Source organism: Parvularcula marina, assembly GCF_003399445.1.
Classification (GTDB): domain Bacteria; phylum Pseudomonadota; class Alphaproteobacteria; order Caulobacterales; family Parvularculaceae; genus Parvularcula; species Parvularcula marina.
In genome coordinates, this window is record NZ_QUQO01000001.1 from 1,258,551 (window position 1) to 1,314,807 (window position 56,257).

Below are 56,257 nucleotides of genomic sequence, written 5' to 3' on the forward strand. Positions count from 1 at the left end.
TTTTCACCCTCGCCAATGTCGAGGTGGAGCAGTTCCTCCGCGTTGATTCAGAGCAGGTGCTCGTCATCGTGCAGGGCCGCGGCAATCTCTCTCAGGAAGAAGTCCTTTCGATCACGCAGGAAATCGAGGCGCGCGTCGTCTCCCACTCGGCGGTGGAGAATGCCTATCTTCAGACCGGCCCGGAAATCAGCCGCCAGAATGATACGCCTGCGGAGAGTATCGCCCTCATCAATCTTGACCTCATCCCCTATGCTGATCGCCAGCACAGCCTTGACGTCGTTGAGGACTTGCGAGCGAACACCACCAATGTCCCCGGCGTCATTGTCGAGGTGCGCCTGCCCGAACAGGGGCCAATGGTCGGCAAGGATGTGCAGGTCGAAATCACGGCGGATGATTTTGAGAAAGCCGAGGCCGCCGGTCTCCTGATCCGGGATTTTCTTGAAAGCAACACGACCGACATCAATGGTCAGGACATTCCGACCTTCATGGATATCGAGGACAATCAGGCCCTGCCCGGCATTGAATGGCAGCTCGAGATCGACCGTGCAGAAGCCGGCCGCTATGGGCTTTCCGTTGCGGATGTCGGCGCTGCGATCCAGCTTGGGACGGAGGGGCTGATCGTAGATACCTACCGGCCCGATGATTCTGACGAGGAACTGGATATCCGTTTGCGCTATCCAGCTGATGAACGCACAGTTGGTGGGCTGACGAATATCAACATCGCCACCCCGCGCGGTAATGTCCCGCTGGCCAATTTCGCCCGGCAGGTGCCCCAGCCGCAGGTTGACCGCATCACACGGCGCGACAGTCGCCGCGTTATTGATGTCAAAGCCAATGCCAATACGTCCGTCCGCGGCTTTGAAGTGTCCCAGGACAAGGCAACGGCCGCGATCACGGAATATCTCGACAGCGGCTTCCTTGAGCGGGCCATCGGCGCAGGGCTTCAGGTCCGGCTGCATGGCGCGGCTGAAGAAACCCAAGAATCCTCGGCCTTCTTTGTTGGCGCGATGATCGCGGCGATGTTCATGATCGCCGTCATCCTGCTTCTGCAGTTCAATAATTTCTATCACGCCTTCCTGACACTGACGGCGGTGGTCTTCTCCGTCTTCGGGGTCCTGCTCGGCGTGGCGGTATCGGGTCAGTACATCTCGGTGATCATGACCGGCATCGGCATCGTCGCCCTCGCTGGGATTGTGGTGAACAACAATATCGTGCTGATCGACACCTTCCACAGCCTGCGCAAGACGGGCCTCTCCGTGCACGAAGCAGCGGTGCGGACTGCCGCTCAGCGCCTGCGCCCTGTCCTCTTGACGACGGTGACGACGATTATCGGGCTAATGCCCATGATGCTCGAAATCGACATCAATTTCGGCGCGGCCCGGCTCGGCATCGGCAATGAGACATCCGACTGGTGGGTGCTCTTGTCCTCAGCCATCGTCTACGGCCTTGGCTTCTCGACCCTGCTGACACTTCTATTCACGCCGGTGATGCTCGCCGCCCCGGCTGTGCTCAGCACACGGATTTCAAAGGCGTATCACTGGCTCCTCGACAAGGAGCCAAAGATGCGCCGGCATCTGGGCCGGAAAAAATCCGAAGATGGCGAGACACCCTACCGCACGGCAGCGGAGTAAGGGCTTATTGCTCGGTAAAGGCGCGTTGAAGTGCCGCCAGACGGCCCTTCGCATCCCCTTCAATGTCGTCAACTGACGCGGTCACGAAGAGATCGCAGTCGAGACGACGGATCCGCGAGTAAAGCGTGTCCGTCTCGCCGATCAGCTCGACAAGCTGCTCAGGCAGCACATCAAGATCATGTGGCGTGCGATCAACGCTTTCGGCCGGGCCGATACGGTATTTCTCGTCGCGAGCCTCGTCCTCGGTCATCTCACCGTCGCGCACGGCGCGCAGGACAAGCAGCCAGGATGCAATCTGCATCAGGCGGGTGGTCAGGCGCATGGAGACGCCTGCATAGGTCATCGCATCGTCACGGCTCAGTTCTTTGGCAGCCTGACGGCCTCCATTATCGAGATAGCCGGCGGTCTCTTCAACGAGTTCCATTCCGTGTGCGAAAAGATTGGTAAAGACCTTTGAGCGGACGAATGGCTGCAGCCTGCCGCCATATTCCGTTCCACTAGCCCGATCAGCGCCTACGACCGTCATTCATCGTCCCCTTGGTCCTGCCCAGACCCCTCACTCGTATCATAACGGTCTGAGGCGGTCCCGTATACTGTTGTTTTCACAGCCGGTATCAGCAACCGCTGTGCCAGCAACCGGCGGGCGAACTCTTCTCCCTTCAAGCGCCGGGAAGTAGCCTTCCACTCCCTCTAGCGCGAATTCAGGCGAGACCCGTGCGGCGCAGGTTGCGCCATGGTGCCCATTATGACGCACCGGCCTCGACCGAATAGCCGGAATAGGATTCCGCTTTTCGCCGTCGGAGCGAGAGCACGCCGGATGAGATGAAATCACAACCCCCGTTCGGGGGGCTTTGCCAAGGTCTAATCTGACCTCTTCCCGGAATGAGTCATCTAGTGGCCGGAGGGCGAGTGGTGGCTCTCAGTTTCATGATGCCCCGCCTCTTCATGATGCTCGGCCGGTTCCTCATGAGTGGTCGTCTCATGCTGAGCTTCTTCTTCATGATGGCTGGCTTGTTCATGATGAGAGGCAGCCATCACTTTTGCAGATTCACCGTGTCCGCCCGAATTCAGCCGCGCTGCTGGCAGAGGCGGCGTCTCATGATGGTCATTCCCATGTGATGCCGCTGCCTGATGTTCATCGCCGTGATGCCCTTCTCCATGCCCGGAGGCTGGTGCTTTCTTGGGAGCAGGACGACCTTTGCGCGTATCGATTTCCATCTCTGGGCTTGCATGGCCAGTCGTCACAAGACCCATCTCGGTCAGAAAGCCCCCCGGCCCGATCGCACCAAAGCTGCCAAATGCCCTGTAGATCTCAGCCACAGGGTGATCCCCTTCGAAAGACCTTTTATCCGCGTAGAGATATAATCCGCGGCTTAACTCATACTCACCTGACGCAATCGTCTCAACGGTTGGCTCGACACCATCCAGCGGGATCGCCTCGATGTCCTTGACATCAACAAGATAGGCATAACCGAATATACCGATGGCATCGCGGACATAGCGCAGAGTCTGGGCAACCGCCTCATCCTGTTCACCGCCATCGACCCAATGACTGTCGAGCCGGATCTTCGTTGCCTTGGCAAAATAATCAGGGCTCGAATGCTCGATCGCCGCAAGGCAGTGGAAACTGCGCGCGCCGACCGCCACAGCCTTTTCAAGAAAAACATCCCGTGTGCCGGAACTACGCGGCGGGCCGATCACAATGATCTCGCGATCCGGCAAGTCGGAGCGGACATCTTTCCATTTGACCTTGTTGTTCTTGACCAGAACACAATCATCCTCAGCACGAGGAATATAATTCGCCGTCGCCAGATAGAGATCTCGAACGGTCAGCTCGAGGTCTTTTGCTTTGACCGATTGCGCCAGCACGATGCCGTCGCGGCCGATCGGCTTTTCAACCAGTGTCTCAATCCCGTTGGCGGCACAGCGCTCAATCTCTCTGGGCTTGATCGGCCGAGACGAAGCGGCAATCTGGGGGGAAAGCGGCCTGCCGCTGCAAAGCCGCGCAATGCCGGTCCCGCTGCCATTCTGGACCACGGTCAACATTTCAGGATGACGCAAGAGCCGTGTCATCGCTCGCGCATAGGGCGCGATGGTCGAAGACCCCTCCATCGTCACCTGATCCTGAGAACTGATCGGTGACGGAGACGTCAGAAGCGCAGCAGCGGCGAGGAGGAGCAAATTCATGCCGCCTTCTCCGTTTCGACATCACGGCGGCGGACCCATTTTTCAGCACAGCGCTGGATGACTTCCTTACGAACAGGTTTGTTCAGGATGTCGTTAAAGCCAACCTCTCCGAGACCGGACCATTCCCCCGGTCCCACATGCGCCGTCAGCGCGATGATCGGGGTTTCGCGGTTCGGCCCGTCACTCTGACGGATCATCTGCGTTGCCTTCACGCCGTCCATGACGGGCATGGAGATATCCATGAGGATGAGGTCAAACTGCTTCTCATTCGCCGCATCGACGGCCTGTCGGCCATCGGCCGCCATTTCCGTCCGTGCCCCAAGCGGTTTGACGAGCGCCTCGGCGACCATCCGGTTCGCCATATTGTCATCAACAATGAGCACATCGAAGCCGCCCGCTGGTAGCGTCTCGGCTTTCTCTTTTTTTTCTTCGGTCGTCGGCTCGCCAGCTTCAGTGGTAGCGACGGCATCCCCATCTTCTTCGGTCTCTTCAACGGATGTTTCAGAAACTGCCGCCTCCGCCTTGGGCTTCATGCTTTCAGCGGATTTCTTCATCGGCAGGCTGAGCGTGAAGGTACTGCCTTCGCCTTCAACCGATGTCACATCGATCGATCCGCCCATGCTTGAGGCAATGGCGCGCACAAGCGCCAGACCGACCCCCAGACCGCCATTGCGTGACAGCATGGAGGTATGAACAACCGCCTGCTCGAAGATGGTTTCAAGATCTTCTTCAGGAATACCGACACCGGTGTCTTTTACGCATAAAGAAAATTCAGTCTTCGGACCTTCGTCATCATCGATGATCTTCGCATCGATAGTGACCTCGCCTTCATTCGTGAACTTAACGGCATTATCAACAAGGTTGGTGATAACCTGTTCAAGGCGTTGCGCATCACCTTCTACAATACAGTCGTCGTCGATTTCGATATGTGCCTTGAAGTCAATGCCTTTGGCCTCGGCAAGGGACATAATGCGCTTCAGCGGACGCTCAACGGCCTCACGCAGCGCAAAGTCCCGCTCATCGAGCGCAAGGTGGCCATCAGACAATCTGTGCGTATCAAGAATATTATTGAGAAGATTGAGAAGCTGGTCGCTCGCTGCGATGATTTGCTCAAGCTCAACATCGAGCCCCAGATCGCCCTTTTCCTTGATCGCATCCGTCATGCCGACAATGGCATTCAGCGGCGTTTTCAGCTCATGTGAGGCGGCCTGAAAGAAATGCCCTTTGGCTTCTTTCGCTTCATTAGCTGCATGCTCGGCTTCACTCGCCACAGTCTGGGCGTCTTCCATCTCGGTCACGGCTTTAAGGACGTGACGGACCAGCGGACGGAAGATCAGCAAGGTAATGAGCGCGATCAGGGCAAGCGTTGCAAGCCACGCAATAATGCCCATCCCCTTCTCGACACTGTTCATCCGAATGGCTTGCGCCTCAAGGATCAGGCTCATCAACGCATGGGTCTGAAGGATGTTATCCTTGGCCGCGGTGATGACCTCTTCGCGCATACCTGCGGAAGCGGCCCATTCTTCGGTTCCGTAATCGAGCCGGGAGATATCCGAGGCTTGTTCGAGAAAATACCGCACACGGATGTCAAACGGCGTCTCGCCGGACATGTAGATTTCATGCAATGGCGCAATGAACCGAGAGATCCTCGCGCTTTCCGAAGACGCACCGACCAGAATGTCGTGATTGCTGCGCATGCGGGAAATCGTCATCCGCATTTCTTCAAAATAGCTCTCGATCTCGACCGGATCGTCAGACGTCTCGATACTGGTGATCAGAAACGCGATCCGTTGGGAATCGGTCTGCTGGGCGCTGATCAGGGTAAATGCGATGGCCCGGTTCGTGTCCATCATGGACAGCCGATAATTGAGCCCGAATGAGGCGCATGCCGCAGCTGCAAGCAATGCGATTGCGATTGCATAACGCAGATTGAAGATGCGGCGGAGTTTTTCCGTGGCCGTGGTCATTTACTTTGCTACCAACTGCTCATCTCCACCCACGTTTTTCTAGAGGATGGCGTTTCCTTTTTCGTTAACAGGCTGAATTTCTTTCAATGAATCTGAAACTCTGTTTCTGAGAGTTGAGTAGTGACCAAAGGACCTGAGCATGCGTGCAGTACATATTGAAAAACCTGGCGGACCTGAGGTTCTCAAACTCATCGACAGACCCGTCCCCGAACCCGGTCCTGGTGAGGTTTTGCTGAAAGTTGCGGCGGCAGGGGTAAATCGTCCCGATGTTCTTCAGCGGAAAGGTGTTTATCCCCCTCCTCCCGGCGCCAGCGACCTGCCCGGCCTTGAAGTGGCAGGGGTCATCGAGAAGCTCGGCCCCGGGGCTGTCGGTCAGGTTGGCGCGCATGCGATGGCGCTGATCGCCGGGGGCGGATATGCCGAATATGCGGTCGTTCACCACCGGCATCTGTTAACCCTGCCCGAAGAAATGCCCTTTGAACGGGCCGCAGCGCTGCCCGAGACGCTCTATACTGTCTGGACGAACGTCTTTGAGGATGGCCGCCTGAAGGAAGGCGAGACATTATTCGTGCACGGCGCAACATCCGGCATCGGCACCATGGCGCTCTCCATGGCCAAGGCCTTTGGCGCCACGGTCTACGGCACGGCGGGGTCGGATGAGAAATGCCGCGCCGCGGAGAGGCTCGGTTTCGTCAAATGCTTCAATTACCGCAACGAGGATTGGGCCAAGCTGATGACCGCCGAAGGCGGCGCAGATGTCGTTCTTGATATGGTCGGCGGGGACTATGTCGCCAAAGACATGACGCTGCTGAAGCCGCAAGGACGGCACGTCTCGATTGCGTTTCAGGCGGGCATGGAAGCAAAAATTCCGATCCCGATCCTGATGCAGAAACGCCTGACCCTCACCGGCTCCACATTGCGGGCACGGCATATTGAGGAGAAGGCGCGCCTTACCGACCAGATCCGCCAGCATGTGATGCCCAAGATCGTCAGCGGCGAGATCGCGGCCGTCTTTGACCGCGCCTTCCCCCTCGAAGAAGCCGTAGAGGCCCATCGACGGATGGAAGCGGGCGAGCACATCGGCAAGATCGTCCTTCTGACCTGATCGGGAGACACAAGGCGCGGCAATGGCTTGCAGGACGGGCCGCGGATGCGTATGTGACCCGCCAAGGTTTCGCGCCTATTCCCCGACAAGACGAGGCAGACGCGACGCCGGTCCCCGGAAGACGGGGGCCGCGGCCGTCGAGTTATTGCATCGTGACCATTGGGGCAGACGCGCGTTAGCAAAGAAAATTTGAGGAGCTCCTCCATGTCCGACCGTCCCCTGATGCCGAAAGCGACCGCTGTCTGGCTCATCGATAACACTGCTCTCAGCTTCGATCAGATCGCGGATTTCTGCGGTCTGCACTCGCTTGAGGTCAAAGGCATCGCGGATGGCGATGTTGCCGCCGGCGTGCGCGGGATCGATCCGATCAGCCAGCACCAGCTGACCCGCGAGGAAATCGAAAAGGGTGAGAAGGACGAAGACTATCGGATGAAGCTCTCGAAGCCGAAAACGATCGTCGCCGCGCCGAAGAAGAAAGCCCCGCGCTACACGCCGCTGTCGCGCCGTCAGGAGCGCCCGAACGCAATCGCCTGGATCGTCCGCAACCACCCCGAAGTGCCGGACAGCCAGATCGCCAAACTGCTGGGCACGACAAAGACCACGATTCAGGCCATCCGTGACAAGTCACACTGGAACTCTTCGAACCTCGAGCCGCAGGATCCGGTCGCGCTCGGCCTGTGTAGCCAGTTCGATCTCGACATGGCGGTCTCCAAGGCTTCTGAGAAACGCGCAGCCATGGAAGCGGCCGGCAAGATCGACGAAGGCGCCCGCCTCGCCCCTGCCGCCGAAACCGAAAAGGCCGACGAGGACGAGCGGAGCAATGCGGCCCCGGATATCGACAAGATCTTCGCAAACTTCGGTGGCGGCGGCGATTCAGACAACGACTGACGCTCGCAACTGCGATCCAACTGCGCTCTCGGCTTTACCGTAACGTTCCTGTCGCAGAGAACGAATAGGTGAGCGTATCTAACGCTCAAGGGAGAGACTTCATGCCCCGTTACCGCACCGCCCTGCTTGCTGCCCTTTTGATCGGCGCGAGCGGGCCTGCTTTCAGTGCCGCCGCCCAGACCTCTGATGATATGGCGATGTCCATGCAGGACGAAGAAAATATCAATGCGCCGTATAATGAGGTTCTTGCGGACTATATCTCGCAAAAAGACGGCATCAACCTCTTTGACTACGGTGCTGTCACCGCCGCGGACAAAAAGAAGCTGACGGATTATATCGCCGCGCTCGAAGGCGAACGCCCCAGCCAGATGACGGCGGACGAGCAGATTGCCTTCTGGGCCAATCTCTATAACGCCAAGACACTCGACATCATTCTCGAAAACTACCCCGTCGAGTCCATCCGCGACATCAAGAGTGGCGTATTCAGCTCAGGCCCATGGAAAATGAAGGTTCTGACCGTTGAAGGTGAGGAACTCACCCTCGACAATATCGAGCACGATATCGTCCGCGCCAAATTCAATGAGCCGCGCGTCCACTACGCCTTTAACTGCGCGTCGATTGGTTGTCCGAACCTCAAAACATCCGCATGGGAAGCAGAAACCCTCGATGAAGACCTCGATGCCGGAGCACGGGCCTATATCGCTCATCCGCGCGGCATCAGAATCGAGAATGGCAAGATCATCACCTCCTCGATCTATAAATGGTTCAAGAAAGACTTCGGCAAAAATGACGCGGAAGTCCTCGATCACATCCGTCAGTATGCGACAGGCGACAAGCTCAATGCCCTAGAAGGCAAGACGAAGATCAATGGGAATGATTATGACTGGTCGCTGAACGACGCCCAGTAAAGGCGCCCGAAGCGTTCAGACATGCGGGAAGCCGGACCCTAATCCCGACTTCCCGCAGTTCCCTGTCCCCTTTTTGCAATTTCCGCAAAAGCGCGCATGTAGGAAGCTCCTTCAAACCGACAGGATCTTCCGATGAACTCCGCCCGTGCCGCGGCCAGAACCAGATTGCGCCGTCAACGGCTCCTTGCGGGGCCGGTGGGCCGGGTTCTGTTCGCGCTGAGCTGGCCGGTCAGCCTCGGGCTTTTCTCCGTCATCGCGTTCAACATCGTCGATACGCTCTATATCGGGCGGCTCGGACCGGATCAGCTTGCTGCCATCGGCTATTGTTTCCCGGTCATCTTCTCGATGTCTGCCGTCTCGATCGGCATGGCCAATGGCGCAACCTCCGTCGTTTCCCGCTCGCTCGGACGAGGTGATGCTGACCGCGCGCGGATCCGTACGACCGATACGATCATCTTTACCGGCATCCTCTCGCTCCTGATGACGGGCGGCATGTTCCTGATCGACGAGACGGTCTTTGGCTGGCTAGGCACACCACAGCGCCTCATGCCCTTCGTTCATCAGTACATGAATGTCTGGTTTCTCGGCCTGCCCTTCCTGATGATGCCGATTGTCCTCAATGGCCTGATTAGGGCGACCGGGGATGCGATCTTCCCCTCCAGCCTGATGATCATGGCCGCGGCCATCAATGCCGTCATCTCGCCCTTTCTCGTTTTCGGGATCTGGGGCGCCCCGGATCTCGGCATGGCGGGCGCCGCCTGGGCCACGATCATGGCGCGGGCCGTCGTCTTCATCTGCAGCTTTGTCTATCTGCAGCGCCAGAAGCTGGTCGAATTCACCGGCCATGATTTCGGGATCTTCCGCAGCTCGGTCGCCGAGATCACCCGCTTTGGCGCGCCGGCCTTTTTCGCGCAGCTCGTCTCTCCCCTTTCCGCCGCCATCGGCGTCAGGCTTTTGACCTTGTCGAGTACGGATGCGGTTGCTGCCTACACGGTAGGCACACGGATCGAGAGCCTGATGCTAGTTCCTTTCATGGCGCTCAGCTCAGGCATAGGGCCATTCACCGGCCAGAATATCGGCGCGGGCAAACCCCACCGCCTGCGCTCCGCACAGATCAAGGCGCTGCTCTTTGGTCTAGGCTGGGGGCTCGTTGTCTTCGCGATCCTGACAGCTTTTGGGTCCCAGCTTGCCGGGCTCTTCTCAAGGGAGGCATCGATCGTCGGGCTTGCGGACCATTATCTGTCCTTCATCGCCTTGGGCGTCTGGGGCGCAGGCTTTCTGCATGTCTCGGTCGGCGTCGCAAACCCGCTTGGCTATCCCAATCTCGGCATGACGCTGTCGATCATCCGGCATCTGGTGCTCTTTGCCGGGCTCTCGCTCGTGCTCATTCTCGGCTTCGGCACAGACCCGTTCCAGACGGTGATCATGGCGGGGCCTGCCGCCTATATCGTGGCTGGCCTTTTTGCCGCCCTCATGACGCGCCGTCTGATTGTTCGGGAAGAGGCCGCCATGGGCCGTAGCGCATCGGCCCCCAGCCAGCATTGAGATCCTCAAGGTCGTCGCGATTATCGACATCAATCAGCTCGGACATCTCACTGATCCGGAAACTCTCAGGCAGGCTTGCTATCGTGTCGTCGAGCGCCGTGTCGGTCGACCAGGCGACATCTTCAAAAAGCCTTGGCGCCGGACGCCGCCGGGCGAGCCCGATCAGCCAGTAGCCGCCATCATCCGACGGCCCGAAGACCGCATCATCCCGCCCCAGCGCGTGGAACGCCTCGCGGATATGTTCAGGCTCAATCTGCGGGCTGTCCGTGCCGATAATGACCGTCGGCCCCGGCGGCAGATTGTCGAGAACGAAGCCCATCCTTTGTCCAAGAGAGCCGCCGCCTTGCGGCATACGGATCACATCGCGCGGCCAGCACTGATAGCTGTCCTCGGGCCGCGCATTGACGGCCAGCCGTAAATTCCATTCGCGCGGAACCTGAAGCCGCCGGAGCAGGCGCTCAACGGCATGGCGATAGAATTGCGCAGCACCGACCGTGCCGATATCACGGCTGAGGCGGGTCTTCACCCGCCCCATCAAGGGCGGCTTTGCCATGAGCACGAGATTTTTTCCGTAGGCGCCCATTATATCGCTCCGCCAGTTCTTCGGGGCTCACCCCGGCATGATAGGCGAGGACGAGCCGTGCATTGCGCAAGACGCGCATCAGATATCCCTCGCGCTCATAGCGCTCTGCGGAGGTCATGGCCACCGCAGGCAGGAGTGAGACGGCAGACCGCCCACCCTCACGCAGGATGCGGCGGACGAAATCGAGATCCTCGAATAGCGGGAAGTCTGCAAACCCGCCGAGCCGCTCATAATGACGCCTGCTGATCAACAGGCCCTGATCGCCATAGGGCAACCGGAAGAGCCGCGAGCGCAGATTGGCGCCAAAGGCAACAAGCCGTGGCTTGAAGCCTGAGGCCGCAAAACCCAGCCGGAAGACGGCCGCCTTGCGGTCAAAAGCGCCCGCCATGTGGCGGCCCGCCTCCTCCTCCCAGCCGGGGCTGAGCTCTGTGTCGGCATGAAGAAAAAGGAGCCAGTCCCCGCGCGCAGCTTCCGCGCCGCGGATCAATTGCGCACCCCGCCCTTTCGAGCCGATCAGCACTTTTGCGCCGGACGCTTCGGCGATCTGTGCGGTTTCATCACAGGAGCCGCCATCGCTGACAATCACTTCGGCAATCATGCCGAGCCGGTTCGCCTCGAGCAGGCTTTCGAGCGTGGCGCCAAGGCCGGGGGCCGCATTGAGCGTGGGAATGATGACAGAAATCATGTCCCTTCATTCGTAGCCCGCGCCGCGAAAGTGACACAAGCCAATGCTGATAAAATGTTCTTGATTTGTTCTGTTCCATGGGGCTAGGTGCCGGACATGGCCCGCGCCGTGTCCCCTCCCTTCCAGCCCAACCGTCCAACCGCCGGGCGGGGACGCGGCGCGCGGTCAAACCAGACCGGCCGCTACGAAAAGGAAATCCGCGAGGACTTTGACGATGGCTGGTCGGATGAGCCGCCCGAGGAGCACAAGACCGAGATCATTTTTGATCGGACACGGAGGATCATCAACTATATCACGAGCCCCTATGTGCCCATGGACCGCTCAATCAACCCATACCGGGGCTGCGAGCATGGCTGCATCTATTGTTTTGCGCGGCCCTCTCACGCCTATCTGGGGATGTCGCCGGGGCTCGATTTCGAAACCAGGATTCTGGTGAAACCGGAAGCTGCCCCCCTTCTCCGGCGGGAGCTGTCGTCCCGGCACTATAACCCCCACGCCATTGCGCTGGGCACCAATACCGACCCCTATCAGCCAGCGGAGCGAAAGCTCCGTATCATGCGCCAGATCCTCGAAGTCCTGGCCGAGTTCAATCATCCGGTGACGATCCTCACCAAGTCGGATCTCATCACCCGCGACATCGATATCCTTGCGCCGATGGCGGAGAAAGGCCTTGCCCGCGCCATGATCTCGGTGACGACCATGGACCCCAAACTTGCCCGCACGATGGAGCCGCGCGTGCCGCGCCCGGACAAGCGCTTTGCGGCGATGAAGGCCCTTGCCGAGGCGGGCATCCCGACCGGCACCATGCAGGGGCCGATGATCCCCGGATTGTCCGACCACGAATTAGAAGGGCTGATGGAACATGCCGCCGAACAGGGCGCAAGCTATGCCGCCTATACGCTCCTTCGTCTGCCGCTGGAGGTCGCGCCTCTCTTCAAGGAATGGCTTGAGACCTTCTGCCCCGACCGCGCGCCGCGCGTCCTCAATCTCATGAAGGCGATCAATGGCGGCAAGCTCTATGACGTGAACTGGTCGCGCGGCGACGGCCCGCGCCATGAGATCAATCAGCTTCTCGCCCGCCGTTTCCAGAAGGCCTGCCGGAAGCTGGGCTTCACGACCCCGCCGCCCATGCGCATCGACCGCTTCCGCGTGCCGGTGAAACCGAATGCGCAAGGCGATCTTTTCGGCAAGGGCTGAGGCAAAAACGGAATCGGTCTATGGTCCCGCCATGGCCGTGCCCATTCCGACATATGATATCGAAGACCAGATGAGCGCGGGGCTTTCGGGGCCCGTCGCCGGTGTCGATGAAGCGGGCCGCGGTGCCTGGGCCGGGCCGGTGCTGGCCGCCGCCGTCATCCTCAATCCCGACTGCATCCCTACGGGCCTGAGGGATTCAAAAACCCTCTCAGAGCCCCGCCGCGAGGAGCTTGCCCGCGCGATCTGGACCTGCGCCCGTGTCGGTGTCGGGGTCGGCAGCGTTGAAGAAATCGACCGCATCGGGGTCGGCAAGGCGAACTACCTCGCCATGCAGCGGGCCGTTGCCGCCCTGCCCATCCGCCCCAAAGGCGCTCTTATCGATGGGCTTTACGCGCCGATCCTCCCCGATTGCGAGACCGTGACCGTGGTCAAGGGCGATGCCAAATCGCTCTCCATCGCCGCCGCCTCGATCATCGCGAAGGTGACCCGCGACCGCATCATGCATGGGCTCGATCATGACTTTCCCGACTATGGCTGGGCAAAGAACAAAGGCTATGGCGGTGCGGCCATGCATCGCGATGCGCTCGATAAATGCGGTGTCACCCCGCATCACCGCCGCTCCTTTGCGCCGATTGCAAAGCTCTGCGCGGAGAATGGCGAGCCCGCCTTCGCCTGACATAGAGTCAGAACACGGATCTTTACTCTTTCTTCAAGTTCGTTAACGGACGAATCTTTACTCATCATTCATCATCATGAGCGCTTTATGCACTCAACAGATGCTGGTGAGGGCCCGATGACAGAGCTGAAGAAAGACGTGATCCTGAAAGGCGACTCCATCGAGCGCCTGAAAAAGCTGCCCGATGCCTGCGCCGATCTCGTCTTCGCGGACCCGCCCTATAATCTGCAACTCGCAGGCGGCCTTACCCGTCCGAACCAGACCCATGTCGATGGCGTCACCGATGACTGGGACCAGTTCTCGTCGTTTGCAGCCTATGATGAGTTCTGCCGCGCCTGGCTCGCCGAATGCCGCCGCATCCTCAAACCCGATGGCGCGCTCTGGGTGATCGGTTCCTATCACAACATTTTCCGCCTCGGCACGGCGATTCAGGATCTCGGCTTCTGGATCCAGAATGATGTCGTCTGGGTGAAGACGAACCCGATGCCGAATTTCAAGGGCACGCGTCTGACCAATGCGCATGAGACCCTGATCTGGGCGGCGCGCGACCAGAAATCCCGCCCCACCTTCAACTATCATTCCCTCAAAGCCGGTAATGACGACGTCCAGCTCCGTAGCGACTGGACCTTCCCGCTCTGCACGGGCCGTGAGCGGCTGAAGGATGACGGCAAAAAGCTCCACCCGACGCAGAAGCCCGAAGCTCTCCTTCACCGGATCATTCTGGGCACGACCAATCCAGGCGATCTGATCGTCGATCCGTTCTTTGGGACCGGCACGACAGGCGCCGTCGCCAAACGTCTGGGCCGTCACTTTATCGGCATCGATCAGGATGCGGGCTATATCACTGCCGCCAAAAAGCGCATCAAAGCGGTTTCTCCGCTCCGCGAGGAAGACGCCGTCGCGCTTCCCAGCCCGCGCAAGCAGCCACGTATTGCCTTCGGCCAGCTGATCGAATCCGGCCTCCTCTCTCCCGGCACCAAGCTTTACTGCCCCAAGAAACGCCATGTCGCGCGGATCAAGGCGGATGGCTCTGTTGCCGCCGACACCGCCTCAGGCTCGATCCACAAAGTTGGCGCCAGCGTCCAGAATGCGCCCTCCTGCAATGGATGGACCTTCTGGCACTATGAAGCCGCCGGAAAGCTCCAGCCGATCGACTCGCTTCGGTCAATGATCCGTCAGGGAATGAACTAAGCCGCGATCTTCACCGCTTTTCTGAACACTGTCGGCAGGGTCTCAAGATCCGCCGTCCAGAAGAGGCCCTCCGGGGCCTCTTTTATTTTGGCGGTCATCACCGTCAGTATCAGGTGGAAATGGGTCAGCGTGTGCTCCGCCGTCCCTGCTTCCCGCCAGCGGGCTTTGACGGGCGGCGCGGCTTTAGGGGCCTCTCCTTCTGCCCACGCCCCGCCGGGCAGGCCCGCCATACCGCCAAACAACCCCTTGGCGGCCCGCCGTTCGGTCAGCACCGCCCCATCCTCACGCAAGCCCACATAAACAACGCCATGGCGGACCGGCCGCGCCTTTTTTGCGGGTTTCACCGGCAGCTCATCCTGCACGCCTGCGGCGCGCGCCTCGCAAAATTCCGCTACCGGACAAAGAAGACAGTCAGGGTTCCGGGGCCGACAGACCCCCGCCCCCAGATCCATCAGCCCTTGGGCATAATCCCCCGCCCGCTGATCAGGTGTCCGCTCAGCGGCTGACGCCCTGATCTCCGCTTTCGCCTCGCGGATGGGCCGGGCAATATTCTCGATGCGCACCATCACTCGATCGATATTCCCGTCGACCACAACGGCGGTACGGTCGAAGGCGATCGCCGCAATCGCGGCGGCGGTATAGGGACCGATCCCCGGCAGGGTGATCAACCATTCTTCCGTATCGGGAAAAACCCCGCCCAGCTCATCGGCTACGACCTTCGCGCAGGCATGAAGGTTCCGCGCCCGGGCGTAATAGCCAAGCCCGGCCCACTCCCCCAGCACATCCTCAAGCGGTGCGGCGGCCAGCGCTGCCACATCCGGCCAGCGAGTAAGGAAGGCTTCGAACCGGGGCGTGACGGTCGCCACGGTGGTTTGCTGCAGCATCACCTCGGAGAGCCAGACGCGGTAGGGATCGGGCTGCGCGCCCGCCGCCCTCGCTTTTGGCCCCACCCGCCAGGGCAGATCGCGCGCATGGGCGTCATACCAGTCGAGCAGGCGACTGGAGAACATCTCATTGCGGGCCGCGCCGCGCTTCGCCACACTGGCCTCCTGAAACGCTAAAAGGGTGAAGACGTGCTCCCACCTCGGTCCGAGCTTCCCGTCAAGACAAGAGCCCCGCGCCGGGCCGCGCCCGTCATCGCCAAGCCGGTCATGACGACGCTCGCCGCACTCGCCCGCAAGACCGGCGCCCTCGACCCCGCTGTCATCGAGCATTGGGGCGAGATTGTCGGCCCGGAATTCGAAAAACTCTGCCGCCCGGTGCGCATCCGTCGCCAGAAAAATGCAGAAACACTTGTGATTGCCGTCTCGAGCGGCGCAGCGGCGATGCGGGTCCAATATGCCGAGGCCGAGATCCTCGCCGGCGCCAAACTGCATCTGGGGCGTCAGGGCATCCGGAAAATCGCCATCGAGCAGACCGGCATGAAATCAAAGGGCCCTCGCTGGAAAACCCGTCATTTCGGGGAGCCCGCACAGACAACAGTCCAGGCGCCCGGCGTCCCCAGAGGCCAAGCGCCAGCCAAAGCAGAGCGCCCTGCAGAGACCCTTGATGAGGCGCTCGACCGGCTCCGGCTGAGCGTCAATCGGCGGCAGCGATAGATTCGCAACAAAACGCTCACTTGCCTCTTTGGCCATGTTCGGCGAGTGTCCGCCCCGTGGATCCAACAAGACCAAAAAGGTTAACACTCATGACCCGATTTCTTGCTCTTCTGAGCCTTTCCACCCTAGCGCTTGCGGCCTGTGGCGGCGGAAATGACGAAACCGCGGAACCTGATGCATCCGCAAATGCCGTTTTTGACTCCGAGACGACTGTCGATACCGACGCGATGGCAGAGGCTGCAGAAGAAAAAGATGCACCCAAATCCGTGCCGGCGCCTGAAGGTAGCAAGGCTGGTGATGCAATGATCCTTGGCGCGGAGGACGCGCCCCTGACGATCGTTGAATATGCCTCTTCGACCTGCCCAGCCTGTGCGGCGTTCCACTCTCAGGTCTTCCCGAAGATCAAGGAAGAGTACATCGACACCGGCAAAGTCCGCTTTGAATATCGCGAATTCCCGACCAACCCGCAGAACCTGGCTTATGCAGGCTTCTATCTCGCCCGCTGTGCAGCGACCGATCGCGGCGCGCCCGCTTATTTTGCCATGCTCGACACGCTTTATGAGCGTCAGCGCGAATGGGCCTATGGCCCCAATCCGGGTCCAGTCCTTGAAAGCATTGCCTCTCAGGCCGGTATCGACCGCGAGGGCCTTCAATCCTGTCTTTATCGCGAAGATGTGAAAGCGGCGGTTAAAGCCAACGTTATGCGCGGGCTGGAAGACGACAATGTTCGCCAGACGCCCACCTTCATGATTGACGGCAAGGAAGTCGATTGGGGCCGCTCTGAAGAGGGCATGATGGCCATGATCGACAGTGAGCTGGCAAAACGCGCCCAGTAAGACGGCGCTTGCCCCGGCAGAAGGAATCGCCGCACCGAAGGGCGTTAGGTTTCTGTTAACCTTTCCAACCAAAGGGTTAACAGACGCCGCGTAGTCGCTAAGGGCGGGTCATGGACTTTCAGAAACTCCGGCTGACCGGGTTCAAATCATTCGTCGAACCGACGGATTTCGACATTCTTCCAGGCCTGACAGGCATTGTCGGCCCGAATGGCTGCGGCAAATCAAACCTGCTCGAAGCGCTACGATGGGTGATGGGGGCGACCTCCGCCAAGGCCCTGCGCGCAGGCGGCATGGAAGATGTGATCTTTGCCGGGACCGGCACCGCCGAGCATCCGGGTCGTCCCGGCCGCTCATGGGCGGAAGTCAGCCTTCATCTCGACAATGAAAACCGCTCGGCCCCTGCTCAGTATAATGAGCATCCGATGCTGGAAGTCACCCGCCGGATCACCAAGAAGGCCGAAGGCACGACCTCGACCTATCGCATCAACGGCAAGGAAGTCCGCGCAAAAGACGTGCAGCTCCTTTTTGCTGATGCGGCGTCGGGCGCAAACTCTCCCTCCCTCGTCCGTCAGGGACAGGTCTCAGAACTCATCAATGCCAAGCCAGAGAACCGGCGGAAATTCCTTGAGGAAGCCGCTGGCGTCACCGGGCTGCATGTCCGCCGGCACGAAGCGGAGCTACGCCTGAAAGCGGCGTCCACGAACCTTGAACGGCTGGAAGATGTCGCAGGCGAGCTGGAACAACAGCGCGGTGTCCTTGCCCGTCAGGCCCGTCAGGCAAGCCGCTACCGGAACATTGCCGGTCACCTGCAAAAGGCCGAAGCCCTGCTCGCCTATGCCCGCTGGACCGAGGCAAAGACGCATGCCGATGATTCTGGCGAATCTCTGAAAGCCGCGCTTATCGAACTTGAAGAGGCCGCAAAGCTTGCCGCCTCGACCCATGCGACCCGCGAGAAGGCGCATGAGCAGATCGAGCCCCTGCGCCAGCGTGAGGCCGAAGCTGCCGCCGCCCTTCACCGGCTCGAAGTCGAGCAGGAGAATTTCGAGAAGGAACTCGACCGCGCGAAAGCCGAGATCGAACGCCTTCAGGGTGACCGTGAACGGCTCGAACGCGAGCTGGCACGGGAGGAAGACCTTAACTCCGATGCTGTGGCCGCACTTGAAAGTCTTGCCACGGAAGAAGAGCAGATCCGCCAGCGTGAAGGATCAGAGGCTGAACGCCTTGAGGCCGCCGACCGTGAGGTTGAGGCAGCGCAAGCCCAGCTTGATGAAGCCGAAGGCAGGCTTGAGCAGGCCCAGCGCGCCTTTGCCGATGCGCGTGCCGAGCGTAACGCGGCCGAGGCTGCCCTCTCCCGTATGGACCGGGTCGTTATGGCTGCGCGCGAAGAAATCGTCCGTGTCCGCGACCAGCTGGCCCAGTTCGAGGCCGAGGCTGACACCTCCGGCCGCATCACCGAGCTGAACACGGAGCTGGAAGCCGCGCAGACTGCTGCTGCCTCCGCCTCGGAAAAACTGGCCCAGCTTGATGAGAACCGTCAGCGGACAGAGCAAGCTGTCGAGGCCGCACAAGGCCCGCGCGATGAAACCCGCGCCGCGCTCAACGCCATTCAGGCCGAGATCGACACCCTTACCCGCGTGCTGGCCGCCTCCGAACCCGAAGGCCGCAGCGTGCTTGAGGATATCGAGGTCGCAGAAGGCTATGAAGGCGCTCTTGCTGCCGCCCTTGGGGAAGACTTAGAGGCCTCTGATGATCATGAAGCTGACCGCCACTGGTCGGCGCTTGGGGCGCAACCGATTGCCGGGTCCGGGCTGTCCGGCGCCACGCCGCTCTCGCAATTTGTGACCGGCGCGCCGGTCCTCACCCGCCGCCTGTCGAGCGTAGGTGTCGTCGCCGCAGAAGACGGCGCTCGGCTTGCCGCCGCCTTGACCCCCGGTCAGATCCTTGTCTCTCGAGAAGGGGATATTTGGCGCTGGGACGGTTTTGTCGCCCGCGCAGGCGCAAAAACCGCTGCCGCTGCCCGGCTGGAGCAGAAACGTCAGCTTACGGAACAGCAGGCCAAACTCGAAGCGGCCTTCACCGCCCGCGATGAGGCCGAAAAGGCGCTTGGCGAAGCCCGACTTGCGCTGACCGCCCTCGCCGAGGAGCGCCGTGAGGTCGAACGTGCCCGCAACACAGCGCAGTCCCGCGCCGCTGAACTAGAACGTGAGTTGGGCCGCCTGAAGGGCGAAGCCGAACGACGTGCCGCCAAAGGCGAAGCGCTTCTGACCCGCAAGGCCGATGCCGATGAACGGCTGGCCGCCGCCAATACCGAACATGAAGCAGCGATGGCGGCGATGAATGCGCTGCCCGATCTCTCCGCTCTCGAACAAACGGTGACCGCTGCTCGACATGCCCGCGAAGAGGCCCGCAGCGGCAATGGCCGCGCCCGCGGCGTCCGTGCCGAGCTGCGCCGCGATGCCGATGCTCGTGCCGCTCGCCTTAAACAGATTAGCGAGCAGCGCGAAGGCTGGATGCGCCGTCAGGGTACGGCTGCCGAGCGGATCGACATGGTCGCCCGCACGCTTGCTGAAACCGGCGCCTCGATTGAGCGGGCCGAAAAAGTCCCCGGCGAGCTGGAGCAGCGCCGGACCAGCATTTATGAGGCCGTCACCGCAGCCGAGAGCCGCCGCTGCGTGGCCGCCGACGAGCTCGCCGGTGTACAGGGCACGCTGACCGAAGCCGAACGACTTGTTCGGGATGCGGATGAACGCGCGGCGCTTGCCCGCGAGAACAAGGCCCGCGCCGAAGCGCAAGGCGAAGCCTCCCGCGAGCGCCTCAAAGATGCTGCCGCCCGCGCCCAGGAAATCCATGAAGGACCGCCCGAAGCCCTCCTTACCCTTGCCGAGCACAAGGAAGATGCCCCCCTCCCCAGCCACGAGGTTCTCGAAGAGAAAATCGACAAGCTGAAACGCGAACGCGAAGCCTTGGGCGGGGTTAATCTCTGTGCGGATCAGGAGATGGAGGAAATCGACGGGCGCCTCTCGGAGATCGAAACCGAAAAGGCCGATTGCGAAGCGGCGATCAACAAGCTGCGCGGCGCCATTGGCTCGCTGAACCGCGATGGCCGCCAGCGCCTGCTCGATGCCTTCGACACGGTGAACAATAATTTCCGCGAGCTCTTCTCGGAGCTGTTCGGCGGTGGTCAGGCCGAGCTGCGCCTGATCGACTCTGACGACCCCCTCGAAGCGGGCCTTGAGATTTTCGCCTGCCCGCCGGGCAAGAAGCTGACCCAGATGTCGCTGATGTCAGGTGGTGAGCAAGCGCTGACTGCGACCGCCCTCATCTTTGCCGTCTTCAAATCGAACCCAGCCCCGGTCTGCGTCCTCGACGAGATCGACGCGCCGCTCGATGATGCGAATACGGACCGCTTCTGCGCCATGCTTGCCCGCATGGCTAAGGAGACCTCGACCCGCTTCATCGCCATCACCCACCACCCGTTGACCATGTCACGGATGGACCGGCTGTTCGGGGTGACAATGATTGAGCGCGGGGTCTCCCAGCTCGTCTCGGTCGATCTTGCCGAGGCCGAAAGCATGGCGGCCTGAGCTATCCCATGTTAGGGGGCGCTTTCGATCAGATCGGGAGCGCGCACCACATTGGCGAAACTGTCCAAAGCTGACCTCAGGAAGAAATGGGAAGCGGTTGCGGCCGGCCTTTCGGGCGCGAGTGACCCGATTGCGCATTTCACGCCTTTTGTGGTTTCTCTTCAGCAGGCGGACAGTCCTGAGACGCTCGGCTATTTTGCGGGCAAGCTTGCCAAGAAACATGCCGGCGCCGCGAACAACCTCCTTTCACGCACCGCTGTCGCTTTCTTGAAAGCAAACCGGCCGCCCGAGGCGATCGCGATTGCCAAATCGCTGATTGCCTCCGGGGATCCGGATGGTCGCCACCGCATCCTTCTCTCCCGCGCCCATGCAGCGGCAGGAGATATCGACGCCTCGATCCGCGCACTGGACATCGGGCGCGTGACGGAAAAGCAGATGCCGGTGCTCGACTTTGCCTGTCAGGTCGGGATCTCCATGCGGAACTGGGATCTTCTGGCGCAGGCGGCGGCCCGATGGGTCGCGCTGTCGCCTAAAAATGCGCAAGCCCGGCAATATCTCAGTCACGCGCTTTTCGAGCAGGCCCGTTATCAGGAAGCCGCCGAAGCCTACGCCCCGATGGCCGAATTCGCGCCTGATGATGCCGGTACCCATACCGCGCTTGGCCGCCTCTGGGCCACCGCACAGGATCTGGACCGTGCCCGGAGCAGTCTTGAGAAAGCCATTGGCATCGATCCCAACCAGTATGAGGCGCTGATCGGGCTGTGCGATATTGCCATTGCAGAGGGACGGATCGCGGATGGCCTCGCCCTTGCCCGGCGCGCAACGGAAACGGAGCCCGCCTTCCCGCTCGGCTGGTCGCGGCTCGCAAAACTCAGCCAGGGCCAGCTGACCGATACCGAACGCAGCGCCATGGCGGCGGTCCGTGCCGATCCGAAACTGCATCCTGAACATCTGACGGAGCTGCATTTCGAGCTGGCAAACAGCTATCACAAGGCAGGCGATTTTAACGCCGCCTATACAGAATACGAAAAGGGCAATGCACTGGCAGCCCGGGTCGCCGCATCGGAAGGCTGGGCGCATGATCCGGCTGCCCTGCGTGATGCCCTCTCCGCTCGCGCCCGGCTTTTTGCGGATTATCCTTTCGCGCCGCCCACGGATGAAAAAGGCCCTTACTTCATTATCGGGATGCCGCGTTCCGGCACGACCCTGATTGAAAGCACTCTGGCCGCGCATCGCGACCTGCGGGCGGGCGGTGAGCTACGCATGATGCCAGCGCTTGATTACGAGGTTGGCAAAGCCACCAGTGCGCTGGAGCCTGCGGCAGGACAGCAATGGCTGGGGCGCAATCTCAACCGGCTGCGCAAAGCCTATCTTGCGGCAGCGCCCGGTGACGGCCTTCAGTTCACGGACAAGATGCCGACCAATTTCCAGTCCGCAGGACTGATCCGCGCCCTATTCCCCGGCGCGCGCATGGTGCATGTCCACCGCCGACCGCTGGAAACCTGCTTCTCCCTTTTCCGTCATCAGATTGCCCGGCAATGGGCCTGGGCGCATACGCCCGAAGGCATTGCGGATTTCTACGCCCTTTATATCGAGACCATGCGCCTGTGGGACGATATTCTGGGGCCCGGCGCAATCCTTCATCTTGAATTCGAGGCGCTGGTCCATGATCCGTCAGCAGAGATTCCGATCCTGCTTGACCGGCTCGGCCTCGACTTTGACGAAGCCTGCCTTGCGCCGGAGAAATCGAGCCACACGGTCTTCACCCCCAGCGCCGTGCAGGTCCGCTCGCCAATCAGTGCCGATTTTCTTGATTCGACCTCGCGCTATGAGGATCGGCTGACGCCTTTACGCTCAGCCCTCAAGGATCGCGGCATCGACCCCGACCGCTCGCCTTTCAGTCCGTCATGAAGCTCGATGAATATAACGCCTACTGCGCAACGCTGCCCGCCACGCATCACGTTGTGCAGTGGCGCGGCGCGCATGTCTGGAAAGTCGGCACCAAGGTCTTTGCCATTGCCCGGCCCGAAGATGAGGACAGCCCCTTGCGCGTGACCTTCAAAGTGACGCCTCAAAGCTATGACATCATGAAGGACCAGAAGGGCTTGAGGCCCGCGCCGCATCTGGCCTCACGCGGCATGAAATGGATTCAGCATTACGAAGCGCCCGGCCTCGATGATGACGCGCTTCGCGCGTATCTCGCCAAATCGCATGAGCTAGCCGCCGCCAATCTGACAAAGAAGATGCAGCGGGAGCTGGGTCTTTTAGACTAAGCCAGCTCCCTGAAGGTCATCAGGAATTGATGTCCTTATATTCTTCTTCGGCCTCTTTCATCTGCTTGCGGCCTTTTTTGATCAGATCCTCGCCGCGCGAGATCTTCTTCTTACCGTCACGCACATTCTCGCGGCCCTGCTTTTCTTCCTTCTGCGCCTTGTCGAGCGCATCCTCAGCCTTCTTCACCGCCTTTTCGAGGGCTTTGAGCTTCTTGGCTTCGGCTTCTGCATCTGTTGCTGACTCGGCGGTGCCGGTCAGGGCCGTCTGCATGGCGAAATCTTCCTTGGCGTCGCTCAGCGAGGCGGTCATCTTGCGGATGTCCTTTTGTGCCTGCTTCTCCTGCTTCTCGCCTTTGCGGATCTGGTCCTTGCCGCGCTCGATCAGTTTCTCGCCGTCGCGGACATTGTCCTCGCCGCGCTGCCATTCTTTTGAAACAGACGCGACCTGATCGCCGAAGCTGTCCGGTGATGTTGCGCAGGCGCCAAGCGTGGTGAGCGCGGCAGCCGAAAGCGCGAAGACAAAATGACGTTTGAGCATGTGAGTTCCCTCCGCTGAAAAAACGAATTCGGCATGTGGGAATGGCCATTTCGAATTTCCACAAATTTTTTCCACATACGCAATCTGAGCTCCGAACATGGCGTGTCGGCTTACCTTGCCACCTTATCGGATTTCGATAAGGTCCGTTCCAACCAAGTCAACCGAACGGGACATCATGAAAAAACTGCTGTTCAGCGCCGCCGCCACCACCGCCGGGCTCATCGCTGCCGCCTCTGCCGATGACGCAAGCTACCGCCTGCCGCCCAGGGAGATCACCGATATCGTACTGCGGGCCCCGGCTCCATCGGTCAGTCTCTCGCCAAATGGCAAGACCATGCTGCTGCTCGAACGCGAAAGCCTGCCGCCCGTTTCGGAGCTGGCAAAACCAATGGAGCGGCTCGCCGGCTTGCGGCTCGATGCGGCAACGAACGACAATTTCAACCCGCGTAATTATGTCGGCCTGAAGCTGCAGGATGTCGAAACCGGTGAGGTCCGGACTGTCAGCCTGCCGGCCAATGCCGATATCGCGGACCAGAACTGGTCCCCGGACGGACGGTATGTCGCCTTCACCAATACGACCGCCGACAATATGGCGCTTTACGTGCTCGACGTTGAAAGCGGCCGGGCGCGCGAAGTCCTCAAAAGCGGGATCAACCCGATCTTTCATGAGCCGCGCTGGCTGCCCGATGGGCGTCTTCTCATCCTCACCGTCCCCCAAGGCCGCGGGGCCAAACCCGAACAGCCCCTCACGCCAAAGGGCCCAGCCATTCAGGAAGCAGTTGGCGGGCAGGACGCCCAGACCCGAACCTATCAGGACCTCCTCAAAGATCAGTATGACGAGGATCTCTTCAAATGGCTGGTGACGAGCCAGCCCATGGTCATGCAGGCCAATGGCCGCGGCAAAAAGGTCATCGGCGAGCCCCGCATCTATACCGGTGCCAGCCCATCGCCTGACGGCAAGTACCTTTTGATGGACTGGATTGCCGAGCCCTTCTCTTATCAGGTGCCGTATTACCGCTTCCCGACCGTCACGGCGGTATGGACGCTTGACGGTAAGGCCGTTCAGACGATTGCCGAACAGCCGCTCGCCGATAATCTGCCCGTACAGGGCGTCATCACCGGCCGCCGGTCGATCCGTTGGCACCCGGAGGAAGACGCGCTCCTCATCTGGGCCGAAGCGCTCGATGGCGGTGACCCACGTGTTGAGACTGATACTCGCGACCAGCTGATGTCCCTTGCCGCCCCTTTCTCGGGCGAGCCCTCAAAACTTCATGTCTTTGAGGACCGCTATAACGGCTTCACCGGGCTTGAGGGGGATGATGACATCATCGCCTATGATTATGACCGCGACACGCGGGAGATCCGCACGGCCCTTCTCGATGTCACCGGCTCGAACGAGGCCCGCGTCATCGAAGTGCGCAATTATCAGGATGCGTATAATGATCCTGGCGATCCGATGACGGTCCTCAATGATGCCGGTTTCGGTGTCGCCCATGTCTATGAAGGCAAGATCTTCCTTTCAGGCGGCGGCGCGGCACCTGACGGGGCCCGTCCCTTCCTGCGCAGCTTTGATCTTGCCTCCTTTGAGACAGAAGAACTGTGGCGGAACTCCGGCGAGGAATATGAGACCGTCATCGACCTTGCCGCCGATGATGCCTCCTCCTTCGTCACCTATTATGAGAGCCCCACCGATCCCGGAAATTACCGTCTGCACAAGGAAGATGGTATGACCTTCCTGACCGAATTTCCCGATCCCCATCCCGAGCTGACCGGGATCAGCCGCGAACTCATTACATATGAGCGCGAGGATGGCGTTGAGCTTTCTTCAACGCTCTATCTGCCGCCCGGCTATGAAGAAGGCGACAAACTGCCCGTCGTCGTCTGGGCCTATCCGAGGGAATATAATGACGCCCGAACCGCCGGGCAGGTCCGCGATTCCAAATACCGGTTCACCCGGATTGGCGGCTATTCGCAGCTCTTCTTCCTGACGCAAGGCTATGCGGTAATGGATCGCGCAGCGATGCCGGTCATCGGCTCCGATCCGGAGACGGTCAACGACACCTTCATCGAACAGATCGTTGCCTCAGCCCAGGCAGCGGTTGATGAAAGCGTGCGGCGCGGCTTTGGCGATGGCTACCGCGTCGGGGTTGGCGGGCATTCCTATGGCGCCTTCATGACGGCACACCTGCTTGCCCGGTCGGATATATTCCGGGCCGGTATCGCCCGGTCGGGCGCCTATAACCGGACCCTCACCCCCTTCGGCTTCCAGTCGGAGCGGCGGATTTTCTGGGACACGCCGGAGACCTATTACAAGCTCTCTCCCTTTATGGCGGCGAACCTCATCAATGAGCCGATGCTGATGACCCACGGCATGAAGGACAATAATTCGGGCACCTTCCCGCAACAGTCCGAGCGCATGTTCGCAGCGATCAAGGGCACAGGCGGCACGGCACGGCTCGTCATGCTGCCCCATGAAAGCCACGGCTATCGCGGGCGCGAGTCTGTCCTCCATGTCCTCGCCGAGATGGTCGACTGGTTCGACACATATGTGAAAAACGCCGAGGCGGAATAATCACACATCAATCGGCCAATATTACAGTCAATATTGGCCGATTGTTATTTTTGAGCGTCGTTCATGTCGAATAACTCTCAAAAATCACCCTTTTTCCACATACGAACGGTTCGAAACGGTGACGCCCGTCACATCGGCGACTGTCCCCTTCTGGCACACTCATCTTATCGGCGGGGGACATCTCTTCCGCCCCAAACGAGGAGTTAGAGCCATGAATATGATCCGCCGCCGTATCGCCCGCCTGTTCGAGAACATGATCGCCTTTTGCATTGGCGCTGTGATCATCTGCCTCGCCAATGGCATGAGCCCGGCCGAGATCGTCGATCTGGCTCTGACCAATGCGCACAAATTGCCGGCAGCCGTTCCGGATATGGTTTCACAGATCTTCGCGGCAGGCTTTTTAGGCTAAGCCCCTCAGCCAGCGCATAAAGACGCACAAGGCGCGCCCTCCTCGGCGCGCCTTTTTTGTTGCCTATCGCTTCGCTGCATGAGGCCTTCTTTCATGACCTATCGCTTCGCTACTTGAGGCCATTTCCCCCAACCTATCGCTTCACTGCATGAGGCTTGTGTGCATCTGCACAATTCTCTGAACGCCTTGTGAGCACATTATATTGACGCCCCAGTCAGGCACCGTTAGACGGCTCCAAATTTCGATGTTGCGTGAGGGTTCTCCTCACGAGATTTACCGCTATGAGCGATGCTCCAGAGCCAAGCCAACAATCCTTCAAGGATCTGGAGGCAAGGATTGAAAAGGGTCGCGAAAAGGCGGGCCTGAACCCGCCCCCGGCGCGCAGAAGCGCGACAGGACAGGCGGGTCGAGCCTATCACGCAAGCATCGGATTTGTTGTGAGCACACTTGTCGGCACGGCGCTCGGCTTCGGCCTTGGCACCCTCGCCGGCAATCGGGTTGTCGGCTTAATGCTCGGCCTTGCGCTCGGATTTGCCGCGGGACTCCGCGAACTGATCCGTATCGCGAAGGACGATCAGGCCGAAAATGATAAGGAACGGGACGGCAATGGCCGGAGCACTGATTGACGGACTGGCGCAACTGCTGCGCAACACGCCATTGATGAACCCGGCCCGGGCGGAAGGACCGCTCGAGCAATTCGAGATCGTGCGTCTCATCCCCCTGCCCGTGAACGCCCACGGCCCGATTGATCTGTCGATCACGAACTCCACGCTGTGGATGTTTATCGGGATCGGCACCGCGATCCTTTTCTTCACTCTTGCGACCCGCCGCCTCCAGCTTGTGCCCGGCGGCATGCAGTCCATGGGTGAGATGTTTTATGAATTCATCTCCAAGATGCTGCGCGATGCGGTCGGCGAAGAAGGCCGCGCTTTCTTCCCTTATATCTTCACGCTTTTCGTCTTCATCTTCATGTCGAATTTCCTCGGCCTGTTGCCCACCATTCCGGGCACGCCGCATGGCTGGCATGTCTTCACCCCAACCAGCCACATCATCGTCACCATCACGCTGGCGATGCTGTCGATCCTCATCGTGCTGATCGTCGGTTTCGTGAAGAACGGCCTTGGCTTCCTCAAGCTCTTCGTGCCGTCCGGTGTGCCATGGTGGCTGATGCCGCTGATCACGCCGATTGAGATCATTTCCTTCCTGTCGCGCCCGATCAGCCTTTCGGTTCGTCTTTTCGCCAACATGCTGGCGGGTCACATGGTCCTGAAAGTCTTCGCGGGCTTTGTGACGGGCCTGATCGCCGCGGGCGGCGCGCTGACGGCGCTTGCCATCGTCCCGCTCTTCGGCATGGTCGGCATCTTCATTCTCGAATTCCTGGTGGCGTTTCTGCAAGCCTTCGTCTTCGCGGTCCTGAGCTGCGTGTACCTCAACGACGCCTTGCATCCGTCACACTAGGGATAGTCATCACCTTCAACGCACTGACGAATAGCGGTGCAAAAGCTTCAAATCGGAGAAAACATCATGGAAGCAGAAGCAGCAAAACTGATTGGCGCAGGCCTTGCCGTTCTTCCCCTTGCCGGTGTCGGCATCGGTCTGGGCATCCTGTTCGGTAACTTCCTGTCGGGCGCATTCCGCAACCCGTCAGCTAAAGCCGGTCTTACCTCTGACTTCTACATCGCCTTCGCGCTGACCGAAGCGACCGGCCTCTTCGGCCTCGTCGTCTCGCTCCTCATCCTGTTCGTATTCTGATTGCCCTGCCCGGGCTGGGCGCCTGATCTTTGAAGGATCAGCGTCCTCCCGGGCAGTTCTTGCTCTTGTAGGGAGTCGCCATGCGTCCCGGTCTGATCATCTTCTCGACACTGCCGATGCTGTCTGGCGTCGCGCTGGCTGCTGCGCCTGCGGCAGACGGCGAAGACCATGGCAATAGTGGCGGCCTCCCGCAGCTGGAATTCGACACCTATCCGAGCCAGGTCTTCTGGCTCGTGATCACCTTCCTCATTCTCTATTTCCTCTGCGCGAAGGTCTTCCTGCCGCGCCTTGGCGGCATCATCGAAGAGCGGCGCAACCGCATTGCCGATGATTTCGATCAGGCGGCTGAGTTCAAGCGCCAGGCGGAAGAAGCAGAAGAAGCCTACAAAAAGTCCCTCGCCGACGCGAAAGCCCGCGCCGCCCAGATCGCCGCGGAGACGCGCGCCCAGATCGATGCGGAGATCGCTGAGCTGCAGGCCGAGACCGACAAGGAGCTCGAAGCTGAGCTCTCCGCCGCCGAAGAGCGCATCGCGAACACGACAAAAGCGGCCAATGCCGCCGTCCTCGAAGCCGCGCGCGAAACCACAAAGGCGCTCGTTGCCGCGCTCATCGACGAAACGCCGTCCGATGATGCGATCGACACCGCCCTCAACCACGCCGCTTAACCCGGCTGGAGACTGATTATGTTCGTTCAGCACGAAGAAGAGCATCCGGCGCAAGAAACGCATGGAGACCATCCCGGCGAAGAGCTGATCGAAGCTGTTCAGCACGAAGATGACCCAGCCGCCCATGATGTGCCCCTTCTTGAAGACACGTCACTCTGGGTCCTTGTTGCGTTCCTGATCGTCGTCGGTATCGCGCTTTATGCCGGTGTGCCGAAGATCGTCGGCGGCATGTTCAAGAAGCGCGCGGACGGCGTTCGCGAGCAGCTCGACGAAGCCCGCTCGCTTCGCGAGGAAGCCCAGCGCATGCTGGCTGACTTCCAGAAGCGCCAGCGTGAAGCTGAAGCCGAGGCCGAAGGCATTATCGATCAAGCTAAGCGCGATGCGAAAATCATGGCGCAGGAAGCCCGTACCAAGATGGACGAGCAACTCGCTCGCCGCCGCAAGGCTGCCGAGGAGCGCATCGCTCGCGCCGAAGCGCAGGCCATCTCTGAAATTCGCGGCAAGACGGCGGACCTTGCGGTTGCTGCCGCCAGCTCGATCATCAAAGACCGGATGGATACGAGCGCCCAGAGCGCTCTGATCGACAAGGCGATTGCCGATGTTGGCAACCGGCTGAACTAAGCTGTCAGCCCACTTCACGAAATTCAAAAAGCCCCGGCCCTCGCGCCGGGGTTTTTATTTGGCGGGTCCCGCCGAAGCGTCTGCGTCTCTGCCGGTCGAAGGTTTTCTGTGCGGATCAAAGATCCGGCCTTCCCTTATATGCTGCCAGCTCACCGCGATGGCCTGCGCCATCAGAAGAATGGTGAGCGGGATCGCGCCCGTCACCGCAAAGGCGCGCGTGACGGTCTGTCCCTGCGCCGAGAGAACCGCCCCCGCCGTCAACACCGATATGATCACGCCCCAATAGAGCCGTTCTGGCACGGGCGGGCTTGCCGCCCCGCGTGAGAACATGGCCAGCACATAGGCGCCGCTATCGGCACTCGTCAGCAGGAAGACAAAGACCAGCGTGAAGGCGATGCCTTGCACGATGCGCGTCAAGGGCAGGTACTCGAGCAGTGCATAGGTCGCTGCAGGCGCCGTGTCGAAATTGGTGACCCCCAGATCTGCCCCCGCCGCCGTCAGGCTGAGCGCTGTACCGCCGAAAATCGAGAACCAGACAAGCGTCACCGCAACGGGTACCAGCACCACGCCGCCGACAAATTCGCGTAAAGACCGTCCCCGGCTGATCCTTGCAATGAAGACCCCGACAAAGGGCGTCCAGGCGATCCACCAGAGGAAATAGGTCAGTGACCAGGCCCGCGTCCAATCCCGCCCCTCGCCTTCGGGCCGCAGCGTGACGGAAAGCGACAACAGCCGCTCGCCATAGGCTTTGATCGAGGAGAAAAAGGTCGAGATGATCTCGCCTGTCGGCCCCATCACTAAAACAAAGCCCGCCAGCATCAGCGCGAGGACGAGATTGATATTCGACAGGACAGCAATGCCGCGGCGCAGGCCCCTTGCCGCCGAAAACAGAAACACGGCTGAGAGGATGAGGAGCAGGACCATCTGCACACCTGGCCCGCTCTTGATCTTCCCGTCGCTGATCAGCTCGGTCCCGGCGCCCATCTGAATGACGCCCTGCCCGATCGAGGCCACGATGCCGAAGATCACGGCGAGAATGGCGAGCCAGTCGATCAGCCGCCGCATCTTCACCCGATGGTCCGGGAACGGTGCACTCGGCAATGGCGCTTCCTTGCGCCCGGCACTGATCGCCACCGCGAGCGCTGCCACCGCATAGACCGCCCAGGCATGGATCGACCAGTGGAACTGGGTCAGGGCCAGCGCCTCGAACCGCGCGGCCGGCGTTGCGGCCTCCGGTCCGCCCGGCGGCGGGTTGAGATAGAAAATCAGCGGCTCTGCTGCACCCCAGAAGACGAGCCCCGCGCCCATGCCGGCAGCGAACAGCATCGCAAACCATGTGACCGTGCGGAATTCGGGCCGCGCCTCACGTCCGCCAATGCGCAGCCTGCCGACCGGCAGCACCGCCACGGCAAGGCAGAAGAGGATTGCCCCGCCCGTTGCCACAAGCGTCAGCCAGTCGAAATAACGGAAGAACCAGGCGGAGGCGGCGAGCAGCGCGGAACTTGTGACACCCGGCAACATCATGCTCAGTATAGCAACTAAAGCAATCACCGCATGGGGAAGAAACTCCTTGCGGAGTAAAGTCACGTCTTTCTGGTCGTCGACCGCATCATCAGACCATAGATGAAGATCAGCCCGATGGCCAATCCGTACCAGGTCATCGCATACCCAAGGTGATTGTTGGGGAAATCAACACGGCTAGTCCCGCCAAGCGGCCGCTCGCCCGCGCCTGCATTATCGCTGCGCTCGATATAGAACGCCTCTTCGGGAGGCGTGTCGCCGAACAACCATGAAATCAGCCCTTCGGGGTCTCGGGCATAAAAGATCCCCTCGTCACGGTCGGGCACCGGCGTCAGCGATTTGGCAAGTCCGGTCAGCGTCTCGCTCTTTCGGTAAATGCCGATCATCTCCGCAGGCAGATGAAAGGCGTAATCCGCGCCCTTCTCGCCTGAAGGCACAAAGCCGTGATTGACCGGCAGCTCTCCGCCATCGGGCAGACGCACCAGCGTGAAGACGAAATAGCCGGGCGTGCCCTCCCAACTGCCTGAGACATGCGCGATCCGTTCACCGCGCCCTTCGGCGGGGAAGCGCACGGCCTGCCATTCGCGGGCCTCGGGCGGCATCTCGAAAAGCTCGGCAAGACTGACGGGCTCTGCGGACATCCGCGCCTCAACGGTCGCGATGAGATCTTCTTTCCAGTGAAGGCGTTTGACCTGCCACGTGCCGAGCGAGACCAGCACGATCACGGCGGCCAGAACCATTGCGGTCAGGACGGGACGGCGGAGCGGATTCACTCTTCGTCGACCCGGCCTTCGGCGGCCTTGTTACGGTATTGCAGCGCGACCAGCGTCGCCTTCATCGGACGCAGGAGCATGAAGGTCAGCCCGATCGTTATCGCGAATGCGAGCAGCAGAACGAGCCAGGCCGGCGCCCCAAACATGAACCTGAGGATGAAGGCGAAGAGCACGCCGACGAAACCGGTGATGAAAATGACGAACACGGCCGGTCCGTCGCCGGTATCGGCTTTGGCGTAATCGAGCCCGCAGGACGGACAATGCGTCTTCAGCTTGAGAAAGCCGTCATAAAGCGCGCCTTGCCCGCAACGGGGGCATTTGCCCCCCATTCCGGCAGCCATGGGTGAGACCGGCGGATAATAATCGTCCTCGTCCGCCATATCGTCCTTCCCGTTGATTAGCTGAGCATGCCCTGATTGCCGAGGATGTAGATCATCGCGAACAGGAAGAGCCAGACAACGTCAACGAAGTGCCAGTACCAAGCCGCAGCTTCGAAGCCGAAGTGACGGTCCTTGGTGAACTGACCGGCAAGGCCGCGGAACAGGCAGACGATCAGGAACAGCGTGCCGACCAGAACGTGGAAGCCGTGGAAGCCTGTCGCCATGAAGAAGGTCGAGCCATAGATCGACCCGCCATTGAAGGCGAAGAGGTTCTGGCTCAGCGCCTCATAATATTCGATGACCTGGAACATGCTGAAGACAACGCCCAGCGCAATGGTCGCCACCATGCCCCAGACGAAACCGTCTTTGTCATCAACTGTCAGAGCATGGTGAGCCCAAGTGACAGTCGTGCCCGACAGCAGAAGGATCACGGTGTTGACGAAAGGCAGGCCCCACGGGCTCAGCGTCTCAACACCCGTCGGCGGCCATTCGCCACCCAGCGCGTGGAATTTCGCGTCATTCTGCAGATAGGCCGGCAGGCCTTCGGCGTTCAGCATCTGCGTGCCGTCAGCAAGCAGGATCGCATCGGCAGCTTCGGGATAAAGTGCACCGGCGAAGAACGCCCAGAACCACGCAACAAAGAACATGACCTCGGAAAGGATGAACAGGACCATGCCGTAGCGCAGGCCAATCCGGACGACATCGGAGGTGTTCTCCCCGCGCATCGATTCTTTTGCGACATCCGTCCACCAGCCGGCCATGGTGAAGAGGACACCGATAAAGCCGATCACGAACAGCCACGGACCGGACATGCCAAACAGCTGTTGCTCGGAATACCGCCAGACAATGAGACCCAGCATCATCACGCAAGCAGTTGCTGCGCCGACAAGCGGCCAAGGGCTGGGATTTACGAGGTGATAATCGTGTTTGACGTCGCCGGCCATGTTCGTCCGTTCGTGTTGTGAGGCCGTGAAAGATGTCACGGCGGTAAGACATAGTTGGCGAGGGGATTACCGCCGGTCTTTGCCAAGATCAAATAGGTTTTGGAGGATTTTCCCGCGCAGATCGACGCGGGGAGACGCGCGCCTCAGCTCTGCTCAGGATGCAGATGCGGATTGGTCTTCTCGATGGTCGTGCGGATGACCTTCGGGCACCGATCCTTGAAGCGGACCATGTTGCGATCCACCATCGGCGATTTCCGGCGGATGTGACGGACCAATTTCTGGATTGGCTTGAAATAAGGGGCGAGCATGGCGAGCCCCAACGCAATCATGATCAAGCCGACAGGGATAGGCATGGGGAACAGAACGATGCCGAACAGAACAAGAATGCTGCCGACCAGCTTGTGAATCAAAGCCAGAAAACTCGCCGCAAACGGTTCCACACGCGCTCCACAGGTTTAAGCCCGGATATAATCACAATCCCTGAGGCAAGGAAAGTACCACAAGCTCATCTCACTCTCCTTAACGCGGAGAGCAACTCTCAAGGCTTCCAGTTAAGCCCCGCCGAACCAGCCCGCTAGGGGCTGATTTCGGCCAAGTTGTGACGATTAGCTTAATTATTGTCCGGACTTGAGGGCTGGCGTCATCATGACCCTGACTTTCTCAATTGCCAGTGCGACGCCATCAGCCGGAGAATTGGTCATGAGGTCGTCCCAGCGATCCCCTGCCTCGAGGCTGACCGATGTCCCCATGGCACCGCCATTTTCATAATAGGCGCAGACGTAAGGAATTTTCTGTGAGGACACGTCCATCGCCTGAAGCATGCCGACAATCTGCTCAACTGTGTAACCCTCGGCAACGAGGCCTTCCATGATCCGTTCAAGCTGGGCCTGATCTTCAATCCCCGGCAGCATCCGGCCAAGAAGAACCCATTCGGCTTGCGTCAGCGCACCGCCCATGACGCCGGTGCCGCAGGCGCAGCCGCCAAATGCCTGCCGGTCATTATAGCCCTGCGACTTCACGTCCTTTTCGCAATAGGCGGCAAATCCGGCCGCCGTGTCTTGCGCCTGCGCAGCGCCAGCAACGGCAAAAATGCTCCCGGCGGCGATCATCAGTTTTTTCATGAGAAAGCTCCCCTCATCATACCCCATAGGCGGGCAATTCTGCGTCAGGACGCCGCATACTGCAAGCGGCACCGCGCCGCCTTTCCGCGAACGCAAAACCCCGCCATAGAGCGCCATGGCCTATAAATCCCTGCGCGACTTCATCGAGAAACTCGAATCAGCTGGCGAGCTGATCCGGATCACCGAGCCCGTCTCGACCGTCCTTGAAATGACCGAGCTCCAGCGGCGGATGCTGGAGACCGGCGGCCCTGCCCTCCTGATCGAAAAGCCGGTCCGCGATGATGGCGAGCCCTCGGACATGCCGGTGCTGATCAACCTCTTCGGCACGGTCAAACGGGTCGCGATGGCGGTCACCTTTGGCGGGCAGGAGCGCACGACGGGCGAAGAGCTGCGCGAGGTTGGCGAGACACTCGCTTTCCTGCGCCAGCCTGAGCCGCCCGCAGGGCTCAAAGACGCGATGGACATGCTGCCGCTCGCCAAGCAGGTGCTCTCGATGCGTCCCTCGACGACAAAGAAGGCGCCCTGTCAGGAAGTGGTCCTGACCGGCGATGATGTCGATCTTCACAAGCTGCCGATCCAGACCTGCTGGCCCGGTGAGCCCGCGCCGCTGATCACCTGGCCGCTGATCGTCACCAAAGGGCCATCCGACAAGCGCGAAGACAATTTCAATCTCGGTATCTACCGTATGCAGAGATTGTCGAAGAACAAGACCATCATGCGCTGGCTGAAGCACAGAGGCGGCGCGCAGCATCACCAACGCTGGGGCAAGGAGAAATCAGAGCCCCTGCCCGCCGCCGCCGTCCTCGGTGCCGACCCTGGCACCATTCTCGCCGCCGTGACCCCGGTGCCCGACACGCTGTCGGAATACCAGTTCGCAGGCCTCCTTCGCGGCAAAAAGGCCGAGCTTGTCGACTGTAAAACCATTCCGTTGAAAGTCCCCGCCGAGGCGGAGATCGTCCTTGAAGGCCATGTCAGCCTTGAGGAGTATGCGGATGAAGGCCCTTACGGCGATCACACGGGCTATTATAATTCGGTCGAGAAATTCCCGGTCTTCACCATCTCGGCGATCACCATGCGCGAGAAGCCGATCTATCTTTCGACCTTTACAGGTCGTCCGCCGGATGAACCCTCCGTCCTCGGAGAAGCCCTGAACGAGGTCTTCATCCCCCTGCTCCAGCAGCAATTCCCGGAGATCACCGATTTCTGGCTGCCGCCGGAGGGGTGCTCCTACCGGATCGCCGTCATCTCGATTAAGAAGGCCTATCCGGGCCATGCCAAGCGGGTGATGATGGGCGCATGGTCCTACCTGCGGCAATTCATGTACACCAAATGGGTGATCGTCGTTGATGACGATGTGAATGCCCGTGACTGGAAAGATGTCTGGTGGGCGATCAGTACCAAGATGGACCCGGCACGCGACATCACCGTGATCGAGCACACCCCCATCGACTATCTCGACTTTGCTTCCCCTGTCTCAGGGCTCGGCTCGAAGATCGGGCTTGATGCGACCGACAAATGGGAAGGCGAGACGACCCGCGAATGGGGCGAGGTCCTGAAGATGGACGAGGATGTCGTCAAACGCGTCGATGAGATTATGGGACGGCTGGAAAGCGGTGAGTGACCACTGCGCTAAAGCGGCGAAGCAGGAGCGCATCACCCCATAAACGAACATCGGCAGGGAATTAAAAGTGTCTGACTGTCGCTAAGTAAGGCGTCTCAGATGGGATCGTTGCCAGAGGCAAAAAAAATTAGGCTTCCAGAAAGTTCGCAACTTCTTGATAACCATAAAACTTTATCTTTCAGGTGAAGTCATTTCACGTTGTGTACATGCCGAATTCACTGAAACAGGATCCGTACCGCCAAGCCCTGCAACGGCTGAACAGGATCTCATTCCTGCATCAGGATGACTTCCAGGGTTATTTGCACGAGATATTACGGGTCGGCCGCGACATTTTTCAAAGTGATAACGGCTTTTGCTCCCAGATCACTGGGGACATCTATCATGTCTTTGACGTGGTCGGAGATTCTTGGGGCATCCGCAAGGGAGACAACCTCCCTCTCAAAGATACGCTCTGTGCAACAATCATCTCGTCTGACAAACCTCTGGCTCTAGATGACCTTTCTGGTGATGATGCAAGCTGCCATCCCGCCCTGCCCGCAGATGCCTTCGGCAGTTATATCGGTGTTCCCCTCCTTATTGATGGGGCTCTCTTCGGGACCTTAAGTTTCGCTAGCAAGTCGCCGCGCAAAATCCCGTTCACTGAGGATGACATCGAACTCATCTCTTTGATGGCGACTGGCATCAGCTCGGGCTTTAAGCTCAAAAAGACAGCAGAGATGCTGCGCTTTTCAAATGAGCAGATGCAACTCATCCTCGACAACATCCCGGCACGGATCTGGTTCAAGGATGACAAGAACAGGATTCTCAAGGCCAACAGGGCCGCTGCGCAATCCATGGGCTTCAGCAATCCTACTGACCTTGAAAATGCCGACACCTACGAGCTGTTCCCTAAACAGGCGGCCAAATATCATGCCGATGATCTCGAAGTCCTAGACAGCGGCAATGCCTATACCGGGATTATTGAGCGCTATACGCCTGACGGGATGGAAGAAGGCTGGATCAGCACGGATAAAATCCCTCTTAGGCTCGAAGATGGCCGCCGCGCTCTGCTTGTGGTGTCGATGGATATTACCGATCAGGTCGCAAATGGATATAGCGAGGAGACGCCGTCTCCTTCGACTATTACGTACCGCAAGCGTGATCTTTCGGAGAGCTAGGGTTCCCTGCTCCCCCTAGAATTCCTGCCGCTGACCGCAAAACTTCTGTGCAGCTTGGGCACTGGCGTGACCGGATCATGAACCCTACCTCAGCCGTCTGAAGGCAATGAGGACACCCCCATGACCCAGCCCATCGAGCTTTATTTCTGGCCGACGCCCAATGGCCACAAGATCACAATCGCGCTGGAAGAGATGAATCTTCCTTACACGATCCATTACGTCAATATCGGCAAGGGCGACCAGTTCGCGCCCGACTTCCTGAAGATCGCGCCGAATAACAAGATGCCCGCCATCGTTGACCCCGTCTCGATCGATGGAGAGCCACTCTCGCTTTTTGAATCCGGTGCCATCCTGCAATATCTTGCGCGCAAGACGGGCCTTTATGCCGGTGAGACACCGCGCCAGCAGGCGATCATCGAGCAATGGCTGATGTGGCAGATGGGCGGGCTCGGCCCCATGGCGGGACAGGCCCACCACTTCCTCAATTACGCGCCCGAAGACGTCCCCTACGGCAAAAAGCGGTATAAGGATGAAGTTAACCGCCTCTATGGCGTTCTCAACAAACAGCTTGAGAAGAATGAGTTCGTCGCCGGCGCCTATTCCATCGCCGACATGGCGATCTACCCTTGGGCGCGGCTCTGGGAAAATCAGGCCCAGGACATTGCCCAATTCCCCGCTATGAAGGACTGGCTGGAGCGTGTCGCGACCCGTCCGGGCGTCGAGCGCGGCATGTCGGTTGGCAAGGAAGCGCCGAAAACCAATCTCGCTGACGACAAGGAAGCGCAGAAAATTCTGTTCGGTCAGCGCGCCGGATAATCACCCTATGGCTGTATTCTAGAGGTCTGATTCGCCCCTGAGCCGTTCGGCATTGTCCCGCAATGTCTTACGGCCGGGGGCCATCCAGGCATCAAAAGCGCCCTGCACAAGGTCGGTGCCCGCTGGCGTACTCCACGCATTAAAGACCGCATCAAAGCAGTATTTTTGGAGAGAAATGAAGCCGTCGACCGCTGCATCGGCTTTCTCCAGCACCATCCGTTCGGCTTCGAGACGACGTGCCGGGGTCGGATCAGCCATCGTAAGCGCCAGCATGGGCAGGCGTGCTGACAGCACTTCCGTGACCGCTTCGAAATCTTTCCAGATATTCGCCTGGTGCATCATGGATATGACTGTTGCCTGCGTCGCCATCCGGCGCAACCGCGTGATAAGAGAGCGGGGAAAAAACTTTCCCGTGAGGAGGAACCATGACGCTCACCATCTATCACGCCAAATTTGCGCGTTCTGTCAGGGTCATCTGGGCCTGTGAAGAGCTCGGCCTGCCCTATGAAGTTGAGGAAGTCAGCCTGCATCACGGAAGAAAGGCGCCGGAGGGGGATCCGAATATTCACCCCTTACAGAAAGTCCCTGCCCTGAAAGATGGCGATGTTGAGATGTTCGAGAGCCTCGGCATTCTCGACTATATCTTTGCACGATATAAAGACGAGCTTCGCCCTAAGCCCGAAAGTGATGAGTACCCGGCCTATTGCCAGTGGTATCATTTCGGCGAGGCGACTTTGGCTCCTTACGTCACCATGGCGCTGGGGCACCGCGCGCTCCTGCCCGAGAAAATGCGGATCGAGGCCATGGCTGGCTGGGGCGAACGTGAGGCAAAGAAATGTTTCGCGCTGATGGCCAAGCCGCTGGAGACACAAGACTACCTTCTGCCGAGCGGATTCTCGGCGGCGGATATTTCCTGCGGCTACATGCTGTTGCTCGCAAAATTCGCCAAGATTTTCGATGGGGCGCCGGAACCAGTCACCGCTTACTTCAAGCGGATCACCGAACGCCCGGCATGGAAGAAAGCTACCTCACTCTGAGGACGGCGCGGTCATCATCTCATCGAGTAGGTCTTGTTCAAGGGCGGCGAGGATGGCCTCGCCCGCCCCGCCCGGCACGGTCTCGCGGCTGATCTCCATCATCACCGGGACCGCGAGGGGCGAGACCTGATCGAGCGCGCGGTGAACAAGATGCCCCCTCGCCCGCTGGAGCAGCGATTGCAGCCGGGAGATATCGAGGAATCCGGCTGAGGCATCCGCCCACGCCGCTTTCAGCAGGATATGATCCGGCTCATGCTCGCGCAGCACATTATAGATGAGCGAGGTCGAGAAGGCGATCTGGCGGCCTGATTTATCCCCGCCCAGATGATTTCGTTCTATCATGCCAGCGATGATCGCACAGTTCCGAAAGGTCCATTTCATGAGATTGGCTTCGGCGAGCCAGGCTTCGAGGTCATCGCCCAGCATGTCCTCATCAAAAAGCGCATCGAAATCGAGGCCGCTCGGATCCTGCCGCATCCAGATCGAGAGAGCGTATTCTGTGGGACAAAACCCCAAGGGCTGCATGCCTGCGCGTTCGAGCCGCTTGGTCAGGAGCGTGCCGAGTGACTGATGCGCGATCCGTCCGTCGAAAGGATAGCAGACGAGGAAATACCATCCCCGCCGCTCGAAGGTCTCGATCAGAAATTCATCCGGTTTCGGAATATATGATTTCTGTTCCTGCAGGGTGAGCCACTCGCCGACCTGCGGAGGCAATGCGCCCCAATGCGCGCGGTCGGCCAGCATTTCCCTCACCCGCCCAGCCAGAAAACTCGATATTGGCAGTTTCGATCCCGCCCATGTCGGAATACGGGGGTTCTCCTCTGGTGCGCGAGAGACATAGACCTCCATCCCCTCTGAGCCTTCGAACCGCAGGACTTCTCCGGCAAAAAGAAACGTGTCGCCGGGGGTGAGCTGGGTGATGAACCATTCCTCAATCGTGCCGAGCTTCGGCCCCGGATGGGTGCGTCCTGGACGGCCATTCTTGCCGCGCGAGACCCTCCCAAGACGGACGGTATAGACCGGCAGCTCGACAATGGTGCCTGAATTGAGACGATAAAGCTGTGCAGTCTTCGGATCCCTGATGCGCATTTTGCCATCTGGCAATTTCACGATCCGGCGGTAACGATCATAGGCCCGCATCGAATAGCCGCCGGTCGCCACAAAATCGAGCGCCTGATCGAACAACTCGCGCGGCAACTCCGCATAGGGCGCCGCCGAGCTGATCTCGCGATAGAGCGCATCCGGATGAAACGGCTCGGCGCAGGCCATGCCCCAGATATGTTGGCAGAGGACATCAAGCGCACCGCCTCGTTCGGGCTCGCCATCGAGAAGCCCTGCCTCGACCGCTTCCTTGGCCGCCACACATTCGAGGACTTCAAACCGGTTGCCGGGAACGAGAAGCGCCCGGCTCGCCTCATCCATCCGGTGATTGGCCCGCCCGATCCGCTGGATCAGCCGTGCCGCGCCTTTGGGCGCCCCGATACAGATGACAAGATCGACCGCCCCCCAATCAATCCCGAGATCAAGCGTCGCGGTACAGACGACCGCGCGCAGGCGCCCCGCCACCATCGCCGCCTCGACCCGCTCGCGCTGCTCGCGGTCAAGACTGCCGTGATGAAGCGCGATGTCGAGATTGTCGTCATTCATCCGCCACAGCTCGGCAAAACAGATTTCCGCTTGGCTGCGCGTATTGGTGAAAATCAGCGCGGTGTTCGCCGTCTTGATCGCCTCATAGATCCCGGCAAAGGCATGACGCCCCGTATGCCCGGCCCAGGGAATGTGGTCCCCCGGCGTCAGCACACGGACTTCCGGTCTTGCCCCGCCCTTGCCGAGGACCAGTGCCGAGCGTGCCTCCTCCCCTGCCTTCGGCTGGGCGACGAGATAGCACTGCAGCGGCACGGGGTCATCGACCGTCGCAGAGAGGCCAAGGCATCTGACCGCAGGCACCATGCTGCGCAGCCGGGCAAGGCAGAGCGCCAGCAGGTCGCCACGTTTCTTGCCCGCAATCGCATGAAGCTCATCGATGATGATGGTCTTGAGCCCGGCGAAAAGATCGTCTGCGGAAGGATGCGCCAGCAGAAGCGAAATCTGCTCCGGTGTCGTCAGCAGCATGTCAGGCGGCCGCGCCCGCTGGCGCTGTTTGACATGGCTCGATGTATCCCCGGTCCGGGCCTCGATCACGATATCAAGGCCCATCTCCGCGACCGGCGCCTCAAGGTTGCGCGCAATATCGACAGCCAGCGCCTTCAATGGCGAGATGTAGAGCGTGTGGAGCGAGCGTTCATTCTGCGGGCTGCGATCAAGCTCGATCAGCGAGGGCAGGAATCCGGCCAGCGTCTTGCCGCCGCCGGTCGGCGCGATCAGCAAACAAGAGCGCCCTGCCTCGGCATGGGCCAGCATCTCTGCCTGATGGGCACGCAAGTGCCAGCCGCGGTCATCGAACCAGCGGGCAAATTTCGGCGGCAAGACAGCAGAATCATTCGGAAACTCTGCGCTCGCGCCCCTTTTCTTGGCACCAGACATCGCCTAACCGATACGCGTCCGCCGCCCCTCGCGGCAATAACCGGATTTGGCACCACATGACCGAGATTTTTCCCGTCATCATGGCAGGCGGCACCGGCACAAGGCTCTGGCCGCTTTCGCGGCGGGCCCATCCCAAGCAGTTCCAGCCGCTCCTGTCCGAGAAATCCATGCTGGCCGAGACCACTGACCGGCTGACAGCGATTGACGGCATCCAGCTCGCCGACCCGATGGTCATCTGTGGCGCGGCGCATGAAAGTCTCGTGCGGGACTGTTTTGATGGTGAGACTCGCAAGCTGGGCCGAATGGTCTTGGAGCCTGAAGGCCGGAATACAGCGCCCGTCGCGATCATTGCGGCGTCATTAGCTGCCGAAGAAAATGAAGACGCCCTCGTCCTTCTCCTACCCGCCGATCACCATATCGCAGACCCCGCAGCGTTCGGGGATGCGGTGCGCAAGGCGGCCGCGGCGGCAGAACAGGGATATCTGACCACATTCGGGATTGCGCCGTCGCACCCGGAAACAGGCTACGGCTATATTCTGCGCGGCGAGCCGCTCTCTGTTGGGGCGTATACGGTCGAACAATTCGTTGAAAAACCAGACCGCGAAACCGCCGAAGCCTATCTCAAAGATGACCGCTATAGCTGGAACGCCGGGATCTTCCTCTTCCCGGCTCGCCTCCTTCTCAAGGAAGCTGAGGCCCATGCGCCGGAGATCCTGCGGGCCAGCATCGATGCGCTGCGTGCCTCTATGCGGACGACAGACAAGATCGCCCTTGATGCAGAAGCCTTCGCGGCCGTGCCGGGTGACTCTATCGACTATGCGATCATGGAGCGGACAGACCGCGCCGCCGTCATCGGCCCGGTCAGCATGGGCTGGAACGATATCGGCTCCTGGCATGCCGTCCGTGAGCTGAAAGGCGCGACCGAAGGCCATAACGCGGCGGACAATGCAATTGTCAGCAATTGCCATAACACGCTGGTCCATTCCGACGGCCCGCTGGTGGCCGCCATCGGACTTGAGAATGTCGTCATCATCGCAACCGGCGATGCGGTGCTCGTCGTCGATGCTGACCACGCACAAGAGGTGAAGGGCGTCATCGATACGCTCAAAGCCGCCGGCCGGGACGATCTGCTCTAGGAGTATGGCGGAGACGGATCTCATCTCCGCAGCCGCTCGTCTGAAAGACTGGCTCGTCGAGGCGGCGCTGCCCCTCTGGGCCAATGCTGCACTCGACCCCGAAGGCGGCTATTACGAAGACCTGACCCCGCAAGGCGCACCGCGTAAGGACCAGATCCGTCGAGTGCGGGTACAGCCGCGGCAGGCTTATGTCTACGCCCATGCCGCCCATCTTGGCTGGAGCGATCAGGCCCGCGCCTTCTCCGATCACGGCTTTGATTATCTTCTGTCCAGAGCGGCCTTCGGGGATCCGCTGGATCCTGCCAGTTTTGATGGCTTTGCGCATCGTCTTCACCCGGATGGAAGTGTCGCCGATCCGCGCCGCGATACCTACGATCATGCCTTCGTGCTGCTCGCTTGCGCGTGGCGGATAAGAGCATTCAGAGATGACCGTTCACGACAGGTTGCCAAGGCAACGCTTGGTTTTCTCGACCGGGAGTGCGGCCAGCCCGATGGCAGCTTTCTGGAGGGTCGCCCGCATCAAGACCCGCGTAGACAAAACCCGCATATGCATCTCTTCGAAGCCTTCATGGCGCTCTTCGAAGCGACGGAGGATGACGCAAACCTCGAAAGAGCACGGCGGGTCTTCGCCCTGTTCCAAACGCATTTTCTTGACACGGAGCAGACCGTGTTGCGGGAGTTCTTCCAGGATGACTGGCAGCTCTCCGCCGAAAAAGGCCATTTGATAGAGCCCGGCCACATGATGGAATGGTGCTGGCTCCTCGACCAATATGAGGCGCTGACGGGCGAAGACATGTCCGAGCTTATCAGACGGCTTTATACCGCCGCAGAGCCTCTTGGGCTTGAGCCGCAAAGCGGCTTTCTTGTCGATTGCGTCTCACTTGAACCATCTCGGCCCATACCGCCTGCGCGGCGAACATGGGTGCAGACGGAATATATCAAGGCCACCTTGGTTCGGTCACGGCGCGGCGAGACAGCGTTTGCCAGCAAAGCCGCCTCTCTGATCAACAGGCTTTTTGGGACGTATCTGAAAAGCGACGTCCCCGGCGGATATACCGACCGCTATGGTGCGGACGGTGAGGTCATCTCTGATGCCATGCCAGTTTCAACGCTCTATCATTTAATGAGCCTTGGCGCCGAAGCGGACCGGACGGTCAAGGCCCTCGGCTGACCTCTACTTCCTCTCCTCACGCCCGAAATCTATCCAAGCCCGACCAGACGCGCCTATTCTCCTAAGTACGCGCGCAAACAAAAAGGGCGGCCCGAAGACCGCCCTTTCCTTACGCCACTGAAGTTTTACTCAGTACGCAACTTTACATTTTTGTCCGATTAGAACTCGTAACGAGCACCGAAGCGGATTTCGTAGCGCGATGCGTCGCCTTGGCGGCTTTCGCACGGCGTGGACGGAACGCCCGACGCGTCAACTGCACAGATCGACGGGAAGCCCGGCTCGCGCAGGATGCCCCATTCGTCGTTCAGGAGGTTCGTGAAGTTGTCGATGACGATGAAGGCAGAAGCCTTGTGGTCTTCAAAGACGTTGAACTCCTGCTCGACTTTGACGTCGATCTTGCCCCACCAGGAACCCTCTTCGCCATTACGTTCCGCGCCAGCGGCGAGATAAGGACGACCTTCGAGGAAGGGGTTGAAGCCAGAGATCGAGTTCGGATCGACATCGATCGTGAGGCTGTACGGACGACCCGAGCTGACCTGACCAAAGGCAGAGAACTGAGTGAGGTTTTCACCGAAGAAAGCCTTCTCGTAGTTCACGAGACCCGTGAAGCGGTGCTTGGTGTTGTAGTCGGAGATTGCAGAGCTGACGTCCTGCGGGTCACCGAATGCACGGTTCACATAGTTCGAGAACGCGACCGACGAAGTCATCGGGTGAACGTCTTCGGCATCCGAGTAGGCATAGCCGAGCGACCAATCGAGGCCGAAGTCGTAGTCTTTTGCGATCGAGCCCGAAAGAAGAAGCGAGTCAGCATCATCATCCGAGTTGGTCAGCACAAAAGCAGCTTCACGCGTGCTGGAGTAAGTCGGGTACTCACGACCATCCGGACCCGTCGTGGTGCCGGTCTGCTCGAGATCGCCACGGATCCAGACTGCGCTGTCCACGGACATTGTGAACAGAGCATCAGCAGAAAGGACGTACTCGCCACCAAGTGCCGGTGCGTCGACGAGGAAAGTACCGCCAAGAGCGAATTTCCATTCGGACGGAAGCTCAAAGTCCGGATCAAGATAGTTGATCTCGAAGTTCGAACCTGCGCCAGCAGCAACAGCATCGATCATGGCTTGCGGGACGCAGTAGCCCGGGCCAGTCGGAACGCCAGCTTCGCACATGCCGTAAGGAATGGTGAAGATCGACGGACCGCCGTTTTGCTCGAGACCGAAGGAACCACCATCAGCACCGAATTGCAGCACGTTGTTGGCTGAGTAGGTGTTCGACAGCCAGACATTCGGGTTACCGCCCGAATAGAGGCCAACACCACCACGCAGATCGACGTTCGACGTCATATCCCAGGTGAAGCCAAGACGCGGCTGCAGCAGGCCTTCGCCGTCAAGCGTCTGACCATTCGAGAAGCCGTAGTCTGCAAGGAAATCCGGGTTGGTTTCCGGTGCATCATCCGTGGTGTACCAGTCGTAGCGAAGACCGCCGATGACAACGAAGCCATTGCCGAAGTCATACTCGTCCTGGAAGTACACGGTGTTGATCGAATAACCCCAATCAGCAGCAGCGTCAGCCGGATCACCGGAAGGCGCGTTGTTGTAGTTGATGTTGTCAGCAAGGCCGAGTTCGAAGTTCTCGATCGCCGGATCGAAGATCCCCGGAAGCATTGCGCCGCTGAATGCGTCGAAGTCGATTTCAGTTTCAACGTGCTGGACGAAGACGTTGAAGACTTCGAGCGACTCGATTTCGTAACCGAAGCTGAAGTTGTGGTTGCCTGCGTCGTAGAAGCCTTTGAGCGCAAGGTTGAACGTGTCGTATTTCAGCTTGTTGGCCTGACGGCTGTCATCGCCGCCGAGATAAACGTGAACGTCGTCGGTCTCGATGGTGATTTCACCGAAGTCCGTACCACCGACAGAGATCTGACGGTTGTCGAGTTCAGAATAGCCTACACGGATTTCAGTCGAGAAGTTCTCGGTCCAATCCGAATAGAGCGAGCCAACATAAGAAGTGAGTTCCGAACCGCGCTCATAGAGGTGGTTGGAGAATTCAAGCTCGTTCAGGTCACCGTCGGACTCAACGATGTTGAAGCCGTCGTTCCAGTTGTAGGTGAAGGACGCACGGTGATTATCAGTGACGTTCCAGTCGAGTTTGATGAGGATCTTTTCGTCTTCATTGTCGAAGCTGGAAGGGATCACACCCGGATCGTAGCCATAGATGTCACGCGAAATACGCAGGATCTCGTCGATCTCAGCTTGCGTGATGTTGACTTCGTTGACTGCACCAGAGCCGATCGGCCCACGGTCGAAGAGGTTCACACCGTCGAGTTTTTCGTATGCAGCGAAGAAGAACAGTTTGTCCTGAATGATCGGGCCGCCGATGCCGATACCGTAGCGGTACTCGTCATATTCGCCGGACTCGATGTCGTCGCCTTCGAGGCTGTCGGCGCGCAGACCGTCATTGGTGTAGTCGCCAAAGATGTAGCCGTGGAAGTCGTTCGTACCGGACTTGGTCACAGCGTTGATGTTACAGGCAGAGAAGCCGCCATACTGAACGTCAAACGGTGCAAGCTCGACAGCAACCTGCTCGATCGCGTCGTAAGAGAACGGGATCCGCTCGGTCGGGTAACCGTTGGCGTTCAGGCCGAAATTGTCGTTCATGCGAACGCCATCGACAGTCAGCGAGTTGAAGCGGGAGTTTTTGCCGCCACACTGAACGGCGTTGATGTCACCGCGGCTCTCATCGACATAAACGCGCGGGTCGAGGCGCAGGATGTCGGTCAGGTTACGGTTGATGGCCGGAGCGGTTTCCAGCGTATCAAGGCCGAAAGCAGCGCTCGGGCCAGCTGCGAGATCAGCGCCAACAGCCTGGCGTGTCGCAACAACGACGATCGTGTCGCCGCCGGTGGAAGAAGAAAGGTCGAAGCTGAGCGACGTCGTATCGCCGAGAGAAACGCTCAGATCTTCAACGCGCTCGCCCTGATAGCCAGAGCTCGTGACAGCAACGCTGTATGTGCCGCCAACGCTCAGGCTGCGGAAGGTGAACTCACCGGAAGCACCGGTCGTGACCGAACGGCGGTAGCCGGTTTCAGCATCGGAGATGACGACGGTCGCGCCGGAGATCGGTGCGCCAGCTTCGTCGGTAACGGTGCCGCGAATGGCGCCGGTTGTTTCCTGCGCAGCGGCGAAGCCGCCGATAAGCGCGAACGCGGCTGCACCCGCAGCAAGCGTGCTTTTGAAGCTCATGGATATACCCCTATTGGAACGATGAATAAGTGTTCAGGTACTGACCTACCCACGGGCCCGCTAGGCCCTCAATGTAACAGTTCCGTGACAAGATGGTCTCAACAGCGTGACATGCTGCAGCTGCACAAAGAGCGTTACTTTTTGGCCACAGTTACAGTTGAGCGAAACCGTCGCGGCAATTTCGTGTACTGATAATGTGGAAAAAATAAATCTGCTCGCAGCTACAGGAGCATAGCTTCATCATGCTCCACGAGCCGTGCGCGTGACAGAATCCTGCGCACGGACAAACCGCAATGAGTCCAGTCGTTTACATACGATCGGGAATTGGCAGCCCAAGAATTGTGAGCGCATTTGTGAGCTGATCGGCCGCTGCGCGGACCAGACGGAGCCTTGATGCGCGTTTTTCCACATCCGCCTCGTCTCCGATTCGGCACGCGGCGTAGAATCTCGAGAACGCCTGCGCCAGTGAGAAGGCATGATCGCACAAGAGATGCGGCATGCGTTTCTGATAGGCCCCCTCGACCGCCTCGGAATAGGCAGCAAGCTCAAGCACGAGATCGCGTTCGGCCTGTTCGGTGACAACGATGTCCGCCGTGCCGCCATCGCTATCGGCCCGCGCCAGCACGGAACGGATTCTGACAACGGCATAAAGAAGATAGGGGCCGGTCTTGCCTTCAAACGTCACGAAGCGTTTCGGATCAAAGATATAGTCCGAGGTCCGCGGATTGGAGAGATCCCCGAATTTGAGCGCGGCCACCCCGACCTTGCGGGCGATCTCGGCGCGCTCTTCATCAGAGAACTCCGCGCCCATCTCGCCTTCGGCGATCCGCGCCTCGGCCTCTGAGACGACCATGTCGATGAGATCGCGCAGGCGCAGAACGCCCCCTTCGCGCGTCTTGAACGGCTTGCCGTCCGTCCCGTTCATCGTGCCGAAGCCTGTATGCTCGAGCCGGTCGAGCCCAATCAGCCCCGCCTTGGCGGCGGCCCTGAAGACTTCCTCGAAATGCTGGGACTGCCGGTTATCAACGACATAGATGATGCGCTCAGCGCCGAACTCATCAACCCGCTCTTCGATGGTCGCCATGTCGGTCGAGTGATAGCCGACCGAGCCGTTGGATTTCACCATCATCACGGGGTTGAGCTTCTTCTTGTCACTTTCTTCGGCAACGAAAATGACCTTGGCGCCTTCGCTCTCAACAACGAGGCCGTCCTTTTCGAGCCGCTCGGTCAGCGGGCCGATCCGGTCCTGCACATCCGCTTCGCCCTTCCAGAGATCAAAGCTGACCCCAAGTTCGGCATAGTCGCGCTCAAGCGCGGCTTTGGAGACATCGACGAAATGCTGCCATAACGCGCGATAGCCGGGCCGGCCCTGCTGGAGCGCGGTGGTCGCGGCTTGCGCTTTTGCGCGATAGGCCTCGTCTTCTTTGCTGGCGGCAGAGGCGATTGGATAAAGCCGCGCAAGATCATCGACCGTGACCGGACTTTCCGAAGGATAAGGCCCGGTGTTCCCCTCATCGAAATAGGGAAGATCCGGCTGTTCGATCTCAAGCTGGGTGATGAGCTGGCCCATCTGCAGGCCCCAGTCGCCTAAGTGGATATCACCAAGGACATCGTCCCCGGCGAGACGGAAGAGCCGCTTCATGGCCTCGCCGATGATCGCAGCCCGCAGATGCCCGACATGGAGGGGCTTGGCGACATTCGGGCCGCCATAATCGATGATGACTTTCTCGCGCGCATCTTCGGCCCGCGCCCAGGCGCCCGATTGCGGATCAGCGGCAATCTTGGTTGCCGCCTGCCCCAGCGCCTCATCGGTGACGGTCAGGTTGAGAAAGCCCGGCCCTGCGAGTTCGACTTTCGCAAGCAACGGATCGGCCTCGAGCCGTTTGGCCACGGCCTCGCCGAGCGCACGCGGATTCTGCTTCTGAGCCTTGGCGGCAGCCAACGCGCCATTGCACTGGAAGGGCGCAAGGTCAGGCCGGTCAGAGCGCTGAACGCGCCCATAGGACGCATCCATGCCTTCTGCGGCAAAGGCCTCGCCCACCACTCCGGACAAGCGGTCGAGCAAAGAGTGTGTCGTCATCAGAGTTCGGGAAATTTCAGGCTGTCATCACGCCGGTTATAGAGAAGCTGGTCACGGGTCAGGGCGAAGCCCACCGCGATCTCGAAATTGGTGCCGGAGATCGACTCATCGCGCCGGGGGATGATCACGTTCTTGATATCCTCGGTGATATCGATCGAGGCAATATCGCCACGGATACGGACCTGCTTGGTGAAGACTTCCTTGGCGATGACTTCGCGATTGGTGCGCATCACGGCCACGAAATAGCTGACCTCATGGACCTCGCCTTGAGCTGCCGGACCCTTGCCCACAGACATGTCGACCTCAACGACGGCCTCAATCGGACGGTCGCGGACGTAGCGGCAGTTTGAACGGACATCCTTGATCTCCGCCGACCAGGCAATCGTCTCAAGCGACGGCTCGCCATCGAATTCGATGACGCTGGCGGCATCCTCAAGCGCGAAAGTGTTGGGGCAGTAGCCGACATTGACCTCGTCGGCAGTGCGGATGTCATCCAGTGTCCCGCAGCCAGCAAGCAGCGCGGTCATGGAAATCAGGCTAAGAGAAAGGCAGCGCATGGCAGGACCCTCAGGAACGTCTTTGACAATCACCATGATGGAGTATCAAAGGACACGCAAGCGATGCGCGCCTCACCATGGCGTAAGGAAGAGTTAGGTGGATGCCCGAAGCTGCGCCCTCTGTCACCCTCCGTCTGGCCGCGCCGCGCGGTTTTTGTGCCGGCGTCGACCGCGCCATTGAAATGGTCAAGAAGGCCATCGAGCGCTATGGCGCGCCGGTCTATGTCCGCCACGAGATCGTCCATAATGAAACGGTCGTCGCGCGCTTGAGAGAACTCGGCGCGGTCTTTGTCGAGGAACTTGAAGAGTGCCCCGATGACCGCCCGGTCCTCTTCTCCGCGCATGGTGTGCCCAAATCGGTGCCAGCAGAAGCAAAGGCCCGTAACCTGAAATTTCTCGATGCGACCTGCCCGCTTGTCTCGAAGGTCCATATCGAGACCGCGCGCCACCATGCGAATGGCCATCACGTTCTTCTCATCGGTCATGCCGGTCACCCGGAAGTCATCGGCACGATGGGCCAGCTGCCGCAAGAGGCGATGACGCTGATCGAAACCGTCGAGGACGCTGAAAACTTTATCCCCCCCTCGGGCGGGCTCGCTTATGTTACCCAGACCACGCTGTCGGTCGATGATACGCAGGCGATTGTCGATGCCTTGAAGGCGCGCTTCCCGGACATCCATGTGCCGCATAAGGATGATATCTGCTACGCGACCACCAACCGGCAGGAAGCCGTCAAGGTGATTGCTAAAGACGCCGATGCGCTGATCGTGATCGGCTCACCGGCTTCCTCCAACTCACAACGTCTGGTCGATGTCGGTCGCCGCGCGGGTTGCCCCTATGCGGTACTGGTTGAGAATGCAGACGTGGTCGACTGGGAAGAGATCGAACGGCTCGCCCCGCAAAAAGTGGCGATCACTGCCGGGGCTTCTGCGCCGGAACATCTCGTGCAAGGCCTTATCGAGGCATTCCGCTCCCGGATGAATGTGACCATCGAGGAAGTCGAAACGGCCCGCGAGAATGTCACTTTCAAACTTCCCCGCGAACTCGTCTGAGAGATCGAGGGGGAGGTTATGGCCGTCTATACCCATGTCAGCCGTGAGGAGCTTGAAGACTTCCTCACCCGCTATGACCTGCCGCCGCTAGTTGCCCATCACGGGATCGAGGCGGGGGTCGAGAATTCGAATTATTTCCTCGATACCGAAGACGGCCGTTACGTCCTCACCCTGTTTGAAAAACGGGTTGCCGAAGAGGACCTGCCCTATTTTCTGGGGCTGACGGAGCATTTGCGGCAAAAGGGGATGAACGTTCCCGCCCCTATCCACCTCAAAGATGGTGACATGATCGGCCAGCTCTGTGGCCGCCCGGCAGCGATTGTCACCTTCCTGCAGGGCGTAAGTGAAAAAAGCGCCAATCTCGCGCAGGCCCGCGCGGCAGGCACTTTGCTCGCACAGTTTCATCTTTCTACGGATGGATTTGAGCCCGAACGCGCCAATGACCTCGGCCCAGCGGACTGGGCCTTGATGGTCAAAGGGCTGGGCGACGGGCTCAACAAGATTGAGCTCGGCCTCTTTGGCAATCTGCGGGCCGAAGCAGAGCACCTGATGGCATCATGGCCTTCCCAGCTGCCGCGCGGCCAGATCCACGCGGATTTCTTCCCGGATAATGTCATGTTCGATGGCGACAGCCCGGCAGGCGTTATCGATTTTTATTTCGCGTGTACGGATTTCTTTGCCTACGATCTCGCCATCGCCATGAATGCCTTCACGGCTGAGGATGCGCCCTCTCCCGATCTCGGCATGGCCCTCATGCAAGGCTATGAAACGGTTCGCCCGTTGAGCCGTGAAGAAAAAGAAGCGCTGCCTCTCTTCTGGCGCGGCTCAGCCTTGCGCTTTGCCCTCACCCGCGCACATGATTTCATCCATCAGGTGCCGGGCAGTCTTGTTCAGGTCAAAGATCCCAAACCCTGGCTTGCGCTTCTGGGCGCACACCGGCAAAGCCCGGGCTTCTTTTCCGCCTGAGGGGTTCGGCATGATTGAGATTTATACGGATGGTGCTTGTTCGGGGAATCCGGGTCCAGGCGGATGGGGTGTCCTCATCCAAGAGAACGGCCAAGAGCGGAAACTCAGCGGCGGCGAGCGGGCAACGACCAATAACCGCATGGAGCTGATGGGCGCGATCGAAGCCCTCAAGGCTTTCCCCGAAGGCACGCCGCTCACTCTTCATACGGACAGTACCTATGTAAAGAACGGGGTGACGAGCTGGGTCCACTCATGGAAGCGCAATGGCTGGAAAACGGCATCAAAGAAGCCTGTCAAGAATCAGGACCTCTGGGAAATGCTCGATGCCCTCGCCTCCTCGCGTCAGGTGACGTGGAAATGGGTCAAGGGTCACGCAGGACATCCGGGCAATGAAGAAGCCGACCGGCTGGCCCGTGAGGGGCTCGAAGCCGCGCTCTGAAACTTGATCTCAGATCAACAGTTTTCATGATTTGCGTTTCGCCCACGGGGGTGTGCACACTCCTCCCGTTCAGCCAAACCCCCTGGGAGGGAATGTCATGAAACTGAAACTGCTTGCCTGCGCTGCCGTCCTGACACTGGCCGCCTGCGCCACACCGTCGACCGGCCCCGATGCGACGGCCCGGTTTGACCGTTTTGAGTATGCCTCGGGGGCAGTCGATTTCTCCTCTTACGATCAGGTCTTTATTGCCCCGATCACGGCATCTGATGAGCTGAAGGAACTTGTCGGCTACCGCCCGATGGGGCCCAGCGACACCAAACGGCCTATCACGCTCGATGACCTTGGCGACAAGGCAGAAGACCTTGATGACGAAGTCCGCACCGCGCTCGGCGGCGTCGTCGAACTCGTCGGCGCTGGTGGTCCGGGCATCCTCACCCTTGAGGTTGAGATGACCAAGCTCGAAGCAAACCGCCCGACACAGGCCGACATGATCGCAGAGCCCAGCCTCAGCCTACAGAGTGTCTATGCCGGCAAGGCAGAAGTCATGGTGACCTTCAGTGAAAACGGCCGCGTGCTCGCAACAGCTGTTGATGGCGATTATCCGACCCTCAACGATACGCTGCCTCCCGCGCCGATCTGGTCGACGGTCAATCAGTATTACAGCCGTCTTGCCCGCAAGCTGGCTGACCTGATGAGCTAAGGCTCAAGGAATGCCGATCAGCTTGTGTGTCTGGAGTGACAGGCGCCATTGCGGATGTGAACGGCAATAGGCGATCGTCTCGGCGGTCGCCTTTTCCTTGTCGGGCCCATCCATGGGCTGAAGGAAGAAATGCTCGAAACTGAGCCCGGCAAACTGCTCCGGCTGCGCATCCGCCTGCGGATAGACGAGTTTTAATTCGTGCCCGGAGGTCTGAACCAGAGGTGCCGTGCTTTTCGGGCTGACGCAGATCCAGTCGAGCCCCTCAGGCGCGGGGATCGTGCCGTTGGTCTCAACCCCGACTTTGAAGCCGATCTGGTGGAAGGCAACGATCAACTGGCTGTCGAGCTGGAGGAGCGGCTCGCCGCCCGTGCAGACTACATAAGGCCGCCCGCCTTTCGGCCAAAAGCTTGCGACATGCGCCGCAAGGGCAGCCGCAGTCGGGAACTTGCCGCCGCCCGGCCCGTCTGTGCCGACAAAATCGGTATCGCAGAACCGGCAGACGGCTGCGGCCCGATCCTCTTCCCGGCCCGTCCACAGATTGCAGCCGGCAAAGCGCAGGAAGACGGCCGCCCGGCCCGTCTGCGCGCCCTCGCCCTGCAACGTGAAGTAGCATTCCTTGACGCTATAGGTCACTTGGCCGCCTGCCATTCGGCATAGCCCCGAGCCCGCTCAACGCAGGCCGGGCATGTCCCGCAGCCATAACCCCAGTCATGACGCTGAGACCGGTCACCCTTGTAACAGGTGTGGGATGTCTCCCGGATCATCTCGGTCAGCTCGTCCCCGCCCAGCTCATTGGCAAGCGCCCAGGTCTCTGCCTTTGAGCGGAACATCAGCGGGGTCTCGACCTTCAGATCAGGATCAATCCCCAGCGCCAGCGCCTGCGCCAAGGTCTGGATCGTGTCGTCCCGACAGTCCGGATACCCCGCCGCATCGGTCTGGCACATCCCGCCGACAAGATCGCCGATCCCCCGGCGCACGGCCAAAGCGCCCGACAAAGCGAGGAAAACTACATTGCGACCTGGCAGAAAGGTCGTCGGTAATCCCCGCCGGCCCGTCTCGATTTCGAGTTCCGCCGTCATCGCTGTCGCGCCGATTTCATTAAAAGCCGGGACCGTCAGCGTGTGATCTTCGCCGAGTTTGCCGCCTTCATCCCGCGCAGCATACCAGTCACGGACCTTTTGCCGGGCTTCGAGTTCCACGCGGTGCCGCTGGCCGTAATCGAAGCCGACAGTCTCGACACGGTCATATCGCGCCAGCGCCCAGCCAAGGCACGTCGCAGAATCCTGCCCGCCAGAGAGAAGCACCAGAGCTGAATGTCGATCGAGGTCCATTCGCCGCCTTTAGCGCCGCGCGAAGCGTCTGACACCCCTCGCCTTTTCATTATACGGTTAATCAGACGGAAAGCTTACGCCACTTAAAGTTGCAACCATCGGCGACGATCCTCCCTGATCGATCCGATGGGGGCGCCACCAATGTTTCCCCGAGGAAATCGCCGATGGTGAGTGCAGATGGCCCTCTGCATGATCCGGGGTGCGGGAAGGATGTCCTTCTTTCCGCACCCTACTCTCATCTTTTAGTGATCGTGCGGATCCTGTTCATGACCCATTGAGGCATCATGCGGCTCTTCTATGTGGTCATGACCGAATGACAGACCGAAGGCGAGCAGGACACCCAAGAGATAGGCGATCAGCACCCGCGCCCGAATGCCATCAATGACATGGGTCGGCAGATGGGTGGCTCCAACATAAAGAAGTGCGCCGGCCGCGGCTGCGAGGAAAAGTCCGAAATCAGGCTGCGACATGCCGTCGAGCACCTCGAGGGAGACCACAGCCCCGAGCGGTGTCGTGATCGCCGCGCCGATGAATCCGCCGAGCCATGAGACAAGCGCATTCGCCCCGCCCGTCCGCAGCACCGCATAGAGGATCACAGCCTCCGCAAATTCATGCGTGATCAGGCCAATGGAGGCGACCCAGCCTACGAATGGATCGTGGTCAAAGAGGATCCCGTATTCAAAGCCATCAAGGAATGAGTGAATGCCGATGGCAAAGAGCGGCGCAATGACCATGAGCCCCTTTCCCTGACGGAAAAGCGCGTTGACCCCGAAAAGCAGCAGATACCCGGCGAGCGCGACAAACGGCGCGTTCGGATGGGCCTTGAAAGCGGATGGCAGAAGAAGAAGCGCTGTCGTGACCAGAATGCCGGATGCAAAGGCGGCAAAATGCACACGATTGCGCATCGCCCAGGCGTCATTGATGCTGACGATGACCAGCCCGAGCGTCGCAACACCGGCAGCCACGAGGCTTGCCAGCACCGCCAAAGGCAGGCTCTCAAGAAAATCAACCATTCACCACCGCGCGCGGGGATCCCCCAAAGATATACTGTCCCCAGCAAAAAACTGGCACCTTTTCTCAGCGAACACAAGCATTCGCCGTGATAAAGTCACGCAATCGCATGACCCAAAAATGCGTCTTTTTCTCATGCATGGCGCCATTGCCACAGATCGGCAGAGTGATAGCCTATCGACATTATATAATAGGGAGAGCTCCAATGCCCCGTTTCCAGATCGCCAGCCTTGCCCTTCTCAGCCTTGGACTGATGGCCTGCGGCACATCAGCCTCTAGCGAGGACAAACCGACAACCGAAGAAGCCCTTGAGGACAAGCGCGTCGGCGAAAGGGTTGATCGCGTTTGCTTTGCCCAGTCGATCAGCGGCTTCCGCGAATGGGACGGCCCTGACGGGCTGATCCTGAAGAAAGGCGTCCGCGACGAATATCTCGTTGTCCTGTCTCGCTCGTGCCGGTCGGCGGACCGCGCCCAGCGGGTCGGCCTTGATGACCGCTTCGGGTCAGGCTGCATCACCCGCGGCGACTCCCTTTATATCTCTGAGGAGATTTTCGGCGGCAACGACACAGATCCTTTCACGGTCGATCGCTGTCTCATCACCGCAATTTATGAGTGGAATGAGGATGCCGCAGAGGAATAAGGGAGGGCTATGACCTCTCCTTCTCCTCTGATCCTTCCCTTCGAAGGCAAGACCCCGCAAATTGACGACAGCGCCTTTATTGCTCCTGGCGCTGTCATTATCGGCGATGTGACCATCGGACCTGAGGCTTCGGTCTGGTACGCTTGCGTCCTGCGCGGCGACACCAATGCCATTAAAGTTGGTGCACGAAGCAATATTCAGGACGGCACCATCATCCATGTCGACGCTCCCGACCATGGCGGCACGCCGGTTCTGATCGGCACGAATGTCCTCGTCGGGCACAAATGCATGCTGCATGGCTGCACCGTTGAGGATGAGGGCTTTGTCGGCATGGGCGCGACCATGCTGGATGGCTCAACCGTGCAGACAGGCGCATTCCTCGCCGCAGGCGCTTTTCTTGGCCCGAAGAAAACTGTGCCGAGCGGTGAGATGTGGGGCGGTCTGCCCGCCCGCAAGCTACGCAATCTCAAAGGCATGGAAGACAAGATGGCCGCGATGGGCGCGGCGCATTATGTCGAGGAAGCCCGGAGGCACATGACAGCCCTTGCCGAGGCCGCCGAGTAAGCGCCCAAGCTGCTTGACAGTGTGGTGGGCAAATCCCAAATCCTGATCCTCTCAGGGCCCGTAGCTCAGT

General features: G+C 59.8%; 53 protein-coding genes and 1 tRNA gene (2 of these 54 only partly in view). 33 read left to right on the top strand and 21 right to left on the bottom strand.

The features are described from left to right. Nucleotides 1-1,631: the end of an efflux RND transporter permease subunit gene (locus DX908_RS05940; RefSeq protein WP_116391494.1), read on the top strand. The gene continues 1,672 nt to the left of window position 1, outside the view; only the last 1,631 of its 3,303 coding nucleotides appear in the window; its start codon lies off the left edge, out of view; it ends in the stop codon at nucleotides 1,629-1,631. Nucleotides 1,632-1,635: 4 nt separating this feature from the next. On the opposite strand, the gene DX908_RS05945 is transcribed toward DX908_RS05940, so the two are convergent. From DX908_RS05945 to DX908_RS05955, 3 genes are all read right to left on the bottom strand, one after another. Then, complete coding sequence (locus DX908_RS05945; RefSeq protein ID WP_116391495.1) at nucleotides 1,636-2,157, bottom strand: DUF1465 family protein; 522 nt, start codon at nucleotides 2,155-2,157, stop codon at nucleotides 1,636-1,638. Nucleotides 2,158-2,522: 365 nt separating this feature from the next. Further along, nucleotides 2,523-3,818 carry a PstS family phosphate ABC transporter substrate-binding protein gene (locus DX908_RS05950; protein WP_116391496.1) on the bottom strand — a complete coding sequence of 432 codons (1,296 nt, stop codon included), beginning with the start codon at nucleotides 3,816-3,818 and terminating at the stop codon, nucleotides 2,523-2,525. After that, on the bottom strand, nucleotides 3,815-5,785 hold the full coding sequence (locus DX908_RS05955) for a hybrid sensor histidine kinase/response regulator (RefSeq protein WP_116391497.1): 1,971 nt from the start codon (nucleotides 5,783-5,785) through the stop codon (nucleotides 3,815-3,817). The genes DX908_RS05950 and DX908_RS05955 overlap by 4 nt, the downstream gene beginning before the upstream one ends. A gap of 139 nt (nucleotides 5,786-5,924) precedes the next feature. On the opposite strand from DX908_RS05955, the gene DX908_RS05960 reads away from it, so the two are divergent. The 4 genes from DX908_RS05960 (at nucleotide 5,925) to DX908_RS05975 (ending at nucleotide 10,231) form a co-directional block, all read left to right on the top strand. Beyond that, on the top strand, nucleotides 5,925-6,890 hold the full coding sequence (locus tag DX908_RS05960) for an NAD(P)H-quinone oxidoreductase (protein WP_116391498.1): 966 nt from the start codon (nucleotides 5,925-5,927) through the stop codon (nucleotides 6,888-6,890). 204 nt (nucleotides 6,891-7,094) lie between these two features. Next, nucleotides 7,095-7,778: a DUF1013 domain-containing protein gene (locus DX908_RS05965; protein ID WP_116391499.1), complete on the top strand. Its 684-nt coding sequence runs from the start codon at nucleotides 7,095-7,097 to the stop codon at nucleotides 7,776-7,778. Nucleotides 7,779-7,879: 101 nt separating this feature from the next. After that, nucleotides 7,880-8,686, top strand: coding sequence for a DUF547 domain-containing protein (locus DX908_RS05970; RefSeq protein WP_116391500.1), 807 nt, complete (start codon nucleotides 7,880-7,882; stop codon nucleotides 8,684-8,686). Nucleotides 8,687-8,818: 132 nt separating this feature from the next. Then, entirely contained in the window at nucleotides 8,819-10,231 is a 1,413-nt protein-coding gene (locus DX908_RS05975) for an MATE family efflux transporter (RefSeq protein WP_116391501.1), read from the top strand. Here DX908_RS05975 and DX908_RS05980 read toward each other — a convergent pair. Together DX908_RS05980 and DX908_RS05985 are read right to left on the bottom strand one after the other, a co-directional pair. Next, a complete protein-coding gene (locus tag DX908_RS05980; protein ID WP_199564606.1) occupies nucleotides 10,158-10,784 on the bottom strand; it encodes a TIGR04282 family arsenosugar biosynthesis glycosyltransferase in 627 nt (208 codons plus the stop codon). The genes DX908_RS05975 and DX908_RS05980 overlap by 74 nt on opposite strands. After that, nucleotides 10,735-11,499, bottom strand: coding sequence for a TIGR04283 family arsenosugar biosynthesis glycosyltransferase (locus DX908_RS05985; RefSeq protein WP_116391503.1), 765 nt, complete (start codon nucleotides 11,497-11,499; stop codon nucleotides 10,735-10,737). The genes DX908_RS05980 and DX908_RS05985 overlap by 50 nt, the downstream gene beginning before the upstream one ends. Nucleotides 11,500-11,595: 96 nt before the next feature. Between DX908_RS05985 and DX908_RS05990 the strand changes: the two genes are divergently transcribed. The 3 genes from DX908_RS05990 (at nucleotide 11,596) to DX908_RS06000 (ending at nucleotide 14,563) form a co-directional block, all read left to right on the top strand. Beyond that, nucleotides 11,596-12,696: a PA0069 family radical SAM protein gene (locus DX908_RS05990; protein ID WP_116391504.1), complete on the top strand. Its 1,101-nt coding sequence runs from the start codon at nucleotides 11,596-11,598 to the stop codon at nucleotides 12,694-12,696. After that, entirely contained in the window at nucleotides 12,665-13,372 is a 708-nt protein-coding gene (gene rnhB, locus DX908_RS05995; RefSeq protein WP_233508639.1) for a ribonuclease HII, read from the top strand. Before DX908_RS05990 ends, rnhB begins: the two co-directional genes overlap by 32 nt. Nucleotides 13,373-13,459: 87 nt before the next feature. Further along, entirely contained in the window at nucleotides 13,460-14,563 is a 1,104-nt protein-coding gene (locus tag DX908_RS06000; protein ID WP_325047967.1) for a site-specific DNA-methyltransferase, read from the top strand. On the opposite strand, the gene DX908_RS06005 is transcribed toward DX908_RS06000, so the two are convergent. Further along, complete coding sequence (locus DX908_RS06005) at nucleotides 14,560-15,603, bottom strand: A/G-specific adenine glycosylase (RefSeq protein ID WP_233508640.1); 1,044 nt, start codon at nucleotides 15,601-15,603, stop codon at nucleotides 14,560-14,562. The two genes, DX908_RS06000 and DX908_RS06005, sit on opposite strands and share 4 nt — an antisense overlap. 33 nt (nucleotides 15,604-15,636) lie before the next feature. Here DX908_RS06005 and DX908_RS06010 point away from each other — a divergent pair, with 33 nt between their 5' ends. The 5 genes from DX908_RS06010 to DX908_RS06030 all read left to right on the top strand — a co-directional run bounded on the left by DX908_RS06010 (nucleotide 15,637) and on the right by DX908_RS06030 (nucleotide 22,854). After that, nucleotides 15,637-16,161, top strand: a complete 525-nt coding sequence (locus DX908_RS06010) for a DciA family protein (RefSeq protein WP_116391505.1) — start codon at nucleotides 15,637-15,639, stop codon at nucleotides 16,159-16,161. An 89-nt stretch (nucleotides 16,162-16,250) separates the two neighbouring features. Next, entirely contained in the window at nucleotides 16,251-16,997 is a 747-nt protein-coding gene (locus DX908_RS06015) for a DsbA family protein (RefSeq protein ID WP_116391506.1), read from the top strand. Nucleotides 16,998-17,107: 110 nt separating this feature from the next. After that, the gene (smc, locus tag DX908_RS06020; protein ID WP_116391507.1) at nucleotides 17,108-20,581 is read left to right on the top strand and encodes a chromosome segregation protein SMC; all 3,474 of its coding nucleotides are present in this window, start codon (nucleotides 17,108-17,110) and stop codon (nucleotides 20,579-20,581) included. 51 nt (nucleotides 20,582-20,632) lie between these two features. Beyond that, entirely contained in the window at nucleotides 20,633-22,492 is a 1,860-nt protein-coding gene (locus DX908_RS06025; RefSeq protein WP_116391508.1) for a tetratricopeptide repeat-containing sulfotransferase family protein, read from the top strand. Beyond that, nucleotides 22,489-22,854, top strand: a complete 366-nt coding sequence (locus DX908_RS06030; RefSeq protein WP_116391509.1) for an MmcQ/YjbR family DNA-binding protein — start codon at nucleotides 22,489-22,491, stop codon at nucleotides 22,852-22,854. Before DX908_RS06025 ends, DX908_RS06030 begins: the two co-directional genes overlap by 4 nt. Before the next feature lie 19 nt (nucleotides 22,855-22,873). Here DX908_RS06030 and DX908_RS06035 read toward each other — a convergent pair whose 3' ends face one another. Next, complete coding sequence (locus DX908_RS06035; RefSeq protein ID WP_116391510.1) at nucleotides 22,874-23,392, bottom strand: hypothetical protein; 519 nt, start codon at nucleotides 23,390-23,392, stop codon at nucleotides 22,874-22,876. 175 nt (nucleotides 23,393-23,567) lie between these two features. Here DX908_RS06035 and DX908_RS06040 point away from each other — a divergent pair, with 175 nt between their 5' ends. The 7 genes from DX908_RS06040 to DX908_RS06070 all read left to right on the top strand — a co-directional run bounded on the left by DX908_RS06040 (nucleotide 23,568) and on the right by DX908_RS06070 (nucleotide 29,411). Continuing rightward, nucleotides 23,568-25,964, top strand: coding sequence for a prolyl oligopeptidase family serine peptidase (locus tag DX908_RS06040; RefSeq protein WP_116391511.1), 2,397 nt, complete (start codon nucleotides 23,568-23,570; stop codon nucleotides 25,962-25,964). A 211-nt stretch (nucleotides 25,965-26,175) separates the two neighbouring features. Beyond that, on the top strand, nucleotides 26,176-26,373 hold the full coding sequence (locus DX908_RS06045; RefSeq protein WP_116391512.1) for a hypothetical protein: 198 nt from the start codon (nucleotides 26,176-26,178) through the stop codon (nucleotides 26,371-26,373). A gap of 281 nt (nucleotides 26,374-26,654) precedes the next feature. Further along, on the top strand, nucleotides 26,655-26,999 hold the full coding sequence (locus tag DX908_RS06050; protein WP_116391513.1) for an AtpZ/AtpI family protein: 345 nt from the start codon (nucleotides 26,655-26,657) through the stop codon (nucleotides 26,997-26,999). Nucleotides 27,000-27,033: 34 nt separating this feature from the next. Then, nucleotides 27,034-27,831, top strand: coding sequence for a F0F1 ATP synthase subunit A (locus tag DX908_RS06055; RefSeq protein WP_369122914.1), 798 nt, complete (start codon nucleotides 27,034-27,036; stop codon nucleotides 27,829-27,831). Nucleotides 27,832-27,897: 66 nt separating this feature from the next. Then, nucleotides 27,898-28,125: an ATP synthase F0 subunit C gene (atpE, locus tag DX908_RS06060; protein ID WP_116391515.1), complete on the top strand. Its 228-nt coding sequence runs from the start codon at nucleotides 27,898-27,900 to the stop codon at nucleotides 28,123-28,125. An 80-nt stretch (nucleotides 28,126-28,205) separates the two neighbouring features. Continuing rightward, complete coding sequence (locus DX908_RS06065; RefSeq protein WP_116391516.1) at nucleotides 28,206-28,790, top strand: F0F1 ATP synthase subunit B family protein; 585 nt, start codon at nucleotides 28,206-28,208, stop codon at nucleotides 28,788-28,790. Between the two features lie 18 nt (nucleotides 28,791-28,808). Next, the gene (locus tag DX908_RS06070) at nucleotides 28,809-29,411 is read left to right on the top strand and encodes a F0F1 ATP synthase subunit B family protein (RefSeq protein ID WP_116391517.1); all 603 of its coding nucleotides are present in this window, start codon (nucleotides 28,809-28,811) and stop codon (nucleotides 29,409-29,411) included. 54 nt (nucleotides 29,412-29,465) lie between these two features. Here DX908_RS06070 and DX908_RS06075 read toward each other — a convergent pair whose 3' ends face one another. From DX908_RS06075 to DX908_RS06100, 6 genes are all read right to left on the bottom strand, one after another. Continuing rightward, nucleotides 29,466-30,998: a BCCT family transporter gene (locus DX908_RS06075; RefSeq protein ID WP_325047968.1), complete on the bottom strand. Its 1,533-nt coding sequence runs from the start codon at nucleotides 30,996-30,998 to the stop codon at nucleotides 29,466-29,468. Next, nucleotides 30,995-31,705, bottom strand: coding sequence for an SURF1 family protein (locus DX908_RS06080; RefSeq protein ID WP_116391519.1), 711 nt, complete (start codon nucleotides 31,703-31,705; stop codon nucleotides 30,995-30,997). The genes DX908_RS06075 and DX908_RS06080 overlap by 4 nt, the downstream gene beginning before the upstream one ends. Beyond that, a complete protein-coding gene (locus DX908_RS06085) occupies nucleotides 31,702-32,085 on the bottom strand; it encodes a DUF983 domain-containing protein (protein WP_116391520.1) in 384 nt (127 codons plus the stop codon). Before DX908_RS06085 ends, DX908_RS06080 begins: the two co-directional genes overlap by 4 nt. Nucleotides 32,086-32,102: 17 nt before the next feature. Beyond that, the gene (locus DX908_RS06090) at nucleotides 32,103-33,029 is read right to left on the bottom strand and encodes a cytochrome c oxidase subunit 3 (RefSeq protein ID WP_116391521.1); all 927 of its coding nucleotides are present in this window, start codon (nucleotides 33,027-33,029) and stop codon (nucleotides 32,103-32,105) included. Between the two features lie 143 nt (nucleotides 33,030-33,172). Then, on the bottom strand, nucleotides 33,173-33,469 hold the full coding sequence (locus DX908_RS06095; protein WP_116391522.1) for a PGPGW domain-containing protein: 297 nt from the start codon (nucleotides 33,467-33,469) through the stop codon (nucleotides 33,173-33,175). Nucleotides 33,470-33,643: 174 nt separating this feature from the next. Beyond that, the gene (locus DX908_RS06100; RefSeq protein WP_147303737.1) at nucleotides 33,644-34,150 is read right to left on the bottom strand and encodes a hypothetical protein; all 507 of its coding nucleotides are present in this window, start codon (nucleotides 34,148-34,150) and stop codon (nucleotides 33,644-33,646) included. Nucleotides 34,151-34,265: 115 nt separating this feature from the next. On the opposite strand from DX908_RS06100, the gene DX908_RS06105 reads away from it, so the two are divergent. From DX908_RS06105 to DX908_RS06115, 3 genes are all read left to right on the top strand, one after another. Further along, nucleotides 34,266-35,771 carry a UbiD family decarboxylase gene (locus DX908_RS06105; RefSeq protein WP_116391524.1) on the top strand — a complete coding sequence of 502 codons (1,506 nt, stop codon included), beginning with the start codon at nucleotides 34,266-34,268 and terminating at the stop codon, nucleotides 35,769-35,771. Between the two features lie 206 nt (nucleotides 35,772-35,977). Beyond that, complete coding sequence (locus DX908_RS06110) at nucleotides 35,978-36,928, top strand: GAF domain-containing protein (RefSeq protein ID WP_116391525.1); 951 nt, start codon at nucleotides 35,978-35,980, stop codon at nucleotides 36,926-36,928. A 120-nt stretch (nucleotides 36,929-37,048) separates the two neighbouring features. Next, complete coding sequence (locus tag DX908_RS06115) at nucleotides 37,049-37,744, top strand: glutathione S-transferase N-terminal domain-containing protein (protein WP_116391526.1); 696 nt, start codon at nucleotides 37,049-37,051, stop codon at nucleotides 37,742-37,744. An 18-nt stretch (nucleotides 37,745-37,762) separates the two neighbouring features. Here DX908_RS06115 and DX908_RS06120 read toward each other — a convergent pair whose 3' ends face one another. Further along, complete coding sequence (locus DX908_RS06120) at nucleotides 37,763-38,086, bottom strand: hypothetical protein (RefSeq protein ID WP_116391527.1); 324 nt, start codon at nucleotides 38,084-38,086, stop codon at nucleotides 37,763-37,765. A gap of 83 nt (nucleotides 38,087-38,169) precedes the next feature. On the opposite strand from DX908_RS06120, the gene DX908_RS06125 reads away from it, so the two are divergent. Then, nucleotides 38,170-38,781, top strand: a complete 612-nt coding sequence (locus DX908_RS06125) for a glutathione S-transferase family protein (protein ID WP_116391528.1) — start codon at nucleotides 38,170-38,172, stop codon at nucleotides 38,779-38,781. Here DX908_RS06125 and DX908_RS06130 read toward each other — a convergent pair. Further along, nucleotides 38,773-41,304 (bottom strand): ligase-associated DNA damage response DEXH box helicase, encoded by a 2,532-nt coding sequence (locus tag DX908_RS06130; protein WP_116391529.1) that lies wholly within the window; start codon nucleotides 41,302-41,304, stop codon nucleotides 38,773-38,775. The genes DX908_RS06125 and DX908_RS06130 overlap by 9 nt on opposite strands. Nucleotides 41,305-41,360: 56 nt before the next feature. Between DX908_RS06130 and DX908_RS06135 the strand changes: the two genes are divergently transcribed. Then, a complete protein-coding gene (locus tag DX908_RS06135; protein WP_116391530.1) occupies nucleotides 41,361-42,440 on the top strand; it encodes a mannose-1-phosphate guanylyltransferase/mannose-6-phosphate isomerase in 1,080 nt (359 codons plus the stop codon). A 4-nt stretch (nucleotides 42,441-42,444) separates the two neighbouring features. Continuing rightward, nucleotides 42,445-43,611, top strand: a complete 1,167-nt coding sequence (locus DX908_RS06140; protein WP_116391531.1) for an AGE family epimerase/isomerase — start codon at nucleotides 42,445-42,447, stop codon at nucleotides 43,609-43,611. A gap of 158 nt (nucleotides 43,612-43,769) precedes the next feature. On the opposite strand, the gene DX908_RS06145 is transcribed toward DX908_RS06140, so the two are convergent. From DX908_RS06145 to DX908_RS06155, 3 genes are all read right to left on the bottom strand, one after another. Next, nucleotides 43,770-46,847, bottom strand: coding sequence for a TonB-dependent receptor (locus DX908_RS06145; protein WP_116391532.1), 3,078 nt, complete (start codon nucleotides 46,845-46,847; stop codon nucleotides 43,770-43,772). 307 nt (nucleotides 46,848-47,154) lie between these two features. Next, complete coding sequence (gene argS / locus DX908_RS06150; protein WP_116391533.1) at nucleotides 47,155-48,927, bottom strand: arginine--tRNA ligase; 1,773 nt, start codon at nucleotides 48,925-48,927, stop codon at nucleotides 47,155-47,157. Continuing rightward, complete coding sequence (locus DX908_RS06155) at nucleotides 48,927-49,520, bottom strand: hypothetical protein (RefSeq protein ID WP_116391534.1); 594 nt, start codon at nucleotides 49,518-49,520, stop codon at nucleotides 48,927-48,929. Before DX908_RS06155 ends, argS begins: the two co-directional genes overlap by 1 nt. A 65-nt stretch (nucleotides 49,521-49,585) precedes the next feature. On the opposite strand from DX908_RS06155, the gene ispH reads away from it, so the two are divergent. From ispH to DX908_RS06175, 4 genes are all read left to right on the top strand, one after another. Further along, nucleotides 49,586-50,536 carry a 4-hydroxy-3-methylbut-2-enyl diphosphate reductase gene (gene ispH, locus DX908_RS06160; RefSeq protein WP_116391535.1) on the top strand — a complete coding sequence of 317 codons (951 nt, stop codon included), beginning with the start codon at nucleotides 49,586-49,588 and terminating at the stop codon, nucleotides 50,534-50,536. Nucleotides 50,537-50,554: 18 nt separating this feature from the next. Beyond that, the gene (gene thrB / locus DX908_RS06165) at nucleotides 50,555-51,502 is read left to right on the top strand and encodes a homoserine kinase (RefSeq protein ID WP_116391536.1); all 948 of its coding nucleotides are present in this window, start codon (nucleotides 50,555-50,557) and stop codon (nucleotides 51,500-51,502) included. A 10-nt stretch (nucleotides 51,503-51,512) separates the two neighbouring features. Continuing rightward, nucleotides 51,513-51,941, top strand: coding sequence for a ribonuclease HI (rnhA, locus tag DX908_RS06170; RefSeq protein ID WP_116391537.1), 429 nt, complete (start codon nucleotides 51,513-51,515; stop codon nucleotides 51,939-51,941). A 97-nt stretch (nucleotides 51,942-52,038) separates the two neighbouring features. Continuing rightward, nucleotides 52,039-52,641 carry a DUF3313 family protein gene (locus DX908_RS06175; protein ID WP_116391538.1) on the top strand — a complete coding sequence of 201 codons (603 nt, stop codon included), beginning with the start codon at nucleotides 52,039-52,041 and terminating at the stop codon, nucleotides 52,639-52,641. Nucleotides 52,642-52,644: 3 nt separating this feature from the next. On the opposite strand, the gene queE is transcribed toward DX908_RS06175, so the two are convergent. The 3 genes from queE to DX908_RS06190 form a co-directional block, all read right to left on the bottom strand. Further along, nucleotides 52,645-53,274: a 7-carboxy-7-deazaguanine synthase gene (gene queE, locus DX908_RS06180; protein WP_116393008.1), complete on the bottom strand. Its 630-nt coding sequence runs from the start codon at nucleotides 53,272-53,274 to the stop codon at nucleotides 52,645-52,647. After that, the gene (gene queC / locus DX908_RS06185; protein ID WP_116391539.1) at nucleotides 53,271-53,972 is read right to left on the bottom strand and encodes a 7-cyano-7-deazaguanine synthase QueC; all 702 of its coding nucleotides are present in this window, start codon (nucleotides 53,970-53,972) and stop codon (nucleotides 53,271-53,273) included. The genes queE and queC overlap by 4 nt, the downstream gene beginning before the upstream one ends. A 242-nt stretch (nucleotides 53,973-54,214) precedes the next feature. Next, nucleotides 54,215-54,985, bottom strand: a complete 771-nt coding sequence (locus tag DX908_RS06190; protein WP_116391540.1) for a ZIP family metal transporter — start codon at nucleotides 54,983-54,985, stop codon at nucleotides 54,215-54,217. A 203-nt stretch (nucleotides 54,986-55,188) separates the two neighbouring features. On the opposite strand from DX908_RS06190, the gene DX908_RS06195 reads away from it, so the two are divergent. The 3 genes from DX908_RS06195 to DX908_RS06205 all read left to right on the top strand — a co-directional run. After that, entirely contained in the window at nucleotides 55,189-55,623 is a 435-nt protein-coding gene (locus tag DX908_RS06195; RefSeq protein ID WP_116391541.1) for a DUF6491 family protein, read from the top strand. A gap of 9 nt (nucleotides 55,624-55,632) precedes the next feature. After that, a complete protein-coding gene (locus tag DX908_RS06200; RefSeq protein WP_116391542.1) occupies nucleotides 55,633-56,187 on the top strand; it encodes a gamma carbonic anhydrase family protein in 555 nt (184 codons plus the stop codon). 54 nt (nucleotides 56,188-56,241) lie between these two features. After that, a tRNA-Ala gene (locus DX908_RS06205) sits at nucleotides 56,242-56,257 on the top strand (it continues 60 nt past the right edge of the window).

Excerpts from the sequence above, each read along its gene's own strand:
- DX908_RS05985 (WP_116391503.1), bottom strand. The coding sequence starts at position 11,499 with ATGATTTCTGTCATCATTCCCACGCTCAATGCGGCCCCCGGCCTTGGC.
- DX908_RS06000 (WP_325047967.1), top strand. The coding sequence starts at position 13,460 with ATGCACTCAACAGATGCTGGTGAGGGCCCGATGACAGAGCTGAAGAAA.
- thrB (WP_116391536.1), top strand. The coding sequence starts at position 50,555 with ATGGCCGTCTATACCCATGTCAGCCGTGAGGAGCTTGAAGACTTCCTC.
- ispH (WP_116391535.1), top strand. The coding sequence starts at position 49,586 with ATGCCCGAAGCTGCGCCCTCTGTCACCCTCCGTCTGGCCGCGCCGCGC.
- DX908_RS06065 (WP_116391516.1), top strand. The coding sequence starts at position 28,206 with ATGCGTCCCGGTCTGATCATCTTCTCGACACTGCCGATGCTGTCTGGC.
- atpE (WP_116391515.1), top strand. The coding sequence starts at position 27,898 with ATGGAAGCAGAAGCAGCAAAACTGATTGGCGCAGGCCTTGCCGTTCTT.
- DX908_RS06090 (WP_116391521.1), bottom strand. The coding sequence starts at position 33,029 with ATGGCCGGCGACGTCAAACACGATTATCACCTCGTAAATCCCAGCCCT.
- DX908_RS06135 (WP_116391530.1), top strand. The coding sequence starts at position 41,361 with ATGACCGAGATTTTTCCCGTCATCATGGCAGGCGGCACCGGCACAAGG.
- DX908_RS05990 (WP_116391504.1), top strand. The coding sequence starts at position 11,596 with ATGGCCCGCGCCGTGTCCCCTCCCTTCCAGCCCAACCGTCCAACCGCC.
- argS (WP_116391533.1), bottom strand. The coding sequence starts at position 48,927 with ATGACGACACACTCTTTGCTCGACCGCTTGTCCGGAGTGGTGGGCGAG.
- DX908_RS06040 (WP_116391511.1), top strand. The coding sequence starts at position 23,568 with ATGAAAAAACTGCTGTTCAGCGCCGCCGCCACCACCGCCGGGCTCATC.
- DX908_RS05960 (WP_116391498.1), top strand. The coding sequence starts at position 5,925 with ATGCGTGCAGTACATATTGAAAAACCTGGCGGACCTGAGGTTCTCAAA.
- DX908_RS06085 (WP_116391520.1), bottom strand. The coding sequence starts at position 32,085 with ATGGCGGACGAGGACGATTATTATCCGCCGGTCTCACCCATGGCTGCC.
- DX908_RS06115 (WP_116391526.1), top strand. The coding sequence starts at position 37,049 with ATGACCCAGCCCATCGAGCTTTATTTCTGGCCGACGCCCAATGGCCAC.
- smc (WP_116391507.1), top strand. The coding sequence starts at position 17,108 with ATGGACTTTCAGAAACTCCGGCTGACCGGGTTCAAATCATTCGTCGAA.
- queC (WP_116391539.1), bottom strand. The coding sequence starts at position 53,972 with ATGGACCTCGATCGACATTCAGCTCTGGTGCTTCTCTCTGGCGGGCAG.
- DX908_RS06035 (WP_116391510.1), bottom strand. The coding sequence starts at position 23,392 with ATGCTCAAACGTCATTTTGTCTTCGCGCTTTCGGCTGCCGCGCTCACC.
- DX908_RS06190 (WP_116391540.1), bottom strand. The coding sequence starts at position 54,985 with ATGGTTGATTTTCTTGAGAGCCTGCCTTTGGCGGTGCTGGCAAGCCTC.
- DX908_RS06100 (WP_147303737.1), bottom strand. The coding sequence starts at position 34,150 with ATGAAAAAACTGATGATCGCCGCCGGGAGCATTTTTGCCGTTGCTGGC.
- DX908_RS06200 (WP_116391542.1), top strand. The coding sequence starts at position 55,633 with ATGACCTCTCCTTCTCCTCTGATCCTTCCCTTCGAAGGCAAGACCCCG.
- DX908_RS06145 (WP_116391532.1), bottom strand. The coding sequence starts at position 46,847 with ATGAGCTTCAAAAGCACGCTTGCTGCGGGTGCAGCCGCGTTCGCGCTT.
- DX908_RS05945 (WP_116391495.1), bottom strand. The coding sequence starts at position 2,157 with ATGACGGTCGTAGGCGCTGATCGGGCTAGTGGAACGGAATATGGCGGC.
- DX908_RS06055 (WP_369122914.1), top strand. The coding sequence starts at position 27,034 with ATGAACCCGGCCCGGGCGGAAGGACCGCTCGAGCAATTCGAGATCGTG.
- DX908_RS06130 (WP_116391529.1), bottom strand. The coding sequence starts at position 41,304 with ATGTCTGGTGCCAAGAAAAGGGGCGCGAGCGCAGAGTTTCCGAATGAT.
- rnhA (WP_116391537.1), top strand. The coding sequence starts at position 51,513 with ATGATTGAGATTTATACGGATGGTGCTTGTTCGGGGAATCCGGGTCCA.
- DX908_RS06045 (WP_116391512.1), top strand. The coding sequence starts at position 26,176 with ATGAATATGATCCGCCGCCGTATCGCCCGCCTGTTCGAGAACATGATC.
- DX908_RS05970 (WP_116391500.1), top strand. The coding sequence starts at position 7,880 with ATGCCCCGTTACCGCACCGCCCTGCTTGCTGCCCTTTTGATCGGCGCG.
- DX908_RS06050 (WP_116391513.1), top strand. The coding sequence starts at position 26,655 with ATGAGCGATGCTCCAGAGCCAAGCCAACAATCCTTCAAGGATCTGGAG.
- DX908_RS06140 (WP_116391531.1), top strand. The coding sequence starts at position 42,445 with ATGGCGGAGACGGATCTCATCTCCGCAGCCGCTCGTCTGAAAGACTGG.
- DX908_RS05980 (WP_199564606.1), bottom strand. The coding sequence starts at position 10,784 with ATGGCAAAGCCGCCCTTGATGGGGCGGGTGAAGACCCGCCTCAGCCGT.
- DX908_RS06155 (WP_116391534.1), bottom strand. The coding sequence starts at position 49,520 with ATGGTGATTGTCAAAGACGTTCCTGAGGGTCCTGCCATGCGCTGCCTT.
- DX908_RS05955 (WP_116391497.1), bottom strand. The coding sequence starts at position 5,785 with ATGACCACGGCCACGGAAAAACTCCGCCGCATCTTCAATCTGCGTTAT.
- rnhB (WP_233508639.1), top strand. The coding sequence starts at position 12,665 with ATGCGCAAGGCGATCTTTTCGGCAAGGGCTGAGGCAAAAACGGAATCG.
- DX908_RS06015 (WP_116391506.1), top strand. The coding sequence starts at position 16,251 with ATGACCCGATTTCTTGCTCTTCTGAGCCTTTCCACCCTAGCGCTTGCG.
- DX908_RS06030 (WP_116391509.1), top strand. The coding sequence starts at position 22,489 with ATGAAGCTCGATGAATATAACGCCTACTGCGCAACGCTGCCCGCCACG.
- DX908_RS06120 (WP_116391527.1), bottom strand. The coding sequence starts at position 38,086 with ATGATGCACCAGGCGAATATCTGGAAAGATTTCGAAGCGGTCACGGAA.
- DX908_RS06105 (WP_116391524.1), top strand. The coding sequence starts at position 34,266 with ATGGCCTATAAATCCCTGCGCGACTTCATCGAGAAACTCGAATCAGCT.
- DX908_RS05975 (WP_116391501.1), top strand. The coding sequence starts at position 8,819 with ATGAACTCCGCCCGTGCCGCGGCCAGAACCAGATTGCGCCGTCAACGG.
- DX908_RS05965 (WP_116391499.1), top strand. The coding sequence starts at position 7,095 with ATGTCCGACCGTCCCCTGATGCCGAAAGCGACCGCTGTCTGGCTCATC.
- DX908_RS05950 (WP_116391496.1), bottom strand. The coding sequence starts at position 3,818 with ATGAATTTGCTCCTCCTCGCCGCTGCTGCGCTTCTGACGTCTCCGTCA.
- DX908_RS06175 (WP_116391538.1), top strand. The coding sequence starts at position 52,039 with ATGAAACTGAAACTGCTTGCCTGCGCTGCCGTCCTGACACTGGCCGCC.
- DX908_RS06195 (WP_116391541.1), top strand. The coding sequence starts at position 55,189 with ATGCCCCGTTTCCAGATCGCCAGCCTTGCCCTTCTCAGCCTTGGACTG.
- DX908_RS06110 (WP_116391525.1), top strand. The coding sequence starts at position 35,978 with ATGCCGAATTCACTGAAACAGGATCCGTACCGCCAAGCCCTGCAACGG.
- DX908_RS06125 (WP_116391528.1), top strand. The coding sequence starts at position 38,170 with ATGACGCTCACCATCTATCACGCCAAATTTGCGCGTTCTGTCAGGGTC.
- DX908_RS06070 (WP_116391517.1), top strand. The coding sequence starts at position 28,809 with ATGTTCGTTCAGCACGAAGAAGAGCATCCGGCGCAAGAAACGCATGGA.